The organism is Rhodococcus sp. S3, from assembly GCF_058211795.1.
In genome coordinates, this window is record NZ_CM177074.1 from 1,261,811 (window position 1) to 1,319,314 (window position 57,504).

Below are 57,504 nucleotides of genomic sequence, written 5' to 3' on the forward strand. Positions count from 1 at the left end.
GCCCCTGTATCGGAGTAGTACACCCAGCCGTCGTGGAGGAACATGCCGCTGGGCACGCCGTCCACCCGCTCGTACGGTAGATCCACGTATCGCGTTGTCACGGCATCCCCGTGAAAGCCGTTGCCCTCCTGGTGATCGCGGTTGAAATCGACACGCGCCACGTGTCCGGGTCCGCGACATGTGTTCGTGTCGTCGCGCGCCCCACACCCGTCCAGGACGAAGTAGGCATTGGCGTGGTCGTGGGTGATGCCGGTGCTCAGCGGGTTGCCGTGGAGCATGTCGAGATGGCTGCCCTGGCGGGGCCAGACGCAGCGAGCGGTCGAATCCGACCAGTACTCGGCCGGGCATTGATGCCTGGGAACATCGTCCGGCGGATCGTGACTGATGCCCGGCTGGGGCCAGTCGTCGAGATACTGCTTGTTCTGCCCGGCAAGCGCGAACGTCTCTGCGGAGAACAAGGTCGGACCCATGAAATTGTTCCCCTTGAAATGCGAATTCCGTTCGGGGTTGAGGACGAACTCGATATCGCGGACCTCGTTGTTGGAATTGTTCGAGACCGCGAAGAAATCCCCGTCCTCGTCGAATGCGATACCCGACGGGCGAGCGGTGAAATGCTCTCCGTAGCCGTCTCGCAGCTGCCGGGCCGACCCGGGTTCGGCGAGGTCGACCACGGTCAGGGAATCGTTTCCGGAATTGGTCACCCACAGCTCGGACGTTCCCGGACGCACCGTGAGCGAATGCGGGGCATCGAAGATGTCTCCGGCGGCGACGGACTCGACACGGACCGTGTCGGGTTCGTTCGACGACCCGGCGGTGGAGCATCCGGCCGCGAGAAGGAGGGCGGCTGCCGGAATCGCGCCGATCGCGGCGCGGGTGCGGCGGGATCTCGAACAGCCGTCGTCGGATCGAATGGTTCTCACGCGTACCTCCGCCGAATGATGGATCGACGCGTGTTGCCCCGAACCTCGAACCCGGCAATTCTGACATGTGCCGACTTCTGTCGCCGGTTTCCGCCCGCATTCGTTCCCCGCGACGTTCGGTGTCGGCCCGCGAATTGCCGTTCGGTCCGTTATGGTCGGTGCACCGACGGGCGAAAGGCGATGCCGATGCCGCTGTACGAGTTCCGATGTGCCGACTGCGGGCCGTTCGACGTCTCCCTTCCGATGAGCGAGGTCTCCTCGTCGACGCCGTGCCCGCAGTGTGCGCAGCAGGCTCGTCGTTCGCTCACCGCGCCCCGTCTCGGCCGGGGCGGTTCGGTGGCGATGCGTCTGCACGACGCGACGGCGCGGACCGCGTCCGAACCCGACGTCGTCTCGGGCGCCCTGCCGGGAGCGTCGAGGCGTCCGTCGCGGCCGGTGTCCACCGATCCCCGGCACCGATCGTTACCCCGACCCTGACCGACACCGTCCCCGATCGTCACAGTCCCTGATCCGTCACCGCTGCAGGAGGTCCCGTGCCCGACGTCGTGTTCCCCCTCGATTCGACCCGCCGGTTCACCGATCAGGAGAAGATCGGCCACAACCGGTGGCACCCCGACATCCCGCCCGTCGCGACGCTGAAACCGGGGGATTCCTTCCGCGTGCACTGCCGCGAATGGTTCGACGGCGAGATCCACAACGACGATTCCGCCGACGACATCCGCAATGCCCCGCTGCACATCGTGCACGCGTTGTCGGGACCGTTCGCGGTGGAAGGGGCGAAGCCCGGCGACCTGCTGATCGTCGACATCCTCGACATCGGCCCGATCCCGCAGGAGGACTCGGGTCCGCTCGCCGGACAGGGCTGGGGTTACACCGGCATCTTCGCGAAGACGAACGGCGGGGGATTCCTCACCGACCAGTTCCCCGACGCCTACAAGGCGATCTGGGACTTCTCCGGGCAGAAGGCGACGAGCCGCCACGTGCCCCACGTGTCGTTCACCGGCATCGTGCATCCCGGCCTGATGGGGACGGCGCCGTCGCACGAACTGCTGTCGACGTGGAACACCCGGGAAGCCGCGCTGATCGCGACGGATCCCGACCGTGAACCGGCGCTGGCGCTGCCGCCCGAGCCGAACGGCGCGATTCTCGGCAGCCTGTCGGGCGCCGATTTCGACCGGGTCGCGGCCGAAGCGGCACGCACCGCTCCGCCGCGGGAGAACGGCGGCAACCAGGACATCAAGAACCTCACGAAGGGAAGCCGGATCTTCTATCCGGTCTTCGTCGACGGTGCGAATCTCTCGGTCGGCGACCTGCACTTCTCCCAGGGTGACGGCGAGATCACCTTCTGCGGCGCCATCGAGATGGGCGGGTTCATCGACCTGCGCGTCGACCTGATCCCCGGAGGTATGGAGACCTACGGGGTGAGCGAGAACGCCATCTTCATGCCGGGCAACACCGACCCGCAGTACTCCGAGTGGCTCGCGTTCTCCGGCACGTCCGTGACACTCGACGGCGAGCAGCGGTATCTGGATTCGCAATTGGCATACCAGCGGGCGTGTCTGCACGCCATCGACTACCTGACGAAATTCGGCTACAGCCCCGAGCAGGCGTATCTCCTGCTCGGGGCTGCACCCATCGAGGGTCGCTTGTCGGGTGTCGTGGACATCCCGAATTCGTGTGCCACGGTGTACCTTCCGACGGCGATCTTCGACTTCCCGGTCGCGCCCACCGCATCCGGTCCGGTGACGATCGATCCGGGTATCGGCGCGCCGCGTTCGCCGGCGTGAGCGCCGCGAAAATCGTTTGTCCGGTGTGAGCGGGGCGCGTACCGTCCTCGGGTCGGTACATACGCGAACGAAAGGTGGTTCCGGCCATGGACCCGCTCACCGAACGGGACATTCGAACATCCTTCGTCAACTGCTCCAAGGGTGATGCGAAGCGGCTTCCGGTGCCGCGCGATCTCGACGACCGGCCGTGGGACGAACTCGACTTCCTCGGCTGGACCGACCCGTCGTTCCCCGGACGCGGCTACATCGTCGTCCCTCGCGACGGCGAACTCGTCGGTGTCGCCATGCGGTTCGAACAGCAGGGCTCGGGCAAGACGCAGATGTGCACCATCTGCCTCACCACCCACACCCGGGGTGGCATCGCGCTGATGACGGCGAACAAGGTCGGCGATGCGGGTCGAGCGGGCAACGCGGTCGGAACGTACATGTGCATCGACCTGCAGTGTTCGCTGTACGCACGCGGCAAGAAGAAGCCCGCACTGGGAAGCCGGTACCGCGAGGATCTCGAGCCGGAGGAGAAGGCCGAACGCGTCCGCGAGAATCTCCGGGCGTTCGTCGACCGCCTGTACGCCTGATCGATGAACCCGGCGGCTTCAGCGCGATCCGGGGTTGCGCAGGTGCGCACGCTCCCCGTTGTGATCGAGGATCGTGAGGATCTCCACCGGCCCGTCGTGCGCGCTGATCGCGTGCGGTGTCATCGTCGAGAACTCGGCGGCGTTGCCCTCCTGGATGAGGATCGTCCGCTCGCCGAGCTGGAGCCGGGCCGTGCCGGTCAGGACGGTGAACCATTCGTGCCCCGGGTGCACCGGGAGCGTGTCGGCCGGCACCGGCTCCTGCTTCGTGATCCGCATCTTGGCGATGGTGACGCCGCCCAGTGATCGTTCCCGCGACAACAGCCAGGTCGTGTACCCGGGGGTGTCGCACGGCTGGGGTCTGATCACTACGTCCTGGTCCTCGCCGGATTCGACGAGCTGGTCGATCGTGGTGTCGAGTGCCCGCGCGATGGGGACGAGCTGGTCGAGCGCGATCCTGCGACGACCCGTCTCGATGCGGCTCAGGTTCGACGGGCTGATGTGGCACCGGGCTGCGAGAGCGTCGAGGGTCCACCCCTGCGCGAGCCGCAGGCTGCGGATGCGCTGGCGGATGAGTTGGTCCAGATCGGACGATTCTTGCTCCATAGGCAAGAGTGTATGCCGAAACTGGATGACGCGTTCTAGCGTGGAGTCATGCACCACCACGCCCATCACGGACGCCACGCCGTACACGACCACGCGCGCGACGAGTCGATGGCCGAGGTCCTCGACCTCGACGCCGCGATGCACCGGCCTTATTTCGAGTCGTTGCTCGACCGGGTCGCCGGACAGCTCGACCGGGCGCCTCGCACCATCGTCGACATCGGCGCGGGGACGGGCACGGGAACACTCGCCCTGGCCCGCCGGTTCCCCGACGCGCAACTCGTCGCCCTCGACCGATCCGCCGGGATGCTCGAACGGATCCGGAACACCGCCGAGCACACCGGGTTCGGCGATCGGATCCGGACCGTCGAAGCGGATCTCGATGCAGGACTTCCGGCCGTCGGTGCGATCGACCTCGCCTGGGCGGCACTGTCCCTGCACCACATCGAGGATCCGGACGCGACGCTCCGGCAACTCGCCGAGGCGATGACACCTGGTGGGACGGTGGTCGTCACCGAGATGGAGTCGCAACCACGATTCCTGCCCGACGACATCGGTATCGGTACGCCGGGACTCGAAACGAGATGCCACGAGGCCGCAGCGTCCCGAGGGTGGAACAGGTGGCCCGACTGGAGCGACAACCTGCGTCGCGCCGGATTCGGGATGGTCGAGATGCGCCGCGACGAACTCGGAGTCGACGTCGACGACACTGCACGCCGATACGCCCACGCGGTGCTGAGCCGGATGCGCACCGGCCTCGACAATGCCGTGTCCGACGAGGATCTCGACACGCTCGATCGGCTCGTCGGCGACGGCCCCGAGTCGGTGCTGCACCGGGCAGATCTGGTGGTGCGTGGATCCCGAACCGTGTGGATCGCACAGGCAATCAAGGAGGAGAACCGATGAACACCCAGGAGAATCCCACGCAGGACGGTTACGACGTCGTCGTGATCGGCGGCGGCTCGGCCGGACTGAGTGCCGCCACCGCGCTGGCACGCTCGCGCCGCTCGGTGCTCGTCGTCGACGCCGGTGAACCGCGCAACGCCCCTGCCTCGGCCGCGCACAATGTGCTCGGGCACGAAGGCATCGCGCCGACCGAACTGCTGGCTCTCGGTCGGAAGGAGGCCGCCGGATACGGCGCCGAGATCCTGTCCGCACGAGCAGAATCCGCTCGTCGCAGCGACACGGGATTCGAGATCGGTCTCTCCGGCGGCACCACTGTGCAGGCACGTCGGCTGATCCTCGCGACGGGCCTGGTCGACGAGCTGCCCGACCTGCCCGGAGTCCGCGAACTGTGGGGCAAGTCTGTCCTGCACTGCCCCTACTGCCACGGCTGGGAGGTCCGGGACCGGCGCATCGGCGTGATCTCCTCGGGGCCGATGAGCGTGCACCAGACCCTGTTGTTCCGTCAGCTCAGTGACGACGTCACCTTCTTCACCCACTCGGCGCCCGCCCTGGAGAGCGAGGCCCGCGACCAGCTCGAGGCGCGCGACGTGCGGATCGTCGAGGGCGCCGTCACAGAACTGCGAGCGGACGGCGACGAGGTCCGTGCCGTGGTGCTCGAGGACGGCACCGAGGTCGATGTCGACGCCGTGGTGGTCGCACCGCGTTTCGTCGCCCGTGCCGACCTCTACGAGCAGCTCGGCGGAACGGTCACCGACCATCCCGTGGGCACCCTCATCGAGACCGACCCGACGGGGAAGACCGCGCTGCCCGGTGTGTGGGCGGCGGGCAACTCCGCCGACCTCTCCGCGGTGGTCGTGGTCGCTGCGGGGACCGGCGTGATGACAGGGGCGGCCGTGAACGCCGACCTCATCGCGGAGGAAACGGCTGCGGCGGTGGAGGAACGAGCCGCCCGCGGACTCACCTTCGCCGAATAGCCTTGTCAGGCATACGAGAACGGCCGGGCGAGCACATGCTCGCCCGGCCGATTCGCGATCTGCGTCAGAACGGGTAGGGCGCGATGTCGGGACGTACCGTGACCCACTGGGTCTCGGTGAACGCCTCGATGTTCGCGGCCGGACCGCCGAAGCGGGAACCGGTACCGGATGCCCCGACCCCACCGAAGGGAGCGTTGGCCTCGTCGGCAACGGTCATCTCGTTGATGTGGATCTTGCCCGAGTGGATCCTGTCGGCGATCTTCATCGCCTGCCCCACATCGCCGACGATGCTCACCGACAGGCCGTACTCGGACGCATTGGCCAGTTCGACGGCCTCGTCCGCGTCGGAGAACTTCAGCACCGGTGCGACGGGACCGAAGATCTCCTGGCCCCAGGCGGGCATCTCGGTGGTCAGATCGGTCAGGACGGTGGGCCGGTAGAACAACCCCTCGTGCGTGCCGCCGGCAGCGAGAGTGCCACCCGCGGCCACGGTGTCCTGCACGATCGTGTCGATGTTCGCCAGCTGACGCTCGTCGATGATCGGGCCCAGGTGCACCGGGCCGCCCGCGGGATCGCCCACGACGAGCGCATCCGCCTTCGCGGCGAGGGCACGCACGTAGTCGTCGTAGACGGATTCGTGCACCAGATGCCGGCCGGTGGTCATGCAGATCTGGCCCTGGTGGAAGAACGATCCCATCGCTCCGACACCGGCAGCGAGGTCGACGTCGGCGCCGGGGAGCACGATCATCGCGTTGTTGCCACCGAGTTCGAGGTGGGTGCGCTTGAGCTGCTCCGCGCCGGCCTTGCCGACGTGGCGTCCGGCGGCGGTGGATCCGGTGAACGAGACCACCCGCACCTCGGGAGCGTCGACGGTCGCGGCGCCGACGTCACCGCCACCGGGCAGCACCTGCAGCACACCGGCGGGAAGCCCGGCCTCCTCGAAGATCCGGGCCACCGCGACACCGCCGATGACGCTGGTCCGCGGATCCGGCTTGAGCAGCACCGCATTGCCGAGAGCGAGGGCCGGGGCGACCGAGCGCATCGCGAGCAGCAACGGGAAGTTGAACGGGGCGATCACCGAGACGACGCCGGCGGGCAGGCGGCGCGCGATGGACCAGTGACCGTTGTCCGACGGCAGGTACTCACCGTGCGGGTGGGTGGGCAGCGCCGACGCCTCGAAGCACTCGGTGGCGGAACCGAACACCTCCATCGCGGCCTTGTCCGGGATGGACCCGGCCTCCCGGAGACCCCAGCCGATGAGTTCGTCGGCGTGCTCGCGGAACTTCTCGCCGGCGCGGCGGAGGATCTCCGCACGCTCGGACGGTGCGGTGGCGGCCCAGGACTTCTGCGCGGTGGCAGCAGCGCGGGCGGCGGCGTAGACGTCGTCCGGGTCGGCCAGACCGATCTCGGCGATCTGTTCCCCGGTCGAGGGGTTGGTGACCTTCGTGGTGCCGCCGTTGCCGGGGCGCCAGCCGTCGAGATGGATCTTTCCCGTCCACAGGGCTTCGTCGAGCAAGGCCATAGGGTTCTCCTCAGCATGGTCGTCGCCGTCCCGCGCGCGCGTGGGACACCGATGTGTCCCACGAGTCTGGGAGCGATGACGACCCGGAGGATCGACCTTCTCATTGAACGAGAAAGCCCGAGATATACGCCCGACCGCGACGAACCCCACTCGAGCCGGTCCACGGTCGACGGGTCGTGAGCGAGCACAATGATCCGAATGGATCTGGTTCTCATGGCAGTGGTCGGCATCGCCGGCATCGTGAGCGTCGCGGCGTTCTCGCAACGCCTCGGAGTAGCGGCGCCGCTCGGTCTGGTGGTGGTCGGGGCGGTGCTCAGCTTCGTCCCGGGTGTCCCCGATGTGGAGATCGAGCCGGAACTGGTTCTCACCGTCATCCTTCCGCCCCTGTTGTACTCGGCCGCGCTGAGCATGCCGGCCCAGGACTTCCGCCGGAACTTCAAGGCCATCAGCGGACTCGCGGTACTCCTCGTCGTCGTGACCACGGCGGGTGCGGGAGTGCTGTTCCACCTGCTCATCCCGGATCTCGGATGGGCCGCGTGCTTCGCGCTGGGCGCCGTCGTCAGCCCCACCGATGCCGTCGCGGCCACCTCCGTGGGCCGCCGGCTCGGTCTGCCGTCACGCCTGCTCACCGTGCTCGAGGGCGAAGGTCTCGTCAACGACGCGTCGGCGCTGGTCCTGCTGCGCTCGGCGATCGCCGCGATGGCAGGAGCGGTCTCGCTGTGGCAGGTCGCCGGGGACTTCTTCTACTCGGTCGTGGTCGCCACGGTCATCGGCATCGTCGTCGGGCTCGTCAACGTCCGCATCCGAGGTCTGTTCCAGGACGCGGTGTTCAACACCGCCGCGTCGTTCATCCTGCCGTTCGTCGCCTTCGTACCCGCGGAGGAACTCGGAGCCTCCGGCGTGCTGGCAGTGGTCGTCGCCGGGGTCGTCACGGGACATCTCGGCCCGAAATACCTGCGCGCCGCGGACCGCGTCGCGGAGGAGGTCAACTGGCGGACCGTCGCCTTCCTGCTCGAATCGGCGATCTTCCTGCTCATGGGTCTGAGCCTCGAACATCTCCTCGACGAGGTCGACGAGGCGAGACTGTCGACCACGGAGGGGCTGCTCATCGGACTCGTCGCCAGCGCGTTCGTCATCGCGGTGCGTATGTTCTTCGTCGTCCCGCTCGTCGCCGTCCTCAAACGGGACGAGCGGAAAGCGGCGGAAGCGCTCCCGGTGCTCGAACAGCGCCGCGAGAGGATCGCGCAGCGCTTCGCCGACGCCGACGTTCCCTCCCGCCGGAGGGCATACATCGGACGACGGTTCGACCGTGCCACTGCCGATGCGGACTTCCTCGTCACGGAGAAACTGGGATGGCGCGGCGGGGTGGTGCTCGCATGGTCCGGGATGCGCGGGGCCATCACACTGGCAGCGGCCCAGTCGCTCCCCAGCGACACACCCTTCCGCGCCGAACTGATCCTCATCGCCTTCGTCGTCGCCATGACCACACTGCTGCTGCAGGGTCTGACACTGCCGGCGGTGATCCGGCTCGTGAAGATCCCGGCCGACGACCAGGAACGCCTCCGGACCGAATACGGCACGCTGCTCGCCGAGCTGGCTGACGCGGGGGAGGAGGAGCTCACCGGGTCGTCGTCCGGAGTCGATCCGCAGACCGTGGAGCGGGTCCGGGCGGACAGTCTGATCGGCGTGCGGGACGAACGCGGCGCGTCGTCGCCGGATCCCGACCACGACGAACGGCGCGAGCAGTACATCCGGCTGCGGTTGCTCACCATCGCGGCCGAACGTGGGGCCCTGCTCGAGGCCCGGGCGCGCGGTACCTACAGTTCGCAGACACTCGGTGCGGCCCAGCGCCGCCTCGACCTCGAGGAGACCCGATTGCAGGCGCTGAGCGAACAGCCCTGACGGTCGACCCCGCGCCCGAGAACCCGCATCCCGCCGCACTGTTTGACATGATCGTTCGGTCCGGATCCACCCGGGCGCATCGTGACCGGGCAGGAGTGACAGGTGTCGGAGGGCAGTACGGACAGAGCGCCGCGTCGGCGTGTCGGTCGATGGATCCTGATCGTCTTCGTCGTGGTGCTCGTCGTCGTGGCGGCGGCGTTCGTCCTCACCCCCGTGCCGGGATCACTGGTGGTGCGGAAGGTGTTCGAACGCGACGCGCGGGAGCAGACCGCAAAGCTCGCGGTGGGCGCTCCGGAGACGGACTTCGTCGCCGACCTCCACTATCGGGAGGACGACCCGGACGCCTACCTCGACGTGTACACACCGCCGGGGACCACCGAGGCGCTACCGACGATCGTGTGGACGCACGGCGGCGCGTGGCTGTCGGGCAACCGCACCAACTACGCGGGCTACTACCGGCGTCTCGCGGCTGCCGGATTCACCGTGGTGTCGGTCGGTTACTCGCTCGCACCGGGCCATCGCTATCCGACCCCGGTGCGGCAACTCGTCGATGCGCAGCGCTACCTGCTCGAGCACGCCGACGAACTGCACATCGACACCGACCGGATCGTGCTCGCCGGTGACTCGGCCGGGGCGCAGTTGTCCGCCCAGATCGCCGCGGCGATCACCGACACCGACTACGCCGAGGCTCTCGGTGTCGACCCGGCCTTCACCCCGGACCAGGTCCGCGGCGTGGTGCTCAATTGCGGCATCTACGACGTGTCCGCACTCGGCGGGGGCGGCGGGCTGATCGGATGGGGTGTCGAACAGGCGATGTGGGCCTACACCGGTGCTCGCGACTTCGCCTCGTCGGATGCGGCGCGGCAGATGTCGGTCCTGGACTCGGTCACCGAGAATTTCCCCGCCACCTACATCTCGGGTGGCAACGCCGATCCGCTCACCGCCACCCAGTCCGAGAGGCTCGCGCAGCGGCTCACCGGACTGGGTGTGCAGGTGGATGCGTTGTTCTATCCGGACGATCACACACCGGAACTGGCACACGAGTACCAGTTCGATCTGTCGACACCGGATGCGCGTGCCGCGCTCGAGCGGACGATCGATTTCGTCCGCAAGGTCACGACGTAGCGCGCGCGGGCACCTCGGCGACGACGCGTTCGGCGAGCGGCCGCGAGGAAGCCGGGTTCTGGCCCGTGTACAGGACGCGGTCGACCACGACGTACGGTTCCCACGCACCTGCGGACGAGAAGACGGCACCGGCCTCCTGGAGGCGGTCCTGCAGCAGCCAGGGCGCCTTGTCGGCCAACCCGGCCTGGACCTCCTCGATGTTCGTGAAGGACGTCAACCGGTAACCCTCGAACAACCAGCGGCCACCGGAGCCGTGGGCGGGCAGCAGGGCGGCGGGGGCGTGGCACACCATCGCCACCACCTTGTCGGCCTCGACGAAGTGCCGGACGAGTTCACCGAACCGCTCGTCGACGGCGAGATCCTCCATCGGAGCGTGGCCGCCGGGTACGAACAGCAGATCGAAGTCCTCGGCACGCTGATCCTCGAGCACTGCCGCACCGGCCAGCACCGGTTGCAGCTTCTCGAGCGATGCCTTCAGGTCGGCCACGCGGTCCTCTCCGCCGGCGGCGTCGGGTTCGAGGCTGGCCTGGTCCACGACCGGCGTGCGACCGCCGGGGGTGGCGACGGTGATGTCGTATCCGGCTTCGTCGAAGACGGTGTACGGCTCGACGAGCTCCTCCGCCCAGAATCCGGTGGGGTGGCGGGTGCCGTCCTGCAACGTCCAATGATCGGCGGAGCTGACGACGAACAGGATGCGGGTCATGGTGTGTCCTCTCTGATGAACGCAGAGGCCGGGTACCCGCTGTGAGCGGGACCGACACCGGCGGTGACGACGGTCGCCGGGTCCGCGACAGTGACGACGGTCGCCGGGCCCGCGACAGTGACGACGGTCGCCGGGCCCGCGACAGTGACGACGATCGCCGGGCCCTCGAGGGACCCGGCGATCGTGTGACGGAACTGGAGAGGCGGCGGATCAGACGCCGACCACCTCCTGCGCGATCGCGGCCAGACGGGTCTGGGCCGCGGAGACCACGCCGTGTCGTGCCTTGTGTGCTTCCTCGTAGGCGACGATCGCCCGGATGTCCGCCGGCTCGGTCAGTTCCTTGACCGCCGCCACGGCCTTCGGGACGGTGAGATCGTCGTAGTCCCGGATCGGCAGCTCCTCCTCGGTGAGGACACCCGAGGCGCTGCGTGCCTTGTGCAGAGCGTCGGCGGTGCCGTCGGCACCTTCACGACGGCTCACGCGCTCGGCCGTCTCGAGAGCCGCATCGCGCGAGGCACCGATGGTCTTGGCCGCGACGTCACCGGCGTGTGCGCCGCGCGAGAGCAGCGACTCGATACGGGGACGCGTCGAGCGGGCGACGTCGATCGCTCGATCGATGCTGCGAGCCGACCAGGTGACCGGCGTGTTGACCAGGCGCACCGCTGCGCCGGCCGCGGCCTGCAGGGGAGTGCGACGCAGAGCGGCAGGACCGCCGAGCGCCTCCTCCGCGATGACGGTGGTGAGCCACTCGACCGTCGCCGTGTGAGCTGTGATCAGACGGTCCGCCAGCGACACGATCGACTTGTGTCCGCCCGCGGTGGCCAGTGCCTTCACGTAGCGGGCACGGTCGAGGAGCTGATGTTCGAGGGCGAGGTCGGACAGCAGTGCTTCGTCGAACGGCTGCGCCTGCTCGGTGAGGGTCTTCACCATGATGGCGGCGCGGCCGATGAACGGCCCGACCACATCGGGAAGTCCGCCCAGATCGCGGATCGCCTCTTCGATCGCCACCGCACGGATGCGGCAGTTCTCGGCGTTCTCGGTCAGCTCCTTGCGTACCGCTTCGGTTCGGGCCTGCGCGACACGCGTTTCGGCGACCTGGGTCTCTGCATGGGTCAGTTCGTGGAGAGTGCGCAACTGGGTGAGCAACGCGGGAGTTCGGTTCTCGGTCATCGTGCGTTCGCCTCCTTCGCACTGGAAGAGTCGGTGATCTACCGACGAATTCACATCCATCGAGAAATGACGTGACAACTGTCGGCTACCCGACCCCCGTAACTGCTAACGTCTATGTGATCCATAACACACCCTCTGGTCGGGTTCGTTGCTGCAGTGACCACTCGGCGCACGCGAGTCGCACGGGTCTCGGTTTGAGCCGGTTACTCGCGGGGAAACTTCGGAGCACACCTTGACGTGAGAGATCGAGGCCGGGACGAGACGCGGTCCGCCTGACTCCTCAGGTGATCGGCGACCGTGAGACGGCCGCAAGCAGCACAAAGGAAAGCGGGGACGACACGATGACCACGGCAGCACCCGTCATGCCCACGGACGTGATCACCGCTCCGGCGACGGTTGCTCCGTCGCAGTCGGCCGAGACTCCGGCGCAGACGATCGACGCGCGGCCCGTCGAGGCCCCGCAGGCGGCCGACGTGGCGTCGAGGGAGGTGGACCCTCCGGTGACGGAGGAGATGCCGGCTCTGCTCGAGCACCCAATCGCAGGCCTGTTGATGTTCATCGTTCTCGCCGTGTGCGGATTCGCAGCCGCCGCGGTGGTCGCAGGATCCTTGGCGGCCGGGCTCGCTCTGGCGGGTGTCGTCGGAGGAGCGGCGGCGACTCTCGTCGCTGTTCTCTGACGTGGCAGAACGACACCGGTAGGCCCGTTTCGTCCAGATCCGGGCGGGAGGATATCGTCTCCGGTCATGTCCAAGGAATTCGTTTTCACGTCCACGCTCAACCACAGCGTCGAACGCGTCCACGGCGCTTTGACCAGCGAGGACTTCTGGAACAGCCGACTGGCTGCGAGCCAGACCGGCGTGGGGCAGCTCGAGGTCGGCTCCGGTCCCGGAACCTTCCGCGCGAAGGTCTCCGACCAGATCGACACCTCTGCTCTGCCCGCGGTCGTCCGGGGCGTGGTGCGAGGACCTCTGATCATCGAGCGCACCGACGAGTGGGGCGGACTCGAGGGCGGTACGGCGCAGGGAACGCTCGCCGGCAGCACGTCGGGACTGCCGATCACGATCGCGGCCCGTTCGGAACTGCGGGGCAACGCGGCCGGCGGTACCGAGATCGAGGTGCGTGGCGAGGCCACCGTCAAGGTCCCCGTCGTCGGCGGGCAGATCGAGGGTCTGATCGTCCAGCTCGTCGAGAACATCGTCCAGAACGATCGGACCGACATCGACAAGTGGCTCACCGAGAACTGACTCGCGGGGTCGCCCGATCGATCGGCTCCCGGTCGACGGGTCATCTGTTCCGATGCCGCCGTTCCTCTTCCGAGGTGCGGCGGCATCGTCGTTCCGGACGGATCGGTCGGCGACACACCGGGGCGGGTCGTTGAAGAGGGGTGTGACCCGGGCCACCATCGGATCATGTCGATGCCGTGGGACGAGGACGGCGGCTACGCGTGGGAACGCCGCGAGGCCGGATACACCTGGGAGCAGATCGGCAGCGAACTCGGTTGCCCTGCCCATGTCGCACAGAATCTGGGGGAGCGCTACCGCGCGGATATCACTGCCGAGATGACGAGGAACCAGTTGTCGTTGTTCGATATCTCGACCGAGACCTGAATCCCGGCCGCCGGTGTTCGCCGTGTGTTCATCGGATGTGCACCCGCACGGACCCCGTGTGAGGAGGCATCGTCGCCTCCGGAGGGGACCGTAGGTGTCATGGAGGCACTCGTGCGCGACTCCCTGTTCGGTTTCCTCCAGGAGAGCGGACTGGCCGGCTCGGGCGGTGAAGCGGCGGCGCTGCTCATGGAAGGTCTCGTCCGCGTCAATCATCGCCAGGTCCGCAGTCCCCGTACTCCACTTCGTGCCGGGGACGTCGTCTCGATCGCGGGTACGCGATCGATGGCGGTCTTCGGAGTCTCTCCCGGCGGGGTTCGTCCCGTCCTGTAGCTCGTCCGTCGCACGGAGCGCCCGCAACCTCCGGCACGGAGCACTCGCGACCTGCGACGCAGTCGCCTGTCCGGGCGGTGTGATAAGCCGTACCGGACGGGAACGAGCGACGACGAGGGGGAGCGACGCGTGCTGATACTGCACCGTGCCGAGCGCACCGGCATCCTGGTGGATGCGCTGGCCGAGGTGCTCGCGAAGCCCCTCGACGACCCGTTCGCGCGGGAGGTCGTCGCGGTGCCCGCGCGCGGCGTCGAAAGATGGCTCACCCAACGGTTGTCGGGCCTGCTCGGTTCCTCCGCCGGCGACGGGGTGGCCGCCAACATCGACTTCCCGTCCCCGTCCCGTCTCGTCGACGAAGCACTCGCCGCAGCCTCCGGCATCACCGCCGACGACGATCCGTGGCATCCCTCCCGCATGCTGTGGTCGCTGCTCGGGGTGATCGACGAGTGCGTCGGCGAACCGTGGTGCGCCGCCCTCGCGCGGCATCTCGGTCACGGCGCCGACGACCACCGGGCCGGGCGCCGGTACGCCACCGCAGCGCATCTCGCCGGCCTGCTCCGCAGTTACGGACTCCAGCGCCCCGGGATGATCGCCCAGTGGGCGGCGGGGCACGACACCGACGGCACGGGCGCGCCCCTCGACGATCATCTGCGATGGCAGGCCGAGTTGTGGCGGCGCCTGCGCGCCCGCATCGGCGTCGACAGCCCGTCGCAGCGACTCGACGAACTGTGCGGCCGGTTGCGGGACGACCCCGACGTCGTCGAACTGCCCGAACGACTCTCCATCTTCGGTCCCACCCGCCTCGACACCGTTCTCGTCGAGGTGCTGTCCGCGCTCGGACACCACCGCGACGTGCACATCTGGTTTCCGCACCCGAGCCCGGTGATGTGGGACGGACTGACCCGGCGCCCGGCGTCGATGCGTCGCGCCGACGACGACAGCGCTCTCGGGGTGCAGCACCCGTTGCTCGCCGCGCTCGGCCGCGATGTGCGCGAACTCCAGAGCCGGCTCTCCGGCCTCGACTGCACCGATGTTCCGCACACCTCACCCCAGCCGCCGGCGACGCTCCTCGGCCGGTTGCAGGCCGATCTCCGCGACGATCGCGCCCCCGAACCCGGATCGGCCGAGCCCGACGGCACCGTGATGATCCACGCCTGCCACGGACCCACCCGGCAGGTCGAGGTGCTCCGCGAGTGCCTGCTGCACCTCTTCCGCGACGACCCCACTCTCGAACCGCGCGACGTGATCGTCATGTGCCCCGACGTCGAGACGTACGCGCCGCTCGTCCACGCCGCCTTCGGTGCCGGGGTCGGCGAGCATCCCGGCCACACGCTGCGGGTTCGTCTCGCCGATCGCGGCCTGCGCCGCACCGATCCGATCCTCGCGGTGGTGTCCGAACTGCTCGCGCTCGCCGACGGCCGGGTCACCGCCAGCGAGGTCCTCGATCTCGCCGCCTCCGCCCCGGTGCGCCGCAAGTTCGGATTCGACGACGACGAACTCGAACGCCTGCAGGAGTGGACCACCGAGACCGGTGCCCGCTGGGGTCTCGGCCCGTGGCAGCGCAAGAGCTTCGGTCTCGGCGACTTCATGCAGAACACCTTCGGGGCGGCACTCGATCGCATCCTGCTCGGTGTCGCCGCCGACGGAGCGGACGGGGAGTGGCTGTCGCTGTCGCTGCCTCTCGACGACGTCGACAGCAACGACATCGACCTCGCCGGGCGGTTCGCCGAGTTCATCGACCGGCTGACGGTGGTGCTGCTCCGGCTGCGCGGCCCGCATCCGGCGGGGCGGTGGTCGGACGAACTCGGTTACGGCATCGATCTGCTCACCGACGTTCCCACCGCCGACGCATGGCAGCTCACCCGCGCGCGGCGCGAGATCGGCGACGCCGTCGAGCACGCCGGCGACACGCAGTTGTCCCTGAGCGACGTCCGGTCCATGCTCTCCTCCCGGCTCGCGGGGCGTCCGTCGCGTTCGAACTTCCGGACCGGCGAACTGACCGTGTGCACGATGGTGCCGATGCGCTCGGTGCCCCATCGCGTGGTGGTTCTCCTCGGTCTCGACGACGACGTCTTCCCCCGCACGGCCCACATCGACGGCGACGACGTCCTGACCCAGAATCCCTGTGTCGGAGAGCGTGATCCGCGCAGCGAGGACCGGCAGCTGCTCCTCGACGCACTGATGGCCGCGGAGGAGCGTGTGCTGTTGTTCCACACCGGCGCCGACGCCGTCACCGGAGCCCTGCGCCCACCGGCGATTCCGCTCACCGAGGTGCGCGACGTGGTGGCGACGATGACGGGCGTCGACGTCGACGACGAGCGCATCGTGCGGCGACATCCCTTGCAGCCCTTCGACCCGCGCAACTTCCGGGCCGACGACCCGTTCGGGTTCGGTGTCACCGCACTCGCGGGAGCCCGTGCAGGGCAAGGAGGTTCGGTGGCACGCGATCGATCGGGTGCACTTCTCGTCGACGGCCTTCCGGCCCCGGCACGCACCGACGTCGATCTCGACGAACTCGTCTCCTTCCTGACACATCCGACGCAGGGCTTCCTCCGGCAGCGGCTCGGTCTGCGGATCCCCGACACCGACGAAGGCATCGCCGACGCACTCGACGTCGAGCTCGACGGTCTCGCCCAGTGGCAGTTGGGCGACCGCATGCTCGAAGCGCGGTTGGCGGGCATGTCCGCGGGTGCCTTCCAGGACGCGGAGTGGCGTCGCGGCACGCTCCCGCCGTTCGCGCTCGGCCGCAGGACCCTCGACGCGGTGAGCGACAACGTCGAGCGCCTCGTGCACGCCTGTGCCGGTGTGCACACCGGGCAGGCCCGCACCGTCGACATCCGCGTCGATCTCGGCGACGGTCGTCGGCTCACCGGCACCGTCGGAGGTGTGCACGGCGAGGTACTCGCCCGCAGCACGTATTCCAAGCTGTCCCCGAAGCACCGGCTGGAAGCATGGATCCGGTTGCTCGCCGTCGTCGCCTCGGGTCATCCCGGGCAGTGGCGTGCGGTGACCACAGGACGCAGCCGCTCGCGCTCGTATCCGGCCTGGCGCTCGACCCTTCTGGCTCCCGCCGATCCCGTCGCGCTGCTCGCCGCACTCGTCGATCTGCGCGACCGCGGACTGTGCCGGCCGCTGCCGCTCGTGACGGGTGCGTCGGCCGAGTACGCCGATCGCCGCCACCGCGGTGATTCCGTGGAGATGGCACTGTCGGCCGCCGGGAAGGCGTTCGGTGGCGCGTTCGGCGACGGCAGGGACCGTCACGTGCACTATCTGTACGGACCCGATGTGACGCTCGGTCGGCTCACCGCCGACGCGCCGGACGGCGTGGAGGCCGGCTGGTTCGACGACCCCACCCGTTTCGGTGTGCTCGCCCGACGGTTGTGGGAACCCCTGCTCGCCTCCGAGAACCAGGGACGCCCGTGAGAGAAGGACGCAGCGTGCCCGATACCGCCATCACCGATCCGCGAGCCGCGGGCGGTCCGCCGCCGGCCGGCTTCGATCTGCTCGGCCCGCTCCCGAGCGGCACCACCGTACTCGAGGCCAGCGCGGGAACGGGAAAGACCTACGCGATCGTCGGGCTCGCCACCCGGTTCGTCGCCGAAGGACACGCCCGCCTGTCCGACCTGCTGCTCGTCACCTTCAGCCGGGCCGCGACGCAGGAACTGCGTGAACGCACCCGGAACCGGTTCGCGCAGGTCGCCACCGCCCTCGCCGATCCCGACGGTGCACGGGCGAGCAACGACATGCTCGTCCGTCATCTCGCGAGCGAGGACGTCGACGCGCGGCGGGCCCGGCTGCGACAGGCGTTGTCCGACTTCGACTCCGGCACCATCTCCACCACGCACGGTTTCTGCCGTCGCATGCTCGACGAACTCGGCATCGCCGGCGAACGCGAACCCGACGTCACGGTCGTCGAGGACGTCGACGACCTGCGGGTGGAGGTCGTCGCCGATCTCTACCTGCGGCGCTACGGCAGGGGACAGGCCCCCATCACCTACGCCGAGGCGGCCGTCGCCGCGAAGGAGGCGATCTTCGACCCGCAGGCCGAACTCGCACCGGACGACGCCGACGGCACCGCGGCCGGTGAGCGCGTGGAGTTCGCACGTGCGGTCCGCGAGGAGGTCGAACGACGCAAGCGCCTGCTCGGACTGCGCGACTTCGACGACCAGTTGTCCCTGCTGCACGCGGTGCTCGGCGATCCGGAGCACGGCGACGCCGCCTGCCGGCGGATGCGTGCGCGCTTCTCCGTCGTCCTCGTCGACGAGTTCCAGGACACCGACCCCAAGCAGTGGGAGATCCTGCGCCGGGCGTTCCACGGGCACCGCACGCTCGTGCTTGTCGGCGACCCGAAACAGGCCATCTACGCCTTCCGCGGCGCCGAGGTGCTCAGCTATCTCGACGCCGTCTCCGAATCCGACACCTACTGCGAGCTGACCACCAACTGGCGCAGCGACGGCGATCTCGTCCGGGCGCTCGAACACGTCCATCTCGGTGCGTCCCTCGGTGATCCCCGCATCGTGGTGAACCCGGTGAAGGCGGCGTCCGCCGATTCCCGGCTCTCGGGCATCGCGCCCCTGCGGGTGCGTCACCTGCCCCGTGCCGGCGCAGGTCCGCTCAACGACTGGGGTTTCCCGCAGAACCTCGACGGCCTGCGCGGGCGGGTCGCCCGCGACGTCGCGGCCGACATCGTGCGCCTGCTCGACGACGAGAACGTCACCGTCGACCTCGGTTCCGGCCCCGAGCGCGTACGCCCCGGGCACATCGCCGTCCTCGTGCGCAAGCACAAGCAGGTGACACTCGTCCACGACGCGCTGACGAAGGCGAACGTGCCGTGCGTGGTCGCCGGGGGTACGAGTGTGTTCGCCACCCCGTCCGCACAGCACTGGCTGTGGATGCTCTACGCGCTCGAGCAGCCCCATCGCGCCGATCGCGTCCGGCTCGCCGCGCTCACCCCGCTGCTCGGCCGCACGATGACCGACATCGATTCGGAGGGCGAAGCGCTGGTCGTGGAGGTCGGCGGACTGCTCCGCGAACTGAACGACGTCTACGCCCGCACCGGATTCGCTGCCGTCTTCGAACGCCTCGCGTCCTTCGGTTCGGTCGAGGCCCGCCTCCTCGACGAGCCGTCCGGGGAACGCACCCTCACCGACATCCGGCACGTCGCACAACTGCTCGAGGATGTCGCCTCGGCGCAGTCGCTGGGGCCGGCCGCGCTCACCCGCTGGCTCGAGGATCGCATCAACGACCCCGACCGCGGTGGGGCCGACCGGATCCGGCGCCTCGACAGCGACGCCGCGGCGGTCCAGATCCTCACCGTGCACGGCAGCAAGGGACTCGAGTTCCCCGTCGTCCACGTCCCGTACGGGTGGGATGCCGCAAAGAACCCCGAGCCCGACAAGCTGCTGCTGCACGAGAACGGCCGACGCATCCTCGATGTGGGCGGCAAGAGCGGTCCCGGTTACGTCGCGCGGCGGCGTCAGCACGAACTCGAGGAGGCGGGGGAGGAACTGCGCCTGCTGTACGTCGCGGTGACGCGCGCGCAGTGTGCGCTCACCCTCTGGTGGGCGCCGTCCACTCCCACCTCACGGTCGCCGCTGCACCGGTTGCTGTTCGCCCGCGACCCCGGTTCGGCGGAGGTCACCGCAGAAGGCCGGATCGGCCACGACGAGGCCATGGCCGAGGAATTCGACCGGTGGGCCGCGCGCGCCGACGGGGTCATCGCCGCCGAAGCGGTGGGATCGCATCCGATTCCGGTGTTGCGCTGGACCCGCCCCCGCGTGGAGACCGGCCCTCTCGCCGCCGCGCGCTTCGATCGGGTCGTCGACGAGAACTGGCGCAGGACCTCCTATTCGGCGCTCACCGCCTCAGTGCACGATGCGCCAGTGATGAGCGGTGAGGTGGAGGAACCGGTGACGACCGACGAGCCGGCCGAGCCTCCGCTGAGCGCAACGGAACCGGCGCGCGAAGGCATTCCGTCACCGATGAACGGACTGCCCGGCGGCACGGTCTTCGGCACGTTGGTGCACGCCGTCCTCGAGGTCGTCGACACCTCCGCCCCCGACCTGGAAGCCGAACTGCTCGACTGCTGCCGCGAGACGGTGCGCCGCCAGATGTCGCCGATCGATTCCGCCCAGCTCGCGGCGGCGTTGCTCCCGGTGATGCGCACCCCGCTCGGGCCGCTCGGCCGGACCCTCGCCGACTTCACTCCGTCCGACCGGCTCTCCGAGCTCGACTTCGAGTTGCCGCTCACCGGAGGCGACAGCCCGGTGCCCGTCACCGTCACCCTCGACGCGGTCGGCGGGTTGCTGCGCCGGCACCTGCCCGCCGACGATCCGATGGCGGCCTACGCCGATCTGGTGCGCACCCTCGAACCCGTGCCGCTGCGGGGTTACCTCAACGGCAGTATCGACGCCGTGCTGCGCATCGACGGTCCGAGATTCGTCGTCGTCGACTACAAGACCAACCGGCTCGCGCCCGTCGACGAACTGACCACCGCCCACTACACCCGTGAGTCGATGGCGGCGGAGATGCTCCGTGCCCACTATCCGATGCAGGCTCTGCTCTATTCCGTTGCCCTGCACCGCTATCTGCGGTGGCGGATGCGCGACTACGACCCGCACGTCCACCTCGGTGGCGTGCAGTACCTGTTCGTCCGCGGCATGGCCGGACCGGACAGTCCACCCGGTAGCGGGGTGTTCGACTGGCATCCGCCGGCCGACCTCGTCATCGACCTGTCCGACCTCCTCGCCGGAAAGGCCGTGATCTCGTGATCGAGTCCCTGACCGACGTTCGGATCGCGCAGCGCGGCAAGGGCGTTCTGCGGCAGTTCAACGAAGTGGGCGCACTCTCCGCCGCCGACGTGCACGTCGCGCTGCGACTCGCGGCGCTCGGCGGTGAGGACGACCCGCACGTGCATCTCGCCACCGCGCTGGCTGTGCGTGCCGTGCGATCCGGGTCGGTGTGCCTCGACCTCACGCGTTTTCGCGAGGTCACAGTCGAGGAGGACGCGGACGGTCATCCCGTCGTCGACCCCGCGAGCCTGCCGTGGCCTCGCGACGAGGACGTGCTCGCGGCGCTGCGTCGCAGCCCCCTCGTGGTCGGCGGCGAACGTGGACCCCTGCGACCGTTGCGTCTCGTCGACACCGCGGAAGGCCCGCTGCTGTATCTCGACCGGTACTTCCGGCAGGAGCAGATGATCCGCCGGGTGCTCGCCGAACGCACGGCGACCTTCGCCGACCTCGACGAGGAGCGCATCGCGGCGACGCTCGACGAGTTGTTCCACCATCCCGACGATCCCTCCCGGCCCGCGCCGGCACCCGACCGTCAGCGTGTCGCGGCGGCGCTCGCGGCCACCCGACCGACCACGGTGATCGCGGGCGGGCCGGGCACCGGCAAGACCCACACCGTGGCGCGGATCCTCGCGCTGCTCACCCGTCTGTACGGGCACGAGCTGCGCATCGGCCTGGCCGCTCCCACCGGCAAGGCCGCCGCGCGCCTGCAGGAGTCGGTGCGCGAGCAGGAGACCGAGCTGGGTCTGCCGCCGAATCTCACCGCCATGACCGTGCACCGGATGCTCGGCTGGCAGCGCGGCCGCACCCGCTTCCGCTACCACGCGGGCAACCACCTGCCGTACGACGTGATCGTCGTCGACGAGACGTCGATGGTGTCGCTGACGATGATGTGCCGCCTGCTCGAGGCGGTGCGTCCCGACACCCGGCTCGTCCTCGTGGGCGACCCCGATCAGCTCGCCTCCGTCGACGCCGGTGCCGTGCTGGCCGATCTGGTGGGGCGCCCGGTCGGCGGCACCCTCGATCCGGTCTTCGAACGGGTCGTCGCCCGCGATCTGGCGGCCGCCGACGACCCGGCCGAGGCGGCCTTCACTCCGGCCCAACGCGCCCGGCTCGGTGGTGGTGTCGTGCGCCTGAGCCGTGGCCGCCGCTTCGGTGGCGCAATCGCGAAGCTGGCCGTTGCCGTACGCGAGGGTGAAGCCGATGAGGTACTGAAGATCCTGCGCAGCGGCGACCCGAAGGTGTCGTTCCTATCTCCCCACGACCTCGACGCCCTGCGCGACGACATCGTCCGCTCCGCCGCCGAGGTCACCAAGGCCGCCGAGACGGGGGACGTCGACACGGCGCTGAAGCGCTTCGAGGAACACCGGTTGCTGTGCGCGCACCGCGACGGCCCGGCCGGCGTGCAGTGGTGGGCGCGGCAGGCCGCCGAATGGATCGGGGAGGCCGCCGGGCAGCGCCTCGACCCCGAGAGCTGGTACCCCGGCCGGCCGCTGCTCGTCACCGCGAACGACCACGACATGCAGATCTACAACGGTGACACCGGCGTGGTGGTGCGGCGCGGCGACGAACTCGTCGCGACGTTCGCCCGCGGCGAGACACCGTTCGAACTGCGCCCGAGTCAGCTCCCGGCGGTGAGCACCGTCTACGCGATGACGATCCACCGCAGCCAGGGCAGCCAGTACGGCACCGTCTCGGTGGTGCTGCCCGATTCCGGATCGGCGCTGCTCACCCGCGAACTGCTGTACACCGCGATCACACGTGCGCGGTCGCATGTGCGGATCATCGGGACCGAGGACGCGGTACGCGCGGGCGTGGCACGGCAGGTGCTCCGAGCGAGCGGGCTGCGACGGGAGATTCGCGTGTAGCCGGTCGTCAGCGGTCGTCGACCTCCGCGCTCGACCGGATGAGGACGAGTCCGGTTCCATCGTCGCGAGACCGTCTCCGCCGGCGAACGGGACGTGGCATGCTCGAGATGGCGCGCACGACAGACGACGAACGAGCCGAGCGATGGACTGGTTGGACGCGGACGGGTACACGATCGGGCGGCTGCTGGTCACCCGTGGACTCGCGGTGCTGTACGCCGTGGCCTTCCTCGCGGCCCTGCTGCAGTTCCGGGCGCTGATCGGCGAACGCGGCATCCTTCCCGCCCCCCGACTCCTGGCACTCACATCGTTCCGGCAGTCGCCGAGCCTGTTCCACTGGAGATACTCCGACGGTCTGTTCACCGCGGTCGCCGCGATGGGTCTCGTGCTGTCGGTGGTGACCGTGCTCGGTGTCACGGAGCAGCTGCCGCTCGTGGTCTGCATGCTCGTGTGGTTCGTGATGTGGTTGCTGTACCTGTCGATCGTCAACGTCGGGCAGGTCTGGTACTCGTTCGGCTGGGAGTCGCTGCTGCTCGAGGCCGGTGTGCTCGCGAGCTTCCTGGGCAACGCCGATACCGCGCCGCCGCTGCTCGTGCTGATCCTGCTGCGCTGGTTGCTGTTCCGCCTCGAGTTCGGCGCCGGGCTGATCAAGATGCGCGGCGACCGCTGCTGGCGCGACCTGACCTGCCTGTACTACCACCACGAAACCCAGCCGATGCCCGGCCCGCTCAGCCGGTACTTCCACCTGATCCCGCGGCCGCTGCACAAGGTGGAGGTGGCGGGTAACCACTTCACGCAGCTCGTCGTGCCGTTCGGGTTGTTCCTGCCGCAGCCGGTCGCCGGGATCGCCGCACTGATCATGATCGTCACGCAGTTGTGGCTGGTGACGAGCGGCAACTTCGCGTGGCTCAACTGGATCACCATCGTCATCGCGCTCTCGGTGGTGCCCGACAGTTTCTACGGGTTGCTGATCGACTCCGACACGACCTACGGTCCGACACCGATCGCGTTCACCGTCGCCGTGGTGGCACTGACCGTGCTGGTCGCGGTGCTCAGCTACTGGCCGGTGGCGAACATGATGTCGCATCGGCAGGCGATGAACGCCTCGTTCAACAAGTGGCACTTCGTGAACACGTACGGCGCGTTCGGCACCGTCACACGCACCCGGCGGGAAGTGATCGTCGAAGGCACCACCGATGCGGTGGTGACACCGGCGACGGAGTGGCGCGAGTACGAGTTCAAGGGCAAACCGGGCGACGTGTACCGCAGGCCGCGTCAGTACGCGCCGTACCACCTGCGTCTGGACTGGTTGATGTGGTTCGCGGGGATCTCCCGCGACTACGCCGCGGGGTTGGTTCCCGCGGTTCGCGGGCAAGCTGCTCGAGAACGATCCGGCCACCGTGAAACTGCTCCGGCACAACCCGTTCCCGGACGAACCGCCGCGCCTGGTGCGGGCCCGCCTGTTCCGATACCGCTTCGCGACGCACGCCGAACGGCGCGCGACGGGCCAGTGGTGGATGCGGGACGAGATCGGCGATTTCATGATGCCGATGGCGCGGGACGACCTGCCCTGATCACCCCCGAGCACCGCCGCGATCACCAGACTTCGCCGCCGGTCGCCGACACGGTGAATCCGTGGGCGTCCGTCTCGCACGTGACACCGGTCTTCTCGTCGACGGTGCACGTGAACGGATCGACCGTGAGAGTGCTGCCGTGGGGCAGCGTCTTCGGGGCACCGCCGAAATCCGTGAACGCGATGTCGCCGATGCTGACCCACTCTCCGGGGCCGTCGCCTTCGAGCATCAGGGCGTTCGCCGGCACGAGGGCGTCGGGCGCACCGCTGCCGGGGACCTGGGGTGCACTGGCCGGCATCGTGCCCTGGCAGCCCGTCAAGGGCGTGGTGTGGACGAGGATGGCACATCCGAACTGTCCGCCCGGCGACGCGAAGTAGTACACGCCCTCGCTGGTCGCGGCGTAGTCATCGGGGTCGACCGGCTTCGGTGCGGCCGTCGTGGTCGTGGTCGTGGACGGCGCCGAGGAGGTGGCGTTGGTGCTCGCCGGCTCGGCGGGTGCTCCGGATGCGGTGGCCTCACCCTCCACGCTCCGCGAACACCCTGCCGCGACGAGTGCCGCACCCGCGACGACGACGAAGCTGACGAGGCGTGTGCGGCGACTGATCATGCGGGGCAGCATAGCGAGCGCCGAGAGCGACGCAAGTTCCGCTCCGATCGTCACTGAGCCGGTGGCTCCGATCGTCTCTGAGCAGGCGGCTCCGATCGTTTCAGAGCCGGCGCGTCACCCGCGCGGGTACGCCCGTCGCCACGACGTTCGGCGGCAGGTCGCGGGTGACCACCGCGCCGGCTCCGACGACGGTGTTCTCGCCGATCGTGACGCCCGGTCCGACGATCGCGCCACCGCCGAGCCACACGTTGTCGCCGATCGTGATCGGTTGTGCCGATTCCCACTTCGCGCGGCGGAGATCGGGCTCGAGCGGATGCGTGGGGGTGAGGAGTTGCACGTTCGGGCCGATCTGCACGTCCGAGCCGATCGTGATCGGCGCGACGTCGAGCATGATCGCGCCGAAGTTGACGAATGTCCCGTTCCCCACGGTGATCCGGTATCCGTAGTCCACCTGCAGCGGCGGCCGGATCTCCACGTCGTCACCGATCGAGTCGAACAACTCCTCGAGCAGTGCGCGACGCGCATCCGGATCCGCTGCACTCGACGCGTTGTACTTCTCGGTCAGCAGCGCTGCCCGGAGCGCGTCGGTGGCGAGTTCGGGATCGTCGGCGATGTAGAGTTCGCCGGCCAGCATCCGTTCCTTCTGCTCGCCCACCGACTGCTCGCCCACTGAGGATCCTTCCGTCGCCGGGTCAGTCGCCCACCCGCTCTCCGGTGTCGACGTGGAACAGGTGCACCGTACCTTCGCGCTTGCGCAGGTGCACGGTGTCGGCGAGGCGCGCGGGGGTACGGACCAGTGCCCGCGCGACCACCTGAGTGCCGGTGCCGGGCACCCGCGTGTACAGGTACGACTCGCTGCCGAGCTCCTCGACGAGTTCGACGACGGCTTCGACGCCCTCGTCGGCGATCTCGAAGTCCTCGGGCCGGATCCCGGCGGTGACCTCATCGATGCCTGCGGAGTGCAGTCGCGCGATGCGGTCGCGTTCGACGGGGATGACGGTGCTGCCCACGACGACTCCGTCGTCGACGACCTTCGCGCGGAGCAGGTTCATCGACGGTGAGCCGATGAAACCGGCGACGAACGCGTTGGCGGGGCGGTCGTAGAGTTCGGTGGGGCTGGAGAACTGCTGCAGCACTCCGTTCTTCAGGACGGCGACGCGATCACCCATCGTCATCGCCTCGACCTGGTCGTGTGTGACGTAGACGGTGGTGGTGCCGAGACGGCGTTGCAGCGCCGCGATCTCGGTGCGGGTCTGCACGCGCAGCTTCGCATCGAGGTTCGACAACGGCTCGTCCATGCAGAACACCTGGGGCTCACGCACGATCGCGCGTCCCATCGCCACGCGCTGGCGCTGACCACCCGACAGCTTGGCCGGCTTGCGGTCGAGGAACTGGGTCAGGTCCAGGATCTTCGCTGCCTCCTCGACCTTGCGGCGGCGCTCGTCGGCGCTCACACCGCGCATCTTCAGGGCGAATCCCATGTTCTCGGCAACCGTCTTGTTCGGGTACAGCGCGTAGTTCTGGAAGACCATCGCGATGTCGCGGTCCTTCGACGGCACACCGGTCATGTCCTTGCCGCCGATGGAGATCGACCCCTCGTCGATGTCCTCGAGTCCGGCGAGCATGCGCAGCGCGGTGCTCTTGCCGGATCCGGACGGTCCGACGAGGACCACGAACTCGCCGTCCTCGATGTCGAGGTTCAGCGAATCGACCGCGAAGGTGTCGGAGTTCTCGTAGATGCACGAGGCGTTGCGGTAGGTGATGTCGGCCATGGTGGAAGTCCTTGCTGGTAAGGGGAATCGGGTCTACTTGATGGCGCCGAACGACAGGCCGCGCACGAGCTTGTTCTGGGCGAGCCAGCCCGCGAGCACGACGGGCAGCGCCGCCATCGTCGCGGCGGCGGACAACCGGGCCCAGTACAGACCTTCACCGGTGATGAAGCCGACGAGGAAGACGGGCATCGTCTGCGCCTGAACTGCGGTCAGGTTGACGGCGAAGAAGAACTCGTTCCACGAGAAGATCACGCAGATCAGGGCGGTTGCGGCGATACCGGGGGAGACGAGCGGCAGGATCAGCTCGCGCACCGCGGTCCACAGGCTCGCACCGTCCATGCTCGCCGCCTCGAGCAGCTCGCCCGGGACCTCGAGGAAGAACGACCGCATCATCCACACCGCGATGGGCAGGTTCATCGCCGTGTACAGGATGACCAGGGCCCAGATGTTGTCGAGCAGACCGAGGTTCGCGACGATCACGTACAGCGGGATGATCGCGGCGACGATCGGCAGCATCTTCGTGCTGATGAAGAAGAACAGCACGTCCTTGGTCTTCTTCACCGGACGCAGCGACAGCGCGAAGGCCGCCGGTACACCGAGCAACAGGACCAGGACCGTCGAGACGATGGTGGCGAACGCCGAGTTGAGCAAGGCCGTGCCCACTCCGGTCTCGAACACCGCCCGGAACTGGTCGAGGGTGGGGGTGAAGAAGAACTTCGGGGGGTCGGAGTAGGCGTCGGCCTCCTGCTTGAAGGCGGTGAGCACCATCCAGAAGACCGGGAAGAAGAATCCGATGGCGGCGATCCACGCGACCACACCCCAGGGATTGAACTTGCGGTTCTTGCGTTTCCGGGCCGTGCGCATGACACGGCCGGTGGGTTCCGTGGTGTCCGAAGCCTGCGGCTCCGTGGCCGTGGTGCTCATGCCGCTTCCTCCTTGCCGGTGAACGATGTGAAGATCAGGCGCAGTGCGAAGGTGGCGATGACGATCGTGCCGATGACGACCACGACACCCATTGCCGCGGCCTGGCCGATGTCGAAGCCGAGGAACGCGCGCTGGTAGATGTAGAACGGCAGGTTGGAGCTGGCCGTGCCGGGTCCGCCCTGGGTCATCATGTAGATCGCGTCGAACGTGTTCACCAAGTAGATCGCGCCGAGAACGGTGCCGAGTTCGATGAACCGGCGCAGGTGCGGCAGCGTCAGTTCGCGGAACAGTGCGAACGCTCCGGCGCCGTCGACGCGGCCGGCCTCGAGGATGTCGCGGGGCATCGACTGCAGTCCGGCGAGGATGAGCAGCATCATGAACGGCGTCCACTGCCACACCAGCGCGACCATCACGGCCGGGAGCGGGAATCGGCTGATCCAGTCCACCTCGCCCACTCCGAAGGGGGAGAGTACGAAGTTGATGATGCCGAAGACGGGATCGAACATCGACGTCTTCCAGATCAGCGCACTGGCGACCGGGGTGACGAGGAACGGCGTGATGAGCAGGGTCCGTGCGATACCGCGTCCGAGGAACGCCCGATCGAGCAGGAGCGCGAGGAGCAACCCGAGTATCACGGAGATCAGGACCGTGCCGACGATGAGGATCACCGTGTTCAGGGTGACCTGCCAGAACTGGCTGTCCTGGAAGACGTCGACGTAGTTCTGGAGCCCGACGAACCGGCGGGAACCGGGGCTGACGAGGTTCCACGACTGGGTCGAGTAGTACAGCGTGAACAGGAACGGGATCTGCGTGACCACGATCGTGAAGATCAGGGCCGGGAGCAGGGGTCCGCGGCGGCGCCATCCTTCGGCGCGGGAGATCTGTTCCTCCTTCGCTTCCCGTACGGCGCGGATTCGCTCGTCGGCGTCCGGTGTGGGACGCTGCGCTGCAGGTGCGGTCATTGGTCCTTCTCCCGGTAGGTCGCGCCGACGGCCTCGGCGTACTTCTGTGCCTGGTCGAGGGCGTCCTCGACGCTCTGCCGTCCGGCGATGGCGGCGCTGATCTGCTGGCTGACCCGGGTGCCGAGATCCTGGAACTCGGGGATGGCCACGAACTGGATGCCCGTGTACGGGACGGGGTCGACCGTGGGGTTCTGCTGGTCGGCTCCTTCGATGGATTCGAGGGTGATCGGACCGTAGGCCGCGGCGGCTTCGGCGTATTCGGGGATCTCGTAGGTCGACAGTCGGCTGCCCGGCGGCACCCGCTCCCAGCCGAGTTGCTCGCCGACGGTGCGCAGGTACTGCTGGTCGGTCATCCACGAGATGAACTTCCACGCGTCCTCGGTGTGCTCGCTGCTCGCGGGGATACCGAGCGACCACGTGTAGAGCCAGCCCGAGGGATCCTTCTCCTGGACGGGCGCGGCCGCGTAGCCGATCTTGCCGACGACGTTGCTCGACGCGGGATCCTCGAGAGTCGAGACGGCCGAGGTGGAGTCGTACCACATGGCGACCCGACCCTGCGCGAGTTGCGTTGCGCACTCGCTGAATCCGCTCGTCGCGGCACCGGGCTGACCGTACTCGCGGACGAGGTCGACGTAGAACTGCACCGCTTCGCGTACCTCGGGGCTGTTCAGCTGCGCATTCCAGTTCTCGTCGAACCACCGTCCGCCGAAGGTGTTGATGACGGTGTCGAGCGGTGCGAGCAGCTCACCCCAGCCGGGCTTGCCGCGCAGGCAGATGCCGTTGATGTCGGGGCCGTCGAGTTGCGCTGCGGCCTCGGCGACCTCGGTCCAGGTCGGTGGATCGGACAGTGTGATGCCGGCCTGCTCGAACAGGTCCTTGCGGTACATCAGGAACGACGATTCGCCGTAGAAGGGCACCGAGTACAGGTCGCCCTCGTACGAGAGTGCGTCGCGCAGCGAGGGAATGATGTCGTCGGCGTCGTAGCCGTCGGTCTGCTCGATGTACGGCGACAGGTTCGTGAGCCAGCCGTACTCCGCCCACTGGGGCGTCTCGTAGTTGCTGATCATCACGACGTCGAACTCGCCGCCGCCCATCGCCGTGGATGCGGTGATCTTGGCGCGGGCCTGGTTCTCGGAGAGTGTGACGAACTGCAGGTCGATCTCCGGGTTCTCGGCCTCGAACTGCGACGCGAGTTGCTGTGCGTCCTGCATCTGGGAGTTCGACACCATCGCGATGGTGACGGTGCGGCCGGACGTACCGATCGATCCTGCACCGGCACAACCGGTCAGTGCGACGCTCAGGGCCACGGCTCCTGCCGCGGCCGCGCGGATGGATCTTCTTGCTGTAGGCACGATGGTCTACCTCATTTCGGTGGTGCCTCGTCCTTGGGGGTGTCGTTCTCGAGGGCGTGGTCGGGATGGTCGAGCAGGTACTGGGCGCACGCGATGTCGCAGACGAGCATGTTCGCGAGACCGCCTCGGAGAGCACCGAGTACAGCGCGGTGCTTGGACTGTCCGCCGGTGACGAGAATGGTGGCGGGGCAGTCGCGGACGTCGTCGAGGGGGACCGACATGGTGCGGGTCTCGAGTTCGCCGTGCACGGCGGTGCCGTCGGCGCGGAAGAACCGGCCGCCGATCTCGCCGACCGCACCGAGGCCGTCGAGTTCGTGGAGCATCGCGGTGTCGAGGAAACTGCCCTCGAACAGAGTGGTCGAGGTCGACACCGCGCCCACACCGAAGATCATCACCTCGGCGCGACGTCCGACCTCGAGCGTGCGGGAGATCAGTGAGTCGGTGCGCATCGACGCGACCGTGGACGGATCGGCGTACAGCGGTGTGGGAAGCCGGAGCGGTTGTGCCCGAAGTTGTTCGGCGCAGCGGCCGAGGACGAACTCGGTGCCGGTCTGGTAGGCGCTCGTGGAGATGGATCCGTCGAGCTGGACGATCGTCGCGCAACTGGCGACACCCGACGGGAGGGCCTGCGCCACGGCGACCGTTTCCGGACCCCACGTGAATCCGAGGGTGTCGGAGGGGCGGAGGCGGCGGGTGAGCAGGCCGGCGGCGGCGCGTCCGAGGCCGGCGAAGCTCGCGGAGTCCTCGATCGGGCCGGCGTCGTCGACGCGGCGCCCGACCACGACGGCCTCGACGAGTCCGTAGCGCTCCTCGAGTGCCCGTTCGGTCTCGGCGTGCAGGTCGTCGCGCCAGGTGGGCGGCACGCTGACCTCGATGCGCACCAGACCCTGAGCGCGAGCGCGTGCGACGAGCCGGCCGGCGGTGGGGCGGGAGACGCCGAGGCGCTGCGCCACCTCCGCCTGCGTGAGGCCGTCGAGGTAGTAGAGCGTCGCGGCCCGTACGGCGAGACGGAGATCCTCGGTGGATACCGGGCTTTCCGTATCCGGGATGTTGGTGGGGCCGGGGGAGGTCACGAGCTCTCCTTGGTGCGAGCAGTCTTCGTCACGCTCCGTGAGCATCTGCTCAGGGGTGCGTGCATCTGCTCAGTACGTTAGCATCGGAGTGTGACCCACACAACAGTTCCCCCGACGCTCCCGGACACGATGCGTGCCGCCGTGCTTCTCGAACCGGGCCGCATCGAGATGCGGGAACGGCCTCTACCTGCACCGGAGCCCGGCGACGTCCTCGTCCGGGTGACCACCGTGGGAGTGTGCGGCTCGGACGCGCACTACTACCGCGAAGGGCGGATCGGCGAGTTCGTCGTGACCGATCCGATCGTGCTCGGCCACGAGGCGTCCGGAGTCGTGGTCGCGGTCGGGGACGGTGTTCCGCAGAGCCGGATCGGCGAGCGGGTCTCGATCGAGCCGCAGCGTCCCGACCCGCTCACCGAGGAGACGCGCCGCGGCGACTACAACCTGTGCCCGCACATGCGCTTCTACGCCACGCCGCCGGTCGACGGCGCGCTGTGCGAGTACGTCACCATCGGGGCGGCCTTCGCGCATCCCGTTCCGGACACCGTGTCCGACGATGCCGCCGCTCTGTGCGAGCCGCTGTCGGTCGGTATCGCGGCCGTCCGCAAGGCCCGCGTCACCGCCGGCTCCCGCGTCCTCGTCACCGGCGCCGGTCCCGTCGGCATCGTCGTCGCGCAGGTCGCGCGCGCGTTCGGTGCGGTCGAGGTCGTCGTCACCGACCTCGACGAACGGCGACGCGAGACCGCACTGTCGTTCGGGGCGAGCGCTGCGCTCGACCCCCGCGTCGACGACCCGTCGGCCCTGCGCGTCGACGCCTACATCGACGCGTCCGGCGCCCCCGCCGCCGTCGACTCGGGTATCCGCGCGGTCCGTCCCGGCGGCACCGTCGTCCTCGTCGGATCCGGCGCCGAGACGATGACCCTGCCGGTGCAGCTCGTCCAGAACCGCGAACTGATCCTGACCGGCGTGTTCCGCTACGCGAACACGTGGCCGACCGCGCTCGCACTCGTCGAATCGGGCCGGGTCGATCTCGACTCGATGGTCACCGCCCGGTTCCCCCTCGACAAGACCGCCGACGCGCTCGAATCCGATCGGACACCCGGAAACATCAAGGCCGTCGTGGACGTGACCGATCCGGCGGGAAAGGACTGAAGATCCATGCACGTGAACGAGCAGACGCTCCCCGAGCTGGGCGTGCCCGTCCCGAGCTACCGGCGCGACGACGTCTCCGTCGGCATCGTGCACTTCGGTGTGGGCGGATTCCACCGCGCGCACCAGGCGATGTACGTCGACCGGCTCCTCGAACAGGGGAAGGCGAAGGAATGGGGTATCTGCGGCGTCGGGGTGCTCCCCGGTGATCGCCGCATGCAGGAGGCACTCGCCGCGCAGGACCACCTGTACACACTGGTGCTCACCCACCCCGACGGCACGTGGGAGCCGCGGGTGATCGGCTCCATCGTCGACTACCGTTACGCCCCCGACGATCCCGAGGCGGTCATCGAGCTCCTCGCGGCCCCGACCACCCGGATCATCTCGCTGACCGTCACCGAGGGCGGTTACAACATCCGTCACGACACCGGCGAGTTCGACATCGACGATCCGGCCGTGCAACACGATCTGCGGTCCGGCGAACCCCCGGCCACCGTCTTCGGTCTCGTCACCGAGGCTCTCGCCCGGCGACGGGAGCGGGGACTGCGCGCTCCGACGGTGATGTCGTGCGACAACATCGAGGGCAACGGAAGTGTCGCGCGCCGCGTCTTCACCGAATACGCGCGCCTCCTGAACCTGGATCTCGCGGAATGGATCACCGAGCACGTCCGTTTCCCCAACTCCATGGTCGACCGGATCACCCCGGTGACCACCGACGAGGTGGTCTCGGCGCTGTCCGAACGCTTCGACGTGCAGGACCGCTGGCCGGTCGCCGCCGAGCCCTTCACCTCGTGGGTCCTCGAGGAGGCCTTCGCCGACGGGCGACCGCCCTTCGAGGATGCGGGAGTGCAGATCGTCGAGGACGTCGCTCCCTACGAACTGATGAAGTTGCGCCTGCTCAACGCCGGTCACCAGGGGCTCTGCTATTTCGCGTATCTCATGGGATACCGCCTCGTCCACGAGGCCGCGCAGGATCCGCTCCTCGCCGGATTCGTCCGTGCCTACATGGACACCGACGCGACACCGACCCTGAAACCGGTGCCGGGCATCGATCTCGACGAGTACAAGACCACCCTCATCGAGAGGTTCGCGAACCCCGAGATCCGGGACACGATCGCCCGCTTGTGCGCCGAGTCGTCCGATCGCATCCCGAAGTGGCTGTTGCCGGTGATCCGGGAGAACCTGGCCACCGGTGGTCACGTGCAGTCGTCCGCGGCGATCGTCGCCTCGTGGGCGCGCTACGCCGAAGGTGTCGACGAGCAGGGGCAACCGATCGAGGTAGTCGACCGGCTCGCCGACACGCTCGTCCCGATCGCGCGACGACAACTCACGCATCCCACTGCCTTCATCGAGAACACCGAGGTCTTCGGCGATCTCGCGCAGAACCATCGCTTCGTCGACGCCTACACCTGGGCGCTCAACGCCCTGCACGGCGACGGCGCCCGCGCCACGCTGAAGGAACTTCCGGGAGAGCCGGAATGAACGGCCACGCCCTCGTCGTCGGAGAAGCCCTCGTCGACATCGTCCACCGCGGCGGTGCCGAACCCGTCGAGCATGTGGGCGGGAGCCCGCTCAACGTCGCGCTCGGTCTGGGGCGGCTCGACCGGCCCGTGCAGTTCACGACCCGCGTCGGCACCGACGCCCGCGGACGGCGGATCGTCGACCATCTCGCAGCCTCCGGTGTGTCGTTGACACCGGGCAGCGCGGCAGCCGAGCGCACGGCGACCGCACACGCGGAGATCGACGAGAAGGGCTCCGCGAAGTACGAATTCGACATCGTCTGGGATCCGGTCGAGCCGCCACCGTCGGTGGACGCCGTGCTCGTGCACACCGGGTCCATCGCGACGGTGCTCGAACCCGGGTGCGATCTCGTCGCCGAACTGGTTGCGCAGCAGTCGGGAACGTCCACGGTGAGCTTCGACCCGAACGTCCGCCCGGCACTGCTCGACGACCCGGCGCGCGGACGGGAACGGATCGAACGCCTCGTCTCGCTCGCCGATGTGGTCAAGGCCAGCGACGAGGACCTGACGTGGTTCGCGCCCGACCGCGACCCGCTCGACACTGCACGGGACTGGCTCTCGCGAGGGCCGGCGATCGTCGCGGTCACCCGCGGAGAACACGGTGCGGTGGCGCTGTGCGCGGCCGGAACTGTCGAGGTGCCCGCCGTGCGGGTCGAGGTGGTCGACACGGTCGGCGCCGGCGACGCCTTCACCACCGGTCTGCTCGACGGATTGTGGACCTGTGGCCTCCTCGGCGCCGGCAATCGGGAACGACTGCGCGGCATCGGAATCGACGACCTGCGCGACGTGCTCGACACCGCCGCGTGGACCTCCGGCCTGACCGTCGCGCGCGCCGGCGCCGACCTGCCCACGCTGACCGACCGCACCGCGGCCCGGGAGGCGGGACGATGACGCTCGTCGCCGGGATCGATTCGTCCACCCAGTCGTGCAAGGTCGTCGTGTGCGACGCCGACACCGGGGCCGTCGTGCGTGAGGGCCGTGCTCCCCATCCACCCGGCACCGCGGTGGACCCGCTGGAGTGGCGCGCGGCATTCGAACGAGCGTGTTCCGAAGCGGGTGGGCTCGACGACGTCGCGGCGATCTCGGTGGGAGCGCAGCAGCACGGCATGGTGTGCCTCGACGAGCGTGGCGATGTGGTCCGCGACGCGCTGTTGTGGAACGACACGAGATCCGCAGCGACAGCAGCCGATCTCGTCGACGAGGCCGGTGGGGCGGGCGCGTGGGCCGAGGCCGTCGGGGTGGTGCCGCTCGCCGCGATCACCGTCGCGAAGGCCCGCTGGCTAGCCGACCATGAACCCGGCAACGCCGACCGCACCGCGGCGCTGTGCCTGCCGCACGACTGGCTGACGTGGACGATGCGCACCGACCGCGACCTCGACCGGCTCGCCACCGATCGCAGTGACGCGAGCGGCACCGGCTACTTCGACGCATCCACCGACACCTATCGCCGGGATCTGCTCGAACTGGCCCTGCGCCGGCCGAGCCCGATCCTTCCGCGGGTCGCCGGGCCGGCCGAGAGCATCGGGGAGACGGTCTCCGGCGCCCTGCTCGGTCCGGGAGCGGGCGACAATGCGGCGAGCGCGCTGGCCCTCGACGTCCGCGAGGGCGACGTGGTCGTCTCCATCGGCACGTCGGGCGTGGTGTGTGCCGTGTCCACGACACCGGCCCGCGATGCGGACGGTTACGTCGCGGGATTCGCCGACGCGACCGGCCGGCACCTGCCACTGGTGTGCACGCTCAACGGGGCCCGGGTACTGGACGCCACCGCGACGATGCTCGGCGTCGACCACACCGAGCTCACGCGGCTCGCACTCTCGGCGCCGGCCGGCAGCGACGGACTCGTGCTGGTCCCGTATCTGGAAGGGGAACGCACCCCGAACCGTCCCGGCGCGACCGGCGCCCTGCACGGGTTGCGGCTCGGAACGGCGACGCCCGCACATCTCGCCCGCGCGGCGTTCGAGGGCCTGTTGTGCTCGCTGGCCGACGGCATCGACCACATCCGGGCGCAGGGCACCGAGGTCCGGCGGGTGCTGCTCGTCGGCGGTGGGGCTCGCTCGCAGGCGGTGTGCGAGCTGGCGCCGGCGGTGCTGGGCATGCCCGTCGACGTTCCCGAACCGGGGGAGTACGTGGCGCGAGGCGCGGCGCGGCAGGCGGCGTGGGTGCTGCGCGGAGGCGACGAGCCCCCCACTTGGGAACCCGAACCGAGCCGGCACTACGAGGCCGACCCGACCCCGCACGTGCGGGAGCGTTACGCGGAGGTGCGGGATCTGACCGACCGCTGAGGCGCAGCGTTCAGGGAAGGTCCTCGATACGCAGGCCCAGATGGGCGGCGAACTGCCCTGCCAGGGCGACGGCCTGGTGGGCGTCGATCGTCGCGCCCTTCATCCCGCCCATGTTGCGGATCGTGTCGATGCGCAGGCCGCGCAGGTCGACCTGGTCGAGGGTTGCGCGGTCGAGGTCGAGGACGCCGACGGAACAGTCCTCGAAGGCGACGCGGGTGAAGGTGCCTCCGCCCAGATCCAGTTCGTCGAGGATGCAACCGCGGAAGAGCACGTCGCGTCCCGTGGCGGCCCTCAGATTGACCAGGCCGAGTTTCGAATCCGCGATCGTGACACTGCGCAGATCCGCATCGAAGAGGTCCAGCGCACCGATGCGGCTGTCGCGGATGTGCACGCGGTGCAGGCTGCTGCGCGGCGCGAACAGATTCGGTGCCTGCATGCGCTCGACCAGGGTGTCGCGCAGGCGTGCGTTCGTGAGGTCGCTGTCGGCGACGATCGATGCGACGAGCGAACATTCGGACAGGACGATCCCTGTCAGATCACGGCCCGTCAGGTCCGTGCCGGTGTAGCGCACGCTCTCGAAGATCCCGTGTGCGTGCAGTTCGTCGCCGTCCGTGTCGGTGAGGACACCGAGGTCCGGAGCGTCGATCCTCGGCGGACGGGTGGTGGAACGAGCAGCCATGGTTCTCGGAGCCTCCGGATCGGTCGGGTGTCTGCCGTTCAGCTTCCCAACTCGTCGGGTTCGGGGGAACGTGGGGGACAGGCCCGTCCCCGGTTGCGATGTGCTACTCGGCTACGCGGAGCGACGCTGCTGGGCCGCCCGCGCTCGGTGCCGGCGCACCGCGGCGCGGTTCGCGCAACGCACGGAGCAGTACTGCTGGCGGCCGTTGCGGGTGATGTCCACGACCACGGCCGAGCACGGGTTGGTCGGGATGCTCGCTGCGGCGCACCGATGGAGGCGGTGCATTCCGCGAGTGGTGAGGTGCAGTGCCGTGCCGACACTGATCACCGCGCGGAGTACGTCGGGGAGAGGCTGGACCTCGTCGCGGTAGTGCAGGTGCCATCCCTCGCCGTCGTGGTCGGTCAGCCGGGGATAGGCCGCTGCGGTGGCCATCTGTTCGTTGAGCAGGCGCGCACGTTCCCGGGGGTCGGACGCGTCGACGACGGCGAGCCAGTCGTCGATGACCTCGCGGGTGCGCTGATGGTCGTCGGGCGCGGTCGGGAAGTCCATGGTCATGCCCACCTCGCGGGTACGCGCCATGATGCCGGCCCGATCGTCGGGCCAGTCGTCGGCCAGCGACGCCGCGAGGAGGACCGCATACTCGCCGTAAGGGTTGAGATGCATAAGGACATTACATCATGGTGGTGGACATGACCGCCATCGAAGCTCGGAACCCACAGGAATGCCCCGCCCGGACTCCCGCTCACGAACACGCGTGGAGCGTGGAGTCGAGTCACGCCACGTCGATCGGGCAGGTGCTGTACGTGCGCTGCGTCGGATGCGGGACCCGGCGCGTCGATCTCGGCGGGGCGCCCTTCGTTCCGCCGACCGCGCTGAGTACCGAAGTGTCCCTGAATGATTGAGTCACCGGTCGAGTATCGGACGTGTGCAGATTTCCGTCAGAAATCACCCTCGGCGACCTGGAAACACACCAGTCCCATCCGCCGCCACATGCGCACCACCTGATCGCGATCGTCGAGCACCGCGATGATGCGGTAGCGGTGCCGGATGTGACGGTCGAACAATTCGGCCTTGACGATCGAATCCTTCCGATTATCGCCTGCCGGACGCATGTACAGCTCGTCGTAGGGGATGTCGTGCCGGGCGAGCCACTCCTCGGTCTCCGGTCGGCACACGCCGTCGCGTCCCGAGAGCAACACGATCGCGGCCCGGTCGGGGGCGGCGGCGAACGCCCGCACCGCGGCCTCGACCGCCGGGGAGACGGTGTCCTCGCCCACCCTGTGCCAGTGGAAGGGACTCCGGTCGCTCATGTGCGCGAGCGTTCCGTCGATGTCGACGAGCCAGGCCGGCGGCAACGTCGGATCCTCGACATATCGCGCCGGTGGTGCGGGTGCGGTGCTCGGCGGCCGATGCCGTTGCCTCCCCGGTTTCCTGCGATCGCGCGTCTTCTTCGTCACGGACGACGTATACCCACTCCGGCGACTACGTGTGCATGCGCCCGGTCTGCGGAAGGGGCGAAGGTCGTGCCGCCGGACCGGCGGGTCCCGGAGACGACCGGCGAGGCGGCATCGCGGATCCGTCGGTTCGGCGCCATGGCCACACAACCGAATGCGAAATATTCTGCCGGACAACACGTGCCATGATTCCGGGGTGCATCAATGCCGACGGGGGATCCAGCAGTCCGGACACCCGGGCGAACGCTGTGCCCACCCTGGTGTCGTATGCGGCTGCCGCGTGCACCATCGGTACGTATGCATTGCCGATCCTCGTCTTCGGATCCCGCCGGCCCTCGACACCGGGGAACGCGAGATCGCCACCGGTGGACATCGCCCAGGCATCGTCGACGACACGCGCGAGCTTCCGCTGAACGGCAGCGGACGGCCCGTGGTCGTCGAGGAGACGACCCATTGCGGTGGCTTCGAGGGCGGCGACCGTCATCCCCTGGGCATAGATCGGATCGAAACTGCAGAACGCGTCGCCGAGGACGAGGAATCCGTCGGGAAATCGGGCGAGAAGATCGTAGCGATGCCACGTGCTCGCCCGGAAGCGATACCGGACGACGTCCTCGACCCATTCGGCATCCGCGATCGCGTCGTACAGGTCCCGGTATCTCAGGGACCGCGCGAATTCGAGATAGTCCCTCCGGGTCGCCGGCACGGTTTCGCCGCGGACCCCGATCAGGGCCACCACGCACCGATCCGATTCGACGGTGAGCAGGGCAGCGCCCCGTGGATGTTCGGGGGTGGGCGCCATGACGATGCCCCGGTCGCTGCCGAGCGCAACCGAAGAAGTACGGAACACCGCGGTGGCGTAGCCGACATCGAGCTCGACGGTGTCGACCCGGGGCCGCGGACAGCCCTGTCTTCCGAGCCATTCGGAGGCGCGGGATCCGCGTCCGGTCGCATCGACGACGAGGTCGGCATCGAGTATCTGTTCGGCGCTTCCGTCGGTGTGACGGATGATCCGCGCACCGACCACCCGGCTGCGGTCCGCGGTCGTGACGAGACCCGCTGCATCACACCGTTCGACGATCTCGACGTTCGTCAACGCCGCCACACGGTCACGAATGCGGCGCTCCAGCAGTGGCCGGCCGGCCGCCAGTACTCGAAGTCCACTCCGCCCCTGACGAATCCGGTGGCCACTGAGAATCCAGCGTACGTCGCCCAGATGGTCGAGGGTGGGAACGCCTGCAGCGGTCAGCTCCTGCGACAGCCCGGGGAACATCTCCTCGACGAGCTGCTGTCCCCGTGAGATCAGCACGTGGATGTGCCGTCCCTGGGGCACGCCACGGCGTGGTTCGTCCGTGGACGGCAGCCGGTCGCGATCGATCACCGTCACCTCGGCGAACCTGTCCGACAGGACACGTGCAGCCGACAATCCGCTCATGCTCGCGCCGAGAACCACGGCGCGCTCTCCGATCGACATGATCACACCTCCTCCGCGGAATCGATCGTCGCTGCGGAAGGTGCTCGCTCGACAGGCCGGAACCTGCTCACCTGTGCTCACGGGCGGACGGCGCCTCGCCGTACACCTCCAGATCCCACAACCACCCGACGACGCGGGTGACGCCGCGTGTCAGATGCCGGCGGTACGTACTGAACGGCAGCCCGAGTCTGGCCGCCGCGGCTTCCTGGGTTGCAGCACCGCGCACGTACGTGCGGTCCACCGCACGGAAGAGCTTGTCGTCCCGAGGGTCGCTCGCCAGGGAATCGATCGCCTCACGAAGGAGCGCGCGCAGCACCGCCGGATCGGGATCGTCGGGAGAGGACTGTTTGCGGAGGAACCTCGTGTGTAACAGAGGATTACGAGAGAGGAGATCGGGTCGATGGAGGTCGCGCAGCGCACTTCGGACCGCCTCCGCAAATTCTCTCTCCGACAGCGCGAGAGGTGGGGACACCGTGGGCTCGGGACCGCTGTGCCCCTGAGTCAGAGCACGATCGGTGACGACGGTGAGCCACTCGTCGACATCCCGTCGACGGAAGTCGTGGGCGAACAGTCCGTAGCGGCGATCACCGACCGCGAAATCCGCCCCTTCGGCGCGGGGGAGGTCTGCGACCGCGAAGTACTCGTTCCACCGGTCGGGCTCCGCCAGCGCCAGGAAGTCCCACGACAGATGCGGAAGGGTGAGATAGCGCTGGAAGGTGAGTACCGGAACCGAGTTCATTGTGGGAGAGGGATTCTGGTACTCCGCGCGATCGATGACGATGCGTGTGATCGTGACGCACTCGCCGGGACGGGGAGGCGCTGTCCGCCGGGCGAAATCCCATGCGGCGCGCGTCGCCGGGTCGGCACGGACATCCTCGGGTGACGCTCGCGAGAGTTCCAGGAGACCGATCACACCACGTATCGATCCGTCGGTGTCGCGCAGCACGAAGAACCCCTCGGGTTGTCGCTCGAGCCAGCGTCGCGCGTGCACCGCGGATTCGTCTCCCTCCGACGTCTGCACGAGTTCGACGATCGCGGAGTGATCGGCCTGCTCCGCACGTTCGGGTTGCGCGCTTCCCCACGACTGCCAATCCACGGGCGACAGCACACCGGGAAGATTGCGGAACACGAACTTCAGGTCCACGATGGCCTGCTGCTTTTCGTGTTCTCCTGCAGAATCGAGACTGCGGCGAATGCCCTTCCACACGCGGTGGAAGGTGTACCGGTAGGCCTCGGGATCCCGCCAGCGCAGATCGGCGTCGAGGACGTCGCGTGCCAGATCGTGGGGAAACAATCCCTCCGGACCCGCTTCGACGAACGACAGCTCACGTAGCCATTCGAACTCGGCGTGTGCATCGGTGAGCTCGAGGGTGTCGCGCAGCAGGGCTTCGCTGGTCACCCGGGCGAGCGCACACACTTCCAGGGCGTGGCGATGCTCGATCCCCGGCTCGGTGTCGAGAAACCGTCGGAGCAACATCCCGACGAGATCCGGTGGCCACGGCGCACGTACGTCGCCTCCTCGGACGAAGACGTCCGTGAGCAGACCGAGCCCGAGCGGATGCCCGTGCGTTGCCTCGATGATCTCGTCGTGCAGTTCCTCGGGAACCCGCACAGCGGTGAGGTAGGCAGCGCTCGTAGCGGGGTCGAAATTCCTCAGAGACACGATCCGGAGCAGATCACCCCAACCCGGATCGGTGCGCCATCCTGCGGAGGGCGGTGACCTGTCGGCGATCACCGTCAGCGTCGTCGCAGGAAGACCGGGAAGAAAGTCGGTTCGGATCCAGTCGTCGAGCACACGTAGCCGCTCGTACGAGTCCAGGAGAAGCACCCTCGGCCGGTCGCCGATGAGGCGATCGACCGACGCGAGGACCGAACCGGGCGACGCATCCGTGTTGCGCCCGTCGATCACCGTCACCACGCGACGGCTCTGTTCCGCAAGATCGGAGATCGCGCCGAGCAGACAGGTCTTGCCGATGCCTCCGGGACCGTACAGGTACAGCACGGCGATCGAGGGTTCGGGGGAGTCCAGTGCGGAGCGAACGAGCTCGAGCTCGGCATCGCGACCGACGAACACGCGTCGCGCCCGTGCGGCGAGACGATCGCTGAGAGGCCGTGAGGACCGCGAGGCGCTCCCCATGCCACCCGATGCTACGCCCGGGGGACCTAGTGGTCGGGCAGTCCGACGAGTCGTGCGCTCTCGCGCCACAACCGCTCGGCGTGTTCGTCGTTGCGAGCGAGCACCGACGGTTCCGCCCACGACGGTTCGCCGCGGCGCAGTGCGAGATAACCCCGGCCGTCCGGAACGTCGATGTCACCGAGAACGAGGTCTGCGAGCGTGTTCCCGGCTTCGGTCTGCGTGTTGAAGGTGTCCTGCACGATGCGGAGGAACATGCCCGCTCGTGTCCCGAGGACGCGCCACGCCAGTCGCATCGGAGTGGGGAGTGCTCGTGCCAGTCCGGTTCCGAAGACCTGGCCGGGATCGAAGGCGACCGCGTCGATCCGTCGGGCCCGAACCGAGTCGTCCTTCGACAGCATCCGCATCGTGAGGACGGTGCACAGCTTCGAGGCGGTGTAGGCGTGCTGTCCCGCCTTGCGGGGATGCGAATCCAGGTCGGGATCCCGTTCGGGGTGGGCGAGCGACCCGGCATCGGCATGTCGTGGCGGTACCATTCCCGCACCGGTCGCGGGGTCGTGCGTGCCGCTGGTGGTCGCCACCACCACGGCCCGGTCCGCCAGAGCCGGAAGCAACAGTCGCAGCAGCAGGTAGTGGGCGAGATGGTTGACGGCGAAGGTCGTCTCGAATCCGTCGACGGTCCGCGCGGCGACGTCGCTCCGGATCATCCCGGCATTCAGCACGAGTGCGTCGATCCGATCGCTGCGCTCGAGAACCGCCGTCGCGAACGCGCGAACGGAGTCCAGGGAGGACAGATCGAGCGGGAGTACCTCCCCGGTGGATGCGGCGTGCCGGGCGCCGTGGACGAGGAGCATCCCGTCCGCACCCGAGATCCGTTCGGCGGCGATCGCCCCGAAACCCGACGTTCCTCCGGTCATGACCGTCGCGGACATGCTTTCCCCCTACGAGCGCGGGAGCCTGCGGCCCGACCTGCGAGTGCACACGGCGATGAGAATCCGGGCCGGACAGGGTCTGCCTTCGTGACAGTGGAACACATTCGACGACACGAGGAGTCACGATGCCCAGGATCACCCCGTGGCTGTGGTTCGACATGAACGCCGAGGAGGCCGCGAACTTCTACATCGGCATCTTTCCCAACTCCAAGATCGGTGAGATCACCCATTACACCGAGGAGTCCACCGGAGGCGACGTCCCGGTTCCACCGGGGACCCCGATGACGGTCGAGTTCTTCCTCGACGGCCAGGTCTTCTACGGACTCAACGGAGGACCGCAGTTCCGGTTCTCCGAAGCGGTGTCCTTCCAGATCGACTGCGCCGACCAGGAGGAGGCCGACCACTACTGGTACGCGCTGACCGCCGACGGCGGCGAGGAATCCGCGTGCGGATGGTTGAAGGACAAGTACGGCCTGTCGTGGCAGGTGGTACCGAAACGGCTGAACGAACTGCTCGCCGACCCCGATCCGGAGGTCGCGAAGCGCGTGACCGCCGCGATGATGAAGATGCGCCGGATCGACGTGTCGGCGCTCGAGGCCGCCGCGCGCGGCTGATCGGCGCCCGAGCGCTGCGGTACGTTTCGGTGCATGACCACTCGCACCCAGCGGCTCGACGACCTGCCGTTCACCGGCAGACATCGCCGCCTGCTGACCGGCTCCGGCGTGGGCTGGGCCCTCGACGCCATGGACGTCGGGTTGATCTCGTTCGTCATGGCGGCCCTGGCGGTGCAGTGGGATCTGTCGTCGACGCAGCTCTCGTGGATCGGATCCATCGGCTTCGTCGGCATGGCGATCGGTGCGTCCCTCGGTGGTCTGCTCGCCGACCGCATCGGACGCCGGCAGGTCTTCGCCGCGACGCTGCTCGTCTACGGTCTCGCGACCGGTGCGGCGGCGCTGTCGACGTCGGTGGCGATGCTCATCGCCCTGCGGTTCGTCGTCGGACTCGGACTCGGTGCCGAACTGCCGGTCGCGTCGACGCTGGTCAGTGAATTCGCGCCCCGCAAGGTGCGAGGACGCGTGGTCGTCGCCCTCGAGGCGTTCTGGGCGGTCGGCTGGCTGCTGGCCGCTCTCATCGGCTATTTCGTCGTTCCCACCAGCGACAACGGATGGCGGTGGGCGCTCGCCGTCGGGCTCGTCCCGGCCGCCTACGCCCTCGTCGTGCGGTTCGGCCTACCCGAATCGGTGCGTTATCTCGAGAGTCGCGGTCGGCACGCGGAAGCCGAGGAGATCGTGCGCGACTACGAGCGCTCGGCGGGGGTCACCTCCGTTCCGGAGGACAGCGACGATACGGACGACAGCGAACAGTCCGTCGCAGAAGTCGAGCGTCCACCCCGCGGATCGGTGTGGGCGCCGAGCCTGCGCCGCCGCACCGCGGCGCTGTGGATCGTGTGGTTCGGGATCAACTTCTCGTACTACGGCGCGTTCATCTGGCTGCCGAGCCTGCTCGTCGCGCAGGGCTTCGACCTGGTCACCTCGTTCGGCTACACGTTGCTCATCACGCTCGCCCAGCTACCGGGCTACGGCGTCGCGGCGTGGCTGATCGAGGTGTGGGGACGCCGCCTGACGCTGGGGGTCTTCCTCGCCGGGTCGGCAGTCTCGGCAGGGTTGTTCGGGCTCGCCGAGACTCCGGGAACGATCGTCGCGGCGGGCATGGCGCTGTCGTTCTTCAACCTCGGAGCCTGGGGTGCGCTGTACGCGATCGGACCCGAGCTGTATCCCACGCCGGTGCGGGGCGCCGGCACCGGTTCGGCAGCGGCCTTCGGGCGGCTCGCGTCGATCATCGCGCCGCTGCTGGTGCCGGTGCTGCTGGGCGCCGGCGGCAACGGTCTCGTCTTCGGTGCGTTCGCGGCATCGTTCGTCGTCGCCGCGCTCGCGGCGTTCACGCTGCCCGAGCGGGCCGGGACGGTTCTCGACGAGAGGTGACGTCGGGAACCGCCCCGGCCGGTGCTCAGAGACGCTCGCGCAGTTCGACCTTGCGGATCTTGCCCGAGGCGGTCTTCGGCAGGGCGCCGAAGACGATGCTGTCGGGAACCTTGAAACCGGCGAGCTGCGAACGCACGTGCGCGCGCAGTTCCGCCTCGTCGGCGCTCGCGCCGCTGCGCAGTGCCACGTAGGCGACGGGACGTTCGCCCCACTTCTCGCTCGGCGCCGCGACGACGGCGGCCTCGAGAACGGCCGGGTGGCTGATGAGGGCCGCCTCGACCTCGACGGACGAGATGTTCTCGCCACCGGAGATGATGACGTCCTTCGCGCGGTCGCGGATCTCGATGTAGCCGTCCGGATGCATGACGCCGATGTCGCCGGTGCGGAACCAGCCGTCCGGCACGGCGCGGGCGGTCGCGTCCGGGTTGTTGTAGTAACCGAGCATCACATTGTTGCCGCGCAGCGCGATCTCACCGGTCGTCTCGCCGTCGGCGGGAACGTCGGAGCCCATCGGGTCGACGATGCGGAGTTCACCGGCCACGACGTTGCCCACGCCCTGCCGGGAGCGCAGCCGTGCCTTCTCGTCCTCGGGGAGGACGTCCCATTCCGAACGCCACTCGCAGATCGCCGCCGGGCCGTACGTCTCGGTGAGCCCGTACAGGTGGGTGATGTCGAGTCCGAGCGCGGTGCAGCGCTCGATGAGGGCGGGCGCCGGCGGTGCGCCACCGATCGCCGCGACGACACGGTGGTCGATGCCGCCCGCATTCGGGGCGTCGACCAGCGACGCGAGAACGGTCGGCGCACCGCACAGGTGCGTGACGTTCTCGGTGCGCACGAGATCCCAGATCCGCTCGGGGTCGACCTTGGGCAGGCACACGTGCGTGCCACCGGCTGCGGTGACGGCCCAGGTGAACGTCCAGCCGTTGCAGTGGAACATCGGCAGCGTCCACAGGTAGGTGGATCCGCTGTCGAGCCCGAAGTGCGCGACCATCGCCAGGGCCTGCAGGTAGGCGCCGCGCGCGTGGTACATCACGCCCTTCGGATCACCCGTCGTGCCGGACGTGTAGTTCAGGGCGATCATGGTGCGCTCGTCGGCGAGCGGCACGTACCGGTGGCGGGCGGCGGCGAGCTTGTCCTCGTAGTCGTCGCCGACGACCGTGATCGACGGCAGATCGGCCGTCGCCTCGCGTGCCAGATCGGCCAGCGACTCCTCGACGAGCAGGACCCGGCTGCCGGAGTGCTCGAGAATGAACCGCAGCTCCGGCGCGGTGAGGCGCGTGTTGAGCGAGACGAGCACGGCGCCCGCGTAGAGCACGCCGTAGTGCGCCTCGAGCATCAGCGAGGTGTTCGGCGCGAGTACTGCGACACGGTCGCCGGGTTCGACGCCGAGAGCGTGCAGCATGCCAGACTGTCGCAGGCACCGATCGCGCAATTCGGCGTAGGTGCGACGGACATCGCCGTCCACCATCGCGAGGTCGTCACGGAAGACCCGGGCGGAACGGTCGAGAAATGCCGTGGGCGTGAGTGTTTCGAAACTGAATTGCTCGGTCACGTCTGTCGGTGCTCCTTCGGATTACGTCGCGCGCGCACTCCCCATCGCGAACGATGATGCGCACACCTCCCCGTGTGCTGTGAGGGCATTGCTCATTCTTCCAAGAGCCGTTACCGATCTTGAACAGGGTCCATCCCTTCTCCGTACCGGCTGAACGCTCCGTCTGCCGTTGACCGGACCCGGAATCCGGCGTTCACTGAGAGACACCGTGCCCGTCCACGAGAGAAGGCGAGCGGTATGAGTGCTCGGCAGAACGAAGCCCGCCGAACCTCCCGTCCGGTGCGGCGGCCGACCGCGACGCATGCGAGGACCGCGGGGACGGAGACCCCAGCCGAGCCTGCGCGGACGCGCAGCCGTCGACCGCGCGAGCCCGAGCCCACCGAGCGGCGTCGCACCCGCGAACCCGAGACCACCCCCCAGCGGCGCACCCGCGAGCCCGAACCCGCTGCACGGCGTCGGGACCGCGACCCCGGGACCGGCTCGCGGCGCACCTCGACCCGAACCTCATCCCGATCGACCACTCGGACATCGACCCGTTCGGCCACCACGCCCCGCTCTCGTGCGAAGCCGGCGCCTCCGAAGGAGAGACGACCGCGTCCGCCGGCGAACGACGCCCGGGCAGGGAAACCGACCCGCCCCGCACGTGAGCGGCCACGAACCGAGCAGGCACAGTCGGAACCCACATCGCTCCTCGAGAGGCTGAAGGATGCGCTGCGGACCGGTGTCCGTACCGCGCTCGGCGGGTTCCGGGGACTCGGGGCGGGACTGACCCGGAAGATCCGCGGATGGGTGGACTCGCTCCTCGGCGAGGTCACCAGCGGCGGCGTGGGACTGCAGGCGGTCCTCGCCGGCATCCGGGCCGCGCTGGAAGGCCGCAATCCGGCCCTCGCCGCACTGGGCGGGCTGATCTCCGGACTCAGCACCAAGGCGAAGATCGGACTGGCCGTCCTGATCGTGCTGGTGCTGCTGCTCGGACCGGTCCTGCTCGTGATCCTGTTGCTGGCCGTCCTCGTCGCGGCGGTGATCAGCGCCGTCCGATCCGCAGGGGACTGATCTGCCGGAACGACCGGTCCGTCTGCCGTGAGCAGACGAACCGCCGGTTCGCGCCCGTCCGGGGTCAGGCTGGCTGCATGACGACCACCGAACCACTCTCGTACCGGGACCAACTGGCCGACAGACTCTTCCGTCAGCGCATCCTGCGACTGACCGGGGAGGTGGACGACGAGATGGCCGAGCGCGTGTGCTCGGAACTCGTCCTGCTCGCCTCCGCCGACGACCGGCGCGACATCGTCCTACACATCAACTCACCGGGCGGATCGGTCTTCGCCGGCCTCGCCATCTACGACACGATGCAACTCGTTCCCAACGACATCGTCACCGTGGCAGCGGGATTCGCCGCCAGCATGGGGCAGGTCCTGCTCGCGGCGGGCACGAAGGGCAAACGCGCGAGCCTCGCCCACAGCCGGATCATGATGCACCAACCCTCGGCCGGATTCTCGGGGACGGCCGTCGACATCGCGATCCAGGCCGAGAATCTCGAATACATGAAACTGCAGTCGCAGCAGATCCTCTCGGACGCCACCGGACATTCGCTCGAGGAGATCGAACGCGACAGCGACCGCGACCGGTGGTTCACCGCCGAACAGGCACGCGAGTACGGCATCGTCGACACCGTCGTCGGCTCGCTCGCCGAACTGGCGCCGTTCGCCTCGGGACGGCAGATGGGACTGGGACGATGAGCACCTACACGATCCCCAACGTCATCGAACGCACACCGGCGGGGGAGCGGTCGTTCGACGTCTTCAGCCGGTTGCTCAACGAACGCATCGTCTTCCTCGGTACCGAGATCGACGACGGGGTCGCCAACGTCATCATGGCGCAGATGTTGCATCTCGAGGCCGAATCCCCCGATCGGGAGATCGGCCTCTACATCAACTCACCCGGCGGATCGTCCACCGCGATGCTCGCGATCTACGACACCATGCAGTTCCTGCGCCCGAAGGTCGCGACCTACTGCATGGGACAGGCCGCGTCGGCGGCCGCCGTGCTGCTCGCGGCCGGAGCGCGCGGCCGTCGGCACGTGCTCGCTCATTCGCGGGTGCTGCTGCACCAGCCGTCGGCGCAGGGGCAGGGCACCATCTCCGATCTGGCCCTGCAGGCAGCGGAGGTGATGAGGGTGCGGGCCCAGACCGAGGAGATCCTGGCCGCGCACACCGGACGAGATATCGACCAACTGCGCCGCGACACCGACCGGGACCGAATCTTCTCACCGGCGGAGGCGGTCGCCTACGGCCTGGCCGATCACGTCATCGTCGACCGGGACGGATGACCCGTCACGTGGTCACACTGTGACGTAGTTGCACCGTCACGCGGCGCACAACTCGACGCCGGCGTGACCCGTGGTCCGGAGTGTGCGGTGCGCGGTCATCCGGCGGATCCCGCGCGCGAGCAGTTGCTCCATCGGAAGATCCAGCGCATCGCACACGGACCGCAGCACCTCGGAGGATGCCTCCTTGCGCCCACGTTCGACCTCCGACAGGTACTGCTTCGACATCCCGACCGTGCGGGCGACGTCCTCGAGGCTGCGGTCCTGATCGCGACGCTCGTCGCGCAGGATCTCACCGTAGATCTGACGGAGCAGACGGGGTTCGGTGCCGTCGGCTCCCCGCACGGGAGTCCGTGCAGCCCGTGCCGCCCTCGCGGCGGTCGCCCGTGCCGCCTTCGCGGCGGTGGCGAAATCGATCACACGACCCTGCTCCGGCTCCATGCCGACCATTGTGCCGTCGATCCGGCGGCATCGGACCGGGTTCAGCCGAGGACGAACACCGCTCCGGCAGATGTGTAACGGGCCCGTAACCGCAGTTAACCGAACACATGACCTGGCGCCGATAACGTCGGCGCACCACGACGTATACAGCCGTGGATACAGGACAGGAGTTCGGGTGCCGACAGGATTGCACAGGCTTGCGGCTGCGCTCGACGCGCAGCTCGCGGACACCGACGCGGCATACGCCGCGACCTATCCCGGGACCGACGGTGCCCGCCAACCGGTGCACACCGTCTACGTCCCGGCCGACCGCTACGACGCCGGGATCGTGGCGCGGTGGGGGGCCGACGCGCTCGACGTCCTCGACACCCACATCGACGGTCCCGCGGACCTCGCCGCGGTCACCGGCATCGAACCCGAACTCGCCGAAGCCGTCCTCCCGCTCGTGGAGGCCAAACTGCGCACCGAACCGATCGAGGATCTGCGCATCGACTTCGAGGACGGGTTCACCCGCCCGGGCATTCCCGAGCACGAACGCGACGCCGACGAGGACGCCCACATCGCCCGCGCCGCCGCCGCGCTGGCGACCGATCCCACCGCGACACCCTTCGTCGGCATCCGGTTCAAGTCCTTCGAGGCCGCCACCCGGCGCCGCGGTCTCCGCACGCTCGACACCTTCGTCGCCGAGCTGACCGGAAAGTGCGCTCTCCCGGACGGATTCGTCGTCACACTGCCCAAGGTCACCGCGCCCGAGCAGGTCGCCGCCATGGTGACGGTCTGCGAACATCTCGAAGCCACCCACTCGCTCGCCGCGTCCCTGCGGTTCGAGATCCAGATCGAGACGCCGCAGGCGATCTGCGGCCCCGACGGCACCGCTGCCGTCGCCACCATGATCCGAGCGGCCCACGGGCGCTGTTCGGGGTTGCACTACGGCACCTACGACTACTCGGCCGCGTGCGACATCGCCGCCGAGTACCAAGCGATGGACCACCCCGTCGCCGACCACGCCAAGGCCACGATGCAGGTCGCGGCAGCGGGTACCGGGGTGCGGTTGTCCGATGGGTCCACCAATCGCCTTCCCGTCGGCACCCGCGACGAGATCCGCGCGGCATGGGGACTGCACGCCCGCCTGATCGACCGGTCGCTGCGCCGCGGCTTCTACCAGGGCTGGGACCTGCATCCGGCGCAGTTGCCCACCCGCTACGCCGCGACCTTCGCGTTCTACCGCCGGTCGCTGTCCACCGCCGCGGGACGCGTCGCGGCCTACATCGACCCGGCCCTGTCGTCGGGGTATCTCGACGAACCCGCCACCGCCCGTGCTCTCGCCGCCTTCCTCCTGCGGGGAACGAGCTGCGGAGCTCTCACCGAGAAGGAAGTATGCGATCGCACCGGCACGAATCTCGACCACCTGGCCCGGCTCGCGGGTCGACCGACGGCGGTGACGCGATGACCACCGTGATCCGCGCGCGACGCGCTGTGGTGGGGGACGAGGAACGCAGCTGCGCCGTCCACGTGCGCGACGGCCGCATCGTCGCGATCGAGGAATACGACGGTGCCGCTCCGACCGGTGCGCGGGAGACCGTCCTCGCCGACGACGAGGTGCTGCTCCCCGGCCTGGTGGACACGCACGTCCACGTCAACGAACCCGGCCGCACCGAATGGGAGGGCTTCGCGACGGCCACGCGTGCTGCCGCGGCCGGGGGAGTGACGACGATCGTCGACATGCCCCTCAACTCCATCCCGTCCACCGTCGACGTGGCGGCCCTCGAGGTGAAGCAGAAGGTCGCGGACGGGCAGGTCACCGTCGACGTCGGATTCTGGGGCGGTGCGATTCCCGGTAACCTCGCCGATCTCGAACCGCTCTGGGACGCAGGGGTGTACGGATTCAAGTGCTTCCTCGCGTATTCGGGTCTCGACGAGTACCCGCCGCTGGACCGCGAGCAGATGATCGAGGCGATGCGCGTGATCGCCGGCTTCGGCGGCCTGCTCATCGTGCATGCCGAGGACGGACCGACCCTCGACGCGCAGGACCCACCGGCCGGACCGCGCTACGACGACTTCCTGTACTCGCGACCACCGGTCGCCGAGTCCCGTGCCGTGGCCCAGGTGATCGACGGCGCGCGGCAGACCGGGTGCCGCGTGCACATCCTGCATCTGTCGGATGCGGGAAGCCTTCCGCTCGTGGCCGCGGCGAAGGCCGAGGGCCTGCCCGTCACCGCGGAGACCTGCCCGCACTATCTGTCGCTGTTCAGCGAGGAGATCCTCGACGGCTCCACACATTTCAAGTGCTGCCCGCCGATCCGTGAGGCCCGCAACCGGGAAGCGCTGTGGCGCGGCCTGGCCGACGGCACGCTCGACTGCATCGTCTCCGATCACTCGCCGTGCCTGCCGGAGCTGAAGAAGTTCGTCACCGGCGACTTCGGCGAGGCCTGGGGCGGAATCTCGTCGCTGCAACTCGGACTGCCCATCGTGTGGTCGGAGGCCCGCAAGCGCGGGCACACCCTCGTCGACGTGGTGCGCTGGATGGCCGGCCGCACCGCCGACCTCGTGGGACTGGCCGACCGCGGTGCCATCGCCGTGGGCAACAGTGCCGACCTGTGTGTCTTCGCGCCCGACGACGCCTTCGTCGTCTTCCCGGAGCGGCTGCACCACCGCAACGCCGTGACGCCCTACGCCGAACGCGCGCTGGCCGGGGTCGTGCGGCAGACCTGGCTCGCCGGTGAACCGCTCACCGTCACCCTCGACGCCACCGACCCCGCACCGCGTGGTGCGCTGCTCTCCCGAAAGGAAAACCGTTGACCGAAGCAGATTTCCTGCAACTACCCGATCTCGCCGCGCGATCGCTGGGCGGGGCCGTCGTGTTCGCGAACGACGAGTTCTTCGCGAGTCGCGAGAACCTGATCTCGCCGGGTGCACCCGATTTCGATCCGTCCGAGTTCGGGCACAAGGGAAAGGTCTACGACGGGTGGGAGACCCGGCGTCGCCGCGAAGCCGGGCACGACTTCGCGGTGGTCCGGCTCGGCGTTCCCGGCGTCGTCGAGGGCGTCGTGATCGACACCGCCTGGTTCACCGGTAACTACCCGCCCTTCGCATCCGTCGACGGGGTGAACCTCGACGGATACCCGACCGATCAGGAGTTGCTGGACGCGCCGTGGGAACCGGTCCTCGATCGCGTGGCCCTGAAGGGCGACACCGCGAACGCCTTCGCGGTGGACGACGACCGGCGCTGGACACACCTGCGCCTGAACATCTTTCCCGACGGCGGTGTAGCCCGATTCCGCGTGCACGGACATGCCCGTCCGGACCCGGCCTTTCTCACGGGCACGATCGATCTCGCAGCCCTCGAGAACGGTGGCGACGTCGTCGCCTGCTCGAACCGTTTCTATTCGTCGCCGCGCAACATCATCGGCCTCGGCCGCTCGCGGCACATGGGGGAGGGCTGGGAGAACGCGCGTCGCCGCGACGACGGCAACGACTACGTCGTGATCCGCCTCGCGGGGCAGGGCTGCGTCGACCACGTCGAGATCGACACCTCCTATTTCGTCGGCAACGCACCGGGAGCGGCACGCCTGAGCGGAATTCCCAGCGGGAACGCGATGTCCGACGAATCGTCCTGGGTCGAACTCGTGCCGCGCACCGCGCTGCTCCCGGACTGCCGGCACCGTTTCCGCGTCGATTCGCCGATGCCGGTGGAATTCGTGCGGCTCGACGTCTATCCGGACGGCGGCATCGCCCGCCTGCGCGTGAACGGACGACTGACCTAACTCCGACGCGGGTGCGGTGAGCGGTTCCTTACCCGCACGAAACACGATGACTCGAGCCCGAAAACTTCGGCCCCCAAGCTGTATCCGGCACCGTATACAGCACTGCATCCGAAATGGGAGCGATCACATGACCTCACCGCACCCCGTCGACGCGCGACTGCCGTTCCTCCGGCAGTTCGCGTTCGGCCTCCAGCATGTCCTGATCATGTACACCGGATGCATCACCGTCCCGTTGGTCTTCGGCGCGGCCGTCGGACTCGACCGCGACACCATCGCGATGCTCATCAGCGCCGACCTGCTGATCGCCGGTCTGATCACCATCGTCCAGAGTCTCGGTGTCGGCAAACTCGTCGGCGTCCGCCTGCCCATCGTCTGCGGTGCGACCTTCGCCGGCCTGACGCCGATGATCCTCATCGCGAAGGAATACGGCCTGCAGGCCGTCTACGGATCCATGCTGATCGGCGGCATCGTCGGTCTCGCCCTGGCCTGGCCCTTCGCCAGGATCATCCGCTTCTTCCCGCCGCTCGTCACCGGTGCCGTGCTCACCGTCGTCGGGATCTCGCTCATCGGCGTGGCGGGCGGGCTGATCGTCGGCACCGACCCGTCGTCGCCCACCTTCGCCTCGCCCACCAACATCGCCCTGGCCGTGCTGGTGATCGTCGTCGCCGTTGCCTTCCTCTGCCTCGGGCGCGGCATCTGGGCACAGCTCGGGGTGTTGATCGCCCTCGCCGTCGGCACCGTCGTCGCGGTTCCGCTCGGCCTGATCGACCTCGGCGGCGTGGCCGGCTCGGCGTGGGTGGGTCTGCCCGCGCCCTTCCACTTCGGCGCACCGGAATTCCCGATCACCGCGGTCGTCGCCATGAGCATCGTCATGGCCGTGGTCTTCGCCGAATCCACCGCGAGCATGCTCGCCGTCGCCGAGATCACCGGCAAGCGCGTCAGTAAGGGCGACATCGCCCGCGGACTCGCCGGCGACGGAGCGTCCGCTGTGCTCGCCGGTGTCTTCAACGCCTTCGTCGACACCGTCTTCACCCAGAACGTCGGTGCGGTGGCCACCACCCGGGTCTACAGCCGCTACGTCACCGCCACGTCGGGTGCGATCCTTGTCGTCCTCGGTGCCCTGCCGAAGGTGAGCTCGGTGGTCGCGGCGCTGCCGAAGCCCGTGGTCGGCGGTGTCGGCCTGATCCTGTTCGCCACCGTCGCCCTGGTGGGCATCAACACGCTGCGCTCGGTGGACCTGTCCGACCGCATCAACTCCACGATCGCCGCCGTCGCGGTGGGTGTGGGTCTGCTCCCCGAACTCGCCGAGGGCATGTTCGAGCGCTTCCCGTCCGCCGCGCAGATCCTGCTCGGCAGCGGCATCACGCTCGCCGCGATCGCGGCGTTCTCGTTGAACCTGCTGTTCAACCACACTCGTCTCGGGACACTGGCTCGCGCGTCCCGGTCCGGCACACCGGCCCCCGTCACCTCGGCCGGCACCCCCTCTCCCCACGGAGTTGCCCATGAACCAGTCGCCGTCTGACGCCTTCGTCGTTCCCGCCGTCGATATCGGCCCGTACGTCCGGGCCGGCGACGAGGCCGAACGCTCTCGTGTCGCCCGTGAGATCGACGAAGCCTGCAGCCGTGTGGGATTCGTCCAGATCCTCGGACACGGCATCCCCGATCCGGTGGTCGACGGCCTCGCCGGCGCCCTCGACGACTTCTTCGGTCTGCCGATGGACGACAAGCAGCAGTACCGGGTGGTCGGCGCGAACCGCGGATACAGCCCGCCGAAGAGCGAGTCGCTGAGCCTGAGCCTCGGCGTCGAATCCGCCAGCCGTATGAACGATTTCTTCGAGGCATACAACGTCGGCGTGGAGGCCCGGTCGTTCCCCCACCTGGACCTGTCGGAGGACGACTACGGACTCAACGTCTGGCCCGACGTCCCCGGCTTCGAGGACCGCGTGCAGACCTACTTCACCGAGGCCTCGCGGGTCGCGCGGACCCTCACCCGGATCTTCGCCGACGCGCTCGGGCAGGCCCCCGACTACTTCGAGCGGCTCACCGACCACTCGATCGACGTGCTGCGCATGAACAACTACGCGCTGCCCGAAGGCACTGTCGACCTCGACGGCGACCTCACCGGCATGGGCGAGCACACCGACTTCGGGATCGTCACCGTGCTGTGGGCCGACCGGGTCGCAGGGCTGCAGGTGCTCGGCACCGACGGCATCTGGCACGACGTCGAACCGCTGCCCGGCGCCCTGCTGGTCAATCTCGGTGATCTCACCGCCCGCATCACCGACGACCGGTGGATGTCGACGCTGCACCGCGTCAAGCCGCCGATCGTCGACGGCAGGATCCGGCGCCGTCGTTCGGTGGCGTTCTTCCACGACGGCAACGTCGACGCGGTGGTCTCCACGCTGCCCGAGTATGCGGGCCCGGAGCCCTACGAACCCATCCTGATCCGCGATCACATCAAGGCGAAGCTCGCCGGGTCGCGGCACGGCAAGGCCAACACCGCTGCCGTGCGGGAAGCCGCCCGTGTGCTGGCGGCGACGGGGGAGAACCGCGCGTGAGTCATGTCGTGCTCGTGCACGGCGCATGGGCCGGAAGCTGGGTGTGGGACACGCTGCTCGAACCGCTCCGCCGGGCCGGGCACGTCCCGCACCCGCTGGCGCTGCCCGGTGTCGGATCGTGGGGCGCCGACGACGTGACGCTCGACGACGTCGCCGCGGTCGTGGCCGATCGGGTGACCGGGCTCGACGGTCCGGTGATCCTCGTCGGCCATTCCGGTGGCGGCATCGTCGTCACGCAGGTCGCGGAGATGCTACCCGAGCGCGTCGCCGGGGTCGCTTACGTGGCGGGGATGATGCTCCCGTCCGGGGTCGACTTCGGGATGCTCTGCGACGGGCTCGGTCTCGAAGCGCCGGTGGGTATCTCACGCTGGCTCGAACCCACCGAGGACGGTCGCGGCACGATCGTGCCACCCGAGGCCGGCGCGGCGGTGTTCTTCCACGAGGCGGACGCGGCCGACGCGATCGGTGCCGCACGCCGACTCGTGCCGCAACTCGAAACCGCCCGGCTCATGGCGCCCACCTGGACACCGGAACGGTTCGGCGGCCTGCCGCGCCTGTACCTCGAAGCGACACTGGACCGTTCGGTTCCGATCGTCACCCAGCGGGAGATGCAACGCCTCACCCCGGGTGCGCAGGTCGTGTCGCTCGAGTCCGACCACGCACCCCAGCTGTCCGCCCGCGACGACCTCGCGGCGGCACTGGTGGAGTGGTGCGACTCCCTCAGGTAGACGGGCCGAGCAGGCGATCGACGATCGATCGCGCGGTCGGGATCGCGCTGTCGTCGCCCATGCGGGCTCCGGTGTTGGCTGCGGCGACGAGCGCGTCGAGTTCGAACGCGAGGGCGTGGGCATCGTGCCCGTCGAGATACCCGTCTGCCTGCGCCCTCGCGATCTCCGTCTCGAGGAGAGCGAACCACTCGGTGCGCTCGTCGCGCAGTGCGTCGTGGACCGGGCCGACTCGGCTGTCGAACTCGGTCGCGGTGGCGACGCGGAAGCATCCGCCGGGCAGGACAGGCCTGTCGATGTAGTCGAACCAGTGGTCGACGAGCGTCCGCAGACGCGGCATGCCCTCGGGTGCGGTCAGCGCCGGCCGGACGACATGTTCGACGAACACCTCGCGGGCGGACTGGACGGCGGCGAGCTGCAGATTCTCCTTCGTGCCGAAGAGGGTGGCGACGCCGCTCTTGCTCAGCCCCAGGTCGGCGGCGAGCCTTCCGATGCTCAGCCCGGTGAGGCCTTCGACGGAGGCCACGTCGGTGGCGTGACGCGCGATGGTCGCCCTGGCCCGCGCGCCCTTGAGCAGTCGCTGGTCGGAAATGTTCGGGTCGGTCACCCCACCATGGTGGCACTCGGGTCTTGCAATGTCGAACGTACGGTCGTACGGTCAGTTGTACGCACGACCGTTCGTGTTTTTGTGGGCGGCGTGCGACGATCTCCCTCGATATTCAGGAGGAACCGAGATGAATCGCACGGCCTCACTCAGTGACACTGCTTCACCGAATGGGGAGTTCCGATCGGAACTCGACGACCCGATGGTGCTGACCCCGCAGGCGGCGCGCGAGATGATGACCGGGATGCCGTGGTCCCGCTTCGCGGTGATCGGTGATTCGATCGCGGCGGGGATCGGTGATCCGTGGCCCGGATACGCCGACGTGCCGTGGGCGGACAGGGTGGCATCGACCATGAGATCCGTGCGGCCCGAGGTCGCCTATCTCAACACCGGCGCAGTCGGGGCCACCATCGGTGAAGTCCTGTCCGGGCAGATGGGCGCCGTCCTCGACTTCGGCCCGGATCTGGTGCACGTCAACTGTGGTGGCAACGACCTCTTCCTGCACAACGCGGGAATCGGGTCGGTGGAACGCGACCTCGACGAACTCTGCGCCGCGGTGACGGCCGGCGGGGCACGGCTGTCGATGTTCACGCTGGCGGATGCGTTCACCGGTCCGATGCTGCCGCTGCGGCCCCGATTCGTCGAGTTCGCCGACGTCGTTCGTCGGGTGGCCCGCCGGCACGACGCGATCCTCACCGAGTTCTGGGACCATCCGGCACGGCTGCGGCGGAACTGGCTGAGCGCGGACCGGATCCATCTCACGATGGCCGGACATGCGGTGGTGGCCTCCGAGGTCACCAGATCGTTGGCGCGCTTCGGCGACGGTGCGGCGTGAACTGCGGCGAACGACCGAGACCGACGTCGTGTGCGAAATCCGTCGGGAAATCGCACACGAC

The 57,504-nt window shown here is 68.7% G+C and carries 51 protein-coding genes and 1 pseudogene (1 of these 52 running past the window's edge); 31 read left to right on the forward strand and 21 right to left on the reverse strand.

The annotated features are described in order from the left end of the window. On the reverse strand, positions 1-920 hold the 5' portion of the coding sequence (locus AC0LPE_RS05960) for a hypothetical protein (protein ID WP_088896621.1). It extends 517 nt beyond the left edge of the window; the window shows 920 of its 1,437 coding nt (coding positions 1-920); its start codon is at positions 918-920; its stop codon lies off the left edge, out of view. Between the two features lie 186 nt (positions 921-1,106). On the opposite strand from AC0LPE_RS05960, the gene AC0LPE_RS05965 reads away from it, so the two are divergent. From AC0LPE_RS05965 to AC0LPE_RS05975, 3 genes are all read left to right on the forward strand, one after another. Beyond that, positions 1,107-1,397: an FmdB family zinc ribbon protein gene (locus tag AC0LPE_RS05965; protein ID WP_490605791.1), complete on the forward strand. Its 291-nt coding sequence runs from the start codon at positions 1,107-1,109 to the stop codon at positions 1,395-1,397. Between the two features lie 56 nt (positions 1,398-1,453). After that, positions 1,454-2,707, forward strand: a complete 1,254-nt coding sequence (gene fmdA, locus AC0LPE_RS05970; RefSeq protein WP_088896622.1) for a formamidase — start codon at positions 1,454-1,456, stop codon at positions 2,705-2,707. 86 nt (positions 2,708-2,793) lie between these two features. Then, a complete protein-coding gene (locus AC0LPE_RS05975; RefSeq protein WP_016693916.1) occupies positions 2,794-3,282 on the forward strand; it encodes an FBP domain-containing protein in 489 nt (162 codons plus the stop codon). Between the two features lie 18 nt (positions 3,283-3,300). Here the strand turns inward: AC0LPE_RS05975 and AC0LPE_RS05980 are convergent, their stop codons facing one another. After that, the gene (locus AC0LPE_RS05980) at positions 3,301-3,885 is read right to left on the reverse strand and encodes a helix-turn-helix domain-containing protein (RefSeq protein ID WP_160874923.1); all 585 of its coding nucleotides are present in this window, start codon (positions 3,883-3,885) and stop codon (positions 3,301-3,303) included. Between the two features lie 48 nt (positions 3,886-3,933). Between AC0LPE_RS05980 and AC0LPE_RS05985 the strand changes: the two genes are divergently transcribed. Beyond that, positions 3,934-4,788 (forward strand): methyltransferase domain-containing protein, encoded by an 855-nt coding sequence (locus AC0LPE_RS05985; protein ID WP_160874921.1) that lies wholly within the window; start codon positions 3,934-3,936, stop codon positions 4,786-4,788. After that, positions 4,785-5,762, forward strand: coding sequence for an FAD-dependent oxidoreductase (locus AC0LPE_RS05990; protein WP_160874919.1), 978 nt, complete (start codon positions 4,785-4,787; stop codon positions 5,760-5,762). Before AC0LPE_RS05985 ends, AC0LPE_RS05990 begins: the two co-directional genes overlap by 4 nt. Positions 5,763-5,826: 64 nt before the next feature. On the opposite strand, the gene AC0LPE_RS05995 is transcribed toward AC0LPE_RS05990, so the two are convergent. Continuing rightward, positions 5,827-7,284 (reverse strand): benzaldehyde dehydrogenase, encoded by a 1,458-nt coding sequence (locus AC0LPE_RS05995; RefSeq protein WP_160874917.1) that lies wholly within the window; start codon positions 7,282-7,284, stop codon positions 5,827-5,829. Positions 7,285-7,482: 198 nt separating this feature from the next. Between AC0LPE_RS05995 and AC0LPE_RS06000 the strand changes: the two genes are divergently transcribed. Beyond that, positions 7,483-9,186, forward strand: coding sequence for a cation:proton antiporter (locus AC0LPE_RS06000; protein ID WP_490605792.1), 1,704 nt, complete (start codon positions 7,483-7,485; stop codon positions 9,184-9,186). 102 nt (positions 9,187-9,288) lie between these two features. Beyond that, positions 9,289-10,311 (forward strand): alpha/beta hydrolase, encoded by a 1,023-nt coding sequence (locus AC0LPE_RS06005; RefSeq protein WP_490605793.1) that lies wholly within the window; start codon positions 9,289-9,291, stop codon positions 10,309-10,311. Here the strand turns inward: AC0LPE_RS06005 and AC0LPE_RS06010 are convergent. Beyond that, positions 10,301-11,014: a type 1 glutamine amidotransferase domain-containing protein gene (locus AC0LPE_RS06010; protein ID WP_490605794.1), complete on the reverse strand. Its 714-nt coding sequence runs from the start codon at positions 11,012-11,014 to the stop codon at positions 10,301-10,303. The two genes, AC0LPE_RS06005 and AC0LPE_RS06010, sit on opposite strands and share 11 nt — an antisense overlap. Before the next feature lie 210 nt (positions 11,015-11,224). Further along, a complete protein-coding gene (locus AC0LPE_RS06015; protein ID WP_490605795.1) occupies positions 11,225-12,184 on the reverse strand; it encodes a ferritin-like domain-containing protein in 960 nt (319 codons plus the stop codon). Positions 12,185-12,525: 341 nt separating this feature from the next. Between AC0LPE_RS06015 and AC0LPE_RS06020 the strand changes: the two genes are divergently transcribed. From AC0LPE_RS06020 to AC0LPE_RS06055, 8 genes and pseudogenes are all read left to right on the forward strand, one after another. Continuing rightward, on the forward strand, positions 12,526-12,861 hold the full coding sequence (locus AC0LPE_RS06020) for a hypothetical protein (protein ID WP_490605796.1): 336 nt from the start codon (positions 12,526-12,528) through the stop codon (positions 12,859-12,861). Positions 12,862-12,927: 66 nt separating this feature from the next. Then, a complete protein-coding gene (locus AC0LPE_RS06025) occupies positions 12,928-13,428 on the forward strand; it encodes a DUF2505 domain-containing protein (RefSeq protein WP_490605797.1) in 501 nt (166 codons plus the stop codon). A gap of 165 nt (positions 13,429-13,593) precedes the next feature. Continuing rightward, positions 13,594-13,791: a hypothetical protein gene (locus tag AC0LPE_RS06030; RefSeq protein WP_019287992.1), complete on the forward strand. Its 198-nt coding sequence runs from the start codon at positions 13,594-13,596 to the stop codon at positions 13,789-13,791. Positions 13,792-13,890: 99 nt separating this feature from the next. Further along, positions 13,891-14,121, forward strand: a complete 231-nt coding sequence (locus tag AC0LPE_RS06035) for an RNA-binding S4 domain-containing protein (protein ID WP_019287993.1) — start codon at positions 13,891-13,893, stop codon at positions 14,119-14,121. Between the two features lie 129 nt (positions 14,122-14,250). Further along, positions 14,251-17,544 (forward strand): exodeoxyribonuclease V subunit gamma, encoded by a 3,294-nt coding sequence (gene recC / locus AC0LPE_RS06040; RefSeq protein ID WP_490605798.1) that lies wholly within the window; start codon positions 14,251-14,253, stop codon positions 17,542-17,544. 14 nt (positions 17,545-17,558) lie between these two features. After that, on the forward strand, positions 17,559-20,891 hold the full coding sequence (locus AC0LPE_RS06045; RefSeq protein WP_490605799.1) for a UvrD-helicase domain-containing protein: 3,333 nt from the start codon (positions 17,559-17,561) through the stop codon (positions 20,889-20,891). A gap of 8 nt (positions 20,892-20,899) precedes the next feature. Beyond that, on the forward strand, positions 20,900-22,777 hold the full coding sequence (gene recD, locus AC0LPE_RS06050) for an exodeoxyribonuclease V subunit alpha (protein WP_490606312.1): 1,878 nt from the start codon (positions 20,900-20,902) through the stop codon (positions 22,775-22,777). 142 nt (positions 22,778-22,919) lie between these two features. Continuing rightward, positions 22,920-24,348: pseudogene (locus AC0LPE_RS06055) on the forward strand (lipase maturation factor family protein). A 22-nt stretch (positions 24,349-24,370) separates the two neighbouring features. Here the strand turns inward: AC0LPE_RS06055 and AC0LPE_RS06060 are convergent. The 7 genes from AC0LPE_RS06060 to AC0LPE_RS06090 form a co-directional block, all read right to left on the reverse strand. Beyond that, positions 24,371-24,955, reverse strand: coding sequence for a hypothetical protein (locus AC0LPE_RS06060; RefSeq protein WP_237451164.1), 585 nt, complete (start codon positions 24,953-24,955; stop codon positions 24,371-24,373). 100 nt (positions 24,956-25,055) lie between these two features. Next, positions 25,056-25,610: a sugar O-acetyltransferase gene (locus AC0LPE_RS06065; RefSeq protein ID WP_490606313.1), complete on the reverse strand. Its 555-nt coding sequence runs from the start codon at positions 25,608-25,610 to the stop codon at positions 25,056-25,058. A 37-nt stretch (positions 25,611-25,647) separates the two neighbouring features. Further along, entirely contained in the window at positions 25,648-26,727 is a 1,080-nt protein-coding gene (locus AC0LPE_RS06070) for an ABC transporter ATP-binding protein (RefSeq protein ID WP_490605800.1), read from the reverse strand. Positions 26,728-26,760: 33 nt separating this feature from the next. Further along, positions 26,761-27,651, reverse strand: coding sequence for a carbohydrate ABC transporter permease (locus AC0LPE_RS06075; RefSeq protein ID WP_145692714.1), 891 nt, complete (start codon positions 27,649-27,651; stop codon positions 26,761-26,763). Then, positions 27,648-28,613, reverse strand: coding sequence for a carbohydrate ABC transporter permease (locus AC0LPE_RS06080; RefSeq protein ID WP_490605801.1), 966 nt, complete (start codon positions 28,611-28,613; stop codon positions 27,648-27,650). The genes AC0LPE_RS06075 and AC0LPE_RS06080 overlap by 4 nt, the downstream gene beginning before the upstream one ends. Continuing rightward, complete coding sequence (locus AC0LPE_RS06085; protein WP_490605802.1) at positions 28,610-29,965, reverse strand: ABC transporter substrate-binding protein; 1,356 nt, start codon at positions 29,963-29,965, stop codon at positions 28,610-28,612. Before AC0LPE_RS06085 ends, AC0LPE_RS06080 begins: the two co-directional genes overlap by 4 nt. A gap of 11 nt (positions 29,966-29,976) precedes the next feature. Continuing rightward, positions 29,977-31,038 carry a sugar-binding transcriptional regulator gene (locus tag AC0LPE_RS06090; RefSeq protein WP_490605803.1) on the reverse strand — a complete coding sequence of 354 codons (1,062 nt, stop codon included), beginning with the start codon at positions 31,036-31,038 and terminating at the stop codon, positions 29,977-29,979. Positions 31,039-31,167: 129 nt separating this feature from the next. On the opposite strand from AC0LPE_RS06090, the gene AC0LPE_RS06095 reads away from it, so the two are divergent. From AC0LPE_RS06095 to AC0LPE_RS06110, 4 genes are read left to right on the forward strand one after another with little or no spacing between them, the layout of a single operon-like run. Continuing rightward, the gene (locus tag AC0LPE_RS06095; protein WP_490606314.1) at positions 31,168-32,187 is read left to right on the forward strand and encodes an NAD(P)-dependent alcohol dehydrogenase; all 1,020 of its coding nucleotides are present in this window, start codon (positions 31,168-31,170) and stop codon (positions 32,185-32,187) included. A 6-nt stretch (positions 32,188-32,193) separates the two neighbouring features. After that, positions 32,194-33,666, forward strand: a complete 1,473-nt coding sequence (locus AC0LPE_RS06100; protein ID WP_490605804.1) for a mannitol dehydrogenase family protein — start codon at positions 32,194-32,196, stop codon at positions 33,664-33,666. Then, positions 33,663-34,595: a carbohydrate kinase family protein gene (locus tag AC0LPE_RS06105; RefSeq protein ID WP_016693889.1), complete on the forward strand. Its 933-nt coding sequence runs from the start codon at positions 33,663-33,665 to the stop codon at positions 34,593-34,595. Before AC0LPE_RS06100 ends, AC0LPE_RS06105 begins: the two co-directional genes overlap by 4 nt. Next, on the forward strand, positions 34,592-35,986 hold the full coding sequence (locus tag AC0LPE_RS06110; RefSeq protein ID WP_490605805.1) for a xylulokinase: 1,395 nt from the start codon (positions 34,592-34,594) through the stop codon (positions 35,984-35,986). Before AC0LPE_RS06105 ends, AC0LPE_RS06110 begins: the two co-directional genes overlap by 4 nt. Before the next feature lie 10 nt (positions 35,987-35,996). Here the strand turns inward: AC0LPE_RS06110 and AC0LPE_RS06115 are convergent, their stop codons facing one another. From AC0LPE_RS06115 to AC0LPE_RS06140, 6 genes are all read right to left on the reverse strand, one after another. Next, positions 35,997-36,665 (reverse strand): pentapeptide repeat-containing protein, encoded by a 669-nt coding sequence (locus AC0LPE_RS06115; RefSeq protein WP_088896637.1) that lies wholly within the window; start codon positions 36,663-36,665, stop codon positions 35,997-35,999. A 111-nt stretch (positions 36,666-36,776) separates the two neighbouring features. Beyond that, positions 36,777-37,328: a CGNR zinc finger domain-containing protein gene (locus AC0LPE_RS06120; protein ID WP_088896638.1), complete on the reverse strand. Its 552-nt coding sequence runs from the start codon at positions 37,326-37,328 to the stop codon at positions 36,777-36,779. Between the two features lie 275 nt (positions 37,329-37,603). Beyond that, positions 37,604-38,122 (reverse strand): phosphatase domain-containing protein, encoded by a 519-nt coding sequence (locus tag AC0LPE_RS06125; RefSeq protein WP_490605806.1) that lies wholly within the window; start codon positions 38,120-38,122, stop codon positions 37,604-37,606. A 25-nt stretch (positions 38,123-38,147) separates the two neighbouring features. After that, positions 38,148-39,590 carry an FAD-dependent oxidoreductase gene (locus AC0LPE_RS06130; protein WP_490605807.1) on the reverse strand — a complete coding sequence of 481 codons (1,443 nt, stop codon included), beginning with the start codon at positions 39,588-39,590 and terminating at the stop codon, positions 38,148-38,150. A 67-nt stretch (positions 39,591-39,657) separates the two neighbouring features. Further along, entirely contained in the window at positions 39,658-41,727 is a 2,070-nt protein-coding gene (locus tag AC0LPE_RS06135) for an ATP-binding protein (protein ID WP_490605808.1), read from the reverse strand. A 26-nt stretch (positions 41,728-41,753) separates the two neighbouring features. Then, entirely contained in the window at positions 41,754-42,656 is a 903-nt protein-coding gene (locus tag AC0LPE_RS06140; RefSeq protein ID WP_490605809.1) for an SDR family NAD(P)-dependent oxidoreductase, read from the reverse strand. Positions 42,657-42,781: 125 nt separating this feature from the next. Between AC0LPE_RS06140 and AC0LPE_RS06145 the strand changes: the two genes are divergently transcribed. Together AC0LPE_RS06145 and AC0LPE_RS06150 are read left to right on the forward strand one after the other, a co-directional pair. Beyond that, positions 42,782-43,270 carry a VOC family protein gene (locus AC0LPE_RS06145; RefSeq protein WP_423660338.1) on the forward strand — a complete coding sequence of 163 codons (489 nt, stop codon included), beginning with the start codon at positions 42,782-42,784 and terminating at the stop codon, positions 43,268-43,270. Positions 43,271-43,303: 33 nt separating this feature from the next. Then, positions 43,304-44,638, forward strand: a complete 1,335-nt coding sequence (locus AC0LPE_RS06150; RefSeq protein WP_088896645.1) for an MFS transporter — start codon at positions 43,304-43,306, stop codon at positions 44,636-44,638. 25 nt (positions 44,639-44,663) lie between these two features. Here AC0LPE_RS06150 and AC0LPE_RS06155 read toward each other — a convergent pair whose 3' ends face one another. Next, a complete protein-coding gene (locus tag AC0LPE_RS06155) occupies positions 44,664-46,190 on the reverse strand; it encodes an AMP-binding protein (RefSeq protein ID WP_442802270.1) in 1,527 nt (508 codons plus the stop codon). A gap of 789 nt (positions 46,191-46,979) precedes the next feature. Here AC0LPE_RS06155 and AC0LPE_RS06160 point away from each other — a divergent pair. The 3 genes from AC0LPE_RS06160 to AC0LPE_RS06170 all read left to right on the forward strand — a co-directional run bounded on the left by AC0LPE_RS06160 (position 46,980) and on the right by AC0LPE_RS06170 (position 48,519). Further along, complete coding sequence (locus AC0LPE_RS06160) at positions 46,980-47,243, forward strand: hypothetical protein (protein WP_229567498.1); 264 nt, start codon at positions 46,980-46,982, stop codon at positions 47,241-47,243. A 77-nt stretch (positions 47,244-47,320) separates the two neighbouring features. Then, positions 47,321-47,929 (forward strand): ClpP family protease, encoded by a 609-nt coding sequence (locus AC0LPE_RS06165; protein ID WP_301847530.1) that lies wholly within the window; start codon positions 47,321-47,323, stop codon positions 47,927-47,929. After that, positions 47,926-48,519, forward strand: a complete 594-nt coding sequence (locus tag AC0LPE_RS06170; protein ID WP_160874873.1) for a ClpP family protease — start codon at positions 47,926-47,928, stop codon at positions 48,517-48,519. Before AC0LPE_RS06165 ends, AC0LPE_RS06170 begins: the two co-directional genes overlap by 4 nt. Before the next feature lie 36 nt (positions 48,520-48,555). On the opposite strand, the gene AC0LPE_RS06175 is transcribed toward AC0LPE_RS06170, so the two are convergent. Continuing rightward, the gene (locus AC0LPE_RS06175) at positions 48,556-48,966 is read right to left on the reverse strand and encodes a helix-turn-helix domain-containing protein (protein WP_160874871.1); all 411 of its coding nucleotides are present in this window, start codon (positions 48,964-48,966) and stop codon (positions 48,556-48,558) included. A 166-nt stretch (positions 48,967-49,132) separates the two neighbouring features. Here AC0LPE_RS06175 and AC0LPE_RS06180 point away from each other — a divergent pair, with 166 nt between their 5' ends. From AC0LPE_RS06180 to AC0LPE_RS06205, 6 genes are all read left to right on the forward strand, one after another. Beyond that, positions 49,133-50,407: a DUF6986 family protein gene (locus AC0LPE_RS06180; RefSeq protein WP_490605810.1), complete on the forward strand. Its 1,275-nt coding sequence runs from the start codon at positions 49,133-49,135 to the stop codon at positions 50,405-50,407. Further along, positions 50,404-51,756 (forward strand): allantoinase AllB, encoded by a 1,353-nt coding sequence (gene allB / locus AC0LPE_RS06185; RefSeq protein ID WP_160874867.1) that lies wholly within the window; start codon positions 50,404-50,406, stop codon positions 51,754-51,756. Before AC0LPE_RS06180 ends, allB begins: the two co-directional genes overlap by 4 nt. Further along, complete coding sequence (alc, locus tag AC0LPE_RS06190) at positions 51,753-52,721, forward strand: allantoicase (protein ID WP_449116419.1); 969 nt, start codon at positions 51,753-51,755, stop codon at positions 52,719-52,721. Before allB ends, alc begins: the two co-directional genes overlap by 4 nt. Positions 52,722-52,848: 127 nt before the next feature. Further along, positions 52,849-54,243, forward strand: a complete 1,395-nt coding sequence (locus tag AC0LPE_RS06195) for a uracil-xanthine permease family protein (RefSeq protein WP_019288016.1) — start codon at positions 52,849-52,851, stop codon at positions 54,241-54,243. Next, positions 54,224-55,279, forward strand: coding sequence for an isopenicillin N synthase family dioxygenase (locus AC0LPE_RS06200; protein ID WP_019288017.1), 1,056 nt, complete (start codon positions 54,224-54,226; stop codon positions 55,277-55,279). Before AC0LPE_RS06195 ends, AC0LPE_RS06200 begins: the two co-directional genes overlap by 20 nt. After that, positions 55,276-56,007: an alpha/beta fold hydrolase gene (locus tag AC0LPE_RS06205; protein WP_301846879.1), complete on the forward strand. Its 732-nt coding sequence runs from the start codon at positions 55,276-55,278 to the stop codon at positions 56,005-56,007. Before AC0LPE_RS06200 ends, AC0LPE_RS06205 begins: the two co-directional genes overlap by 4 nt. On the opposite strand, the gene AC0LPE_RS06210 is transcribed toward AC0LPE_RS06205, so the two are convergent. Then, positions 56,000-56,611, reverse strand: coding sequence for a TetR/AcrR family transcriptional regulator (locus AC0LPE_RS06210; protein WP_301846882.1), 612 nt, complete (start codon positions 56,609-56,611; stop codon positions 56,000-56,002). The genes AC0LPE_RS06205 and AC0LPE_RS06210 overlap by 8 nt on opposite strands. A 127-nt stretch (positions 56,612-56,738) precedes the next feature. On the opposite strand from AC0LPE_RS06210, the gene AC0LPE_RS06215 reads away from it, so the two are divergent. Further along, positions 56,739-57,443: an SGNH/GDSL hydrolase family protein gene (locus AC0LPE_RS06215; protein WP_490605811.1), complete on the forward strand. Its 705-nt coding sequence runs from the start codon at positions 56,739-56,741 to the stop codon at positions 57,441-57,443. The last annotated feature ends 61 nt before the right edge of the window (positions 57,444-57,504 follow it).

Bases quoted from the DNA above. Each gene is read 5' to 3' on its own strand.
- AC0LPE_RS06070 (WP_490605800.1), bottom strand. From the start codon at position 26,727: ATGGCCGACATCACCTACCGCAACGCCTCGTGCATCTACGAGAACTCC.
- AC0LPE_RS06060 (WP_237451164.1), bottom strand. From the start codon at position 24,955: ATGATCAGTCGCCGCACACGCCTCGTCAGCTTCGTCGTCGTCGCGGGT.
- AC0LPE_RS06100 (WP_490605804.1), top strand. From the start codon at position 32,194: ATGCACGTGAACGAGCAGACGCTCCCCGAGCTGGGCGTGCCCGTCCCG.
- AC0LPE_RS06015 (WP_490605795.1), bottom strand. From the start codon at position 12,184: ATGACCGAGAACCGAACTCCCGCGTTGCTCACCCAGTTGCGCACTCTC.
- AC0LPE_RS05995 (WP_160874917.1), bottom strand. From the start codon at position 7,284: ATGGCCTTGCTCGACGAAGCCCTGTGGACGGGAAAGATCCATCTCGAC.
- AC0LPE_RS06145 (WP_423660338.1), top strand. From the start codon at position 42,782: ATGCCCAGGATCACCCCGTGGCTGTGGTTCGACATGAACGCCGAGGAG.
- AC0LPE_RS05985 (WP_160874921.1), top strand. From the start codon at position 3,934: ATGCACCACCACGCCCATCACGGACGCCACGCCGTACACGACCACGCG.
- AC0LPE_RS06000 (WP_490605792.1), top strand. From the start codon at position 7,483: ATGGATCTGGTTCTCATGGCAGTGGTCGGCATCGCCGGCATCGTGAGC.
- AC0LPE_RS06095 (WP_490606314.1), top strand. From the start codon at position 31,168: ATGCGTGCCGCCGTGCTTCTCGAACCGGGCCGCATCGAGATGCGGGAA.
- AC0LPE_RS06165 (WP_301847530.1), top strand. From the start codon at position 47,321: ATGACGACCACCGAACCACTCTCGTACCGGGACCAACTGGCCGACAGA.
- AC0LPE_RS06140 (WP_490605809.1), bottom strand. From the start codon at position 42,656: ATGTCCGCGACGGTCATGACCGGAGGAACGTCGGGTTTCGGGGCGATC.
- AC0LPE_RS06025 (WP_490605797.1), top strand. From the start codon at position 12,928: ATGTCCAAGGAATTCGTTTTCACGTCCACGCTCAACCACAGCGTCGAA.
- AC0LPE_RS06035 (WP_019287993.1), top strand. From the start codon at position 13,891: ATGGAGGCACTCGTGCGCGACTCCCTGTTCGGTTTCCTCCAGGAGAGC.
- AC0LPE_RS06110 (WP_490605805.1), top strand. From the start codon at position 34,592: ATGACGCTCGTCGCCGGGATCGATTCGTCCACCCAGTCGTGCAAGGTC.
- AC0LPE_RS06150 (WP_088896645.1), top strand. From the start codon at position 43,304: ATGACCACTCGCACCCAGCGGCTCGACGACCTGCCGTTCACCGGCAGA.
- AC0LPE_RS06215 (WP_490605811.1), top strand. From the start codon at position 56,739: ATGAATCGCACGGCCTCACTCAGTGACACTGCTTCACCGAATGGGGAG.
- AC0LPE_RS06195 (WP_019288016.1), top strand. From the start codon at position 52,849: ATGACCTCACCGCACCCCGTCGACGCGCGACTGCCGTTCCTCCGGCAG.
- AC0LPE_RS06175 (WP_160874871.1), bottom strand. From the start codon at position 48,966: ATGGTCGGCATGGAGCCGGAGCAGGGTCGTGTGATCGATTTCGCCACC.
- AC0LPE_RS06115 (WP_088896637.1), bottom strand. From the start codon at position 36,665: ATGGCTGCTCGTTCCACCACCCGTCCGCCGAGGATCGACGCTCCGGAC.
- AC0LPE_RS05990 (WP_160874919.1), top strand. From the start codon at position 4,785: ATGAACACCCAGGAGAATCCCACGCAGGACGGTTACGACGTCGTCGTG.
- AC0LPE_RS06120 (WP_088896638.1), bottom strand. From the start codon at position 37,328: ATGCATCTCAACCCTTACGGCGAGTATGCGGTCCTCCTCGCGGCGTCG.
- AC0LPE_RS06020 (WP_490605796.1), top strand. From the start codon at position 12,526: ATGACCACGGCAGCACCCGTCATGCCCACGGACGTGATCACCGCTCCG.
- AC0LPE_RS06080 (WP_490605801.1), bottom strand. From the start codon at position 28,613: ATGACCGCACCTGCAGCGCAGCGTCCCACACCGGACGCCGACGAGCGA.
- AC0LPE_RS06170 (WP_160874873.1), top strand. From the start codon at position 47,926: ATGAGCACCTACACGATCCCCAACGTCATCGAACGCACACCGGCGGGG.
- AC0LPE_RS06075 (WP_145692714.1), bottom strand. From the start codon at position 27,651: ATGAGCACCACGGCCACGGAGCCGCAGGCTTCGGACACCACGGAACCC.
- AC0LPE_RS06135 (WP_490605808.1), bottom strand. From the start codon at position 41,727: ATGGGGAGCGCCTCGCGGTCCTCACGGCCTCTCAGCGATCGTCTCGCC.
- AC0LPE_RS06200 (WP_019288017.1), top strand. From the start codon at position 54,224: ATGAACCAGTCGCCGTCTGACGCCTTCGTCGTTCCCGCCGTCGATATC.
- AC0LPE_RS05965 (WP_490605791.1), top strand. From the start codon at position 1,107: ATGCCGCTGTACGAGTTCCGATGTGCCGACTGCGGGCCGTTCGACGTC.
- AC0LPE_RS05975 (WP_016693916.1), top strand. From the start codon at position 2,794: ATGGACCCGCTCACCGAACGGGACATTCGAACATCCTTCGTCAACTGC.
- AC0LPE_RS06030 (WP_019287992.1), top strand. From the start codon at position 13,594: ATGTCGATGCCGTGGGACGAGGACGGCGGCTACGCGTGGGAACGCCGC.
- AC0LPE_RS05980 (WP_160874923.1), bottom strand. From the start codon at position 3,885: ATGGAGCAAGAATCGTCCGATCTGGACCAACTCATCCGCCAGCGCATC.
- allB (WP_160874867.1), top strand. From the start codon at position 50,404: ATGACCACCGTGATCCGCGCGCGACGCGCTGTGGTGGGGGACGAGGAA.
- AC0LPE_RS06010 (WP_490605794.1), bottom strand. From the start codon at position 11,014: ATGACCCGCATCCTGTTCGTCGTCAGCTCCGCCGATCATTGGACGTTG.
- AC0LPE_RS06105 (WP_016693889.1), top strand. From the start codon at position 33,663: ATGAACGGCCACGCCCTCGTCGTCGGAGAAGCCCTCGTCGACATCGTC.
- AC0LPE_RS06130 (WP_490605807.1), bottom strand. From the start codon at position 39,590: ATGTCGATCGGAGAGCGCGCCGTGGTTCTCGGCGCGAGCATGAGCGGA.